The organism is Streptomyces sp. NPDC012794 (assembly GCF_042901085.1).
Classification (GTDB): domain Bacteria; phylum Actinomycetota; class Actinomycetes; order Streptomycetales; family Streptomycetaceae; genus Streptomyces.
Genome location: NZ_JBIBCI010000013.1, coordinates 57,672 through 113,117, shown reverse-complemented (window position 1 = coordinate 113,117; position 55,446 = coordinate 57,672). Strand labels below are relative to the sequence as shown.

At 72.3% G+C, this 55,446-nt stretch carries 52 protein-coding genes and 1 tRNA gene (2 of these 53 running past the window's edge); 16 read left to right on the top strand and 37 right to left on the bottom strand.

The annotated features are described in order from the left end of the window. A protein-coding gene (locus tag ACFY7H_RS23505) for a PTS transporter subunit EIIC (RefSeq protein WP_388940986.1) crosses the window boundary here: on the top strand, nt 1–1,134 show its 3' portion. Its footprint begins 123 nt before the window's first position; the window shows 1,134 of its 1,257 coding nt (coding positions 124–1,257); the start codon falls outside the window, past its left edge; it ends in the stop codon at nt 1,132–1,134. 97 nt (nt 1,135–1,231) lie between these two features. On the opposite strand, the gene ACFY7H_RS23500 is transcribed toward ACFY7H_RS23505, so the two are convergent. Continuing rightward, complete coding sequence (locus tag ACFY7H_RS23500; RefSeq protein ID WP_388940984.1) at nt 1,232–1,984, bottom strand: MBL fold metallo-hydrolase; 753 nt, start codon at nt 1,982–1,984, stop codon at nt 1,232–1,234. 214 nt (nt 1,985–2,198) lie between these two features. On the opposite strand from ACFY7H_RS23500, the gene ACFY7H_RS23495 reads away from it, so the two are divergent. Continuing rightward, the gene (locus tag ACFY7H_RS23495) at nt 2,199–2,609 is read left to right on the top strand and encodes a hypothetical protein (RefSeq protein WP_388940981.1); all 411 of its coding nucleotides are present in this window, start codon (nt 2,199–2,201) and stop codon (nt 2,607–2,609) included. Then, nucleotides 2,606–2,788, top strand: coding sequence for a hypothetical protein (locus ACFY7H_RS23490; protein WP_388940979.1), 183 nt, complete (start codon nt 2,606–2,608; stop codon nt 2,786–2,788). The genes ACFY7H_RS23495 and ACFY7H_RS23490 overlap by 4 nt, the downstream gene beginning before the upstream one ends. 83 nt (nt 2,789–2,871) lie before the next feature. On the opposite strand, the gene ACFY7H_RS23485 is transcribed toward ACFY7H_RS23490, so the two are convergent. The 8 genes from ACFY7H_RS23485 to clpS all read right to left on the bottom strand — a co-directional run bounded on the left by ACFY7H_RS23485 (nt 2,872) and on the right by clpS (nt 8,339). After that, nucleotides 2,872–3,321, bottom strand: coding sequence for a hypothetical protein (locus ACFY7H_RS23485; protein WP_388940976.1), 450 nt, complete (start codon nt 3,319–3,321; stop codon nt 2,872–2,874). Between the two features lie 234 nt (nt 3,322–3,555). Continuing rightward, nucleotides 3,556–4,506 (bottom strand): PLP-dependent cysteine synthase family protein, encoded by a 951-nt coding sequence (locus tag ACFY7H_RS23480; protein ID WP_388940973.1) that lies wholly within the window; start codon nt 4,504–4,506, stop codon nt 3,556–3,558. After that, nucleotides 4,506–4,793, bottom strand: a complete 288-nt coding sequence (locus tag ACFY7H_RS23475; RefSeq protein WP_388940971.1) for a MoaD/ThiS family protein — start codon at nt 4,791–4,793, stop codon at nt 4,506–4,508. The genes ACFY7H_RS23480 and ACFY7H_RS23475 overlap by 1 nt, the downstream gene beginning before the upstream one ends. 81 nt (nt 4,794–4,874) lie before the next feature. Continuing rightward, nucleotides 4,875–4,982: a putative leader peptide gene (locus ACFY7H_RS23470; protein ID WP_311736929.1), complete on the bottom strand. Its 108-nt coding sequence runs from the start codon at nt 4,980–4,982 to the stop codon at nt 4,875–4,877. Between the two features lie 77 nt (nt 4,983–5,059). Next, nucleotides 5,060–5,482, bottom strand: coding sequence for a Mov34/MPN/PAD-1 family protein (locus ACFY7H_RS23465; protein WP_388940968.1), 423 nt, complete (start codon nt 5,480–5,482; stop codon nt 5,060–5,062). A 142-nt stretch (nt 5,483–5,624) separates the two neighbouring features. Beyond that, nucleotides 5,625–7,070 (bottom strand): amino acid permease, encoded by a 1,446-nt coding sequence (locus tag ACFY7H_RS23460; protein WP_388940965.1) that lies wholly within the window; start codon nt 7,068–7,070, stop codon nt 5,625–5,627. Between the two features lie 352 nt (nt 7,071–7,422). Then, complete coding sequence (locus ACFY7H_RS23455) at nt 7,423–8,025, bottom strand: DUF2017 domain-containing protein (RefSeq protein ID WP_388940963.1); 603 nt, start codon at nt 8,023–8,025, stop codon at nt 7,423–7,425. Continuing rightward, nucleotides 8,025–8,339, bottom strand: coding sequence for an ATP-dependent Clp protease adapter ClpS (clpS, locus tag ACFY7H_RS23450; protein WP_388940960.1), 315 nt, complete (start codon nt 8,337–8,339; stop codon nt 8,025–8,027). The genes ACFY7H_RS23455 and clpS overlap by 1 nt, the downstream gene beginning before the upstream one ends. Nucleotides 8,340–8,419: 80 nt before the next feature. Here clpS and ACFY7H_RS23445 point away from each other — a divergent pair, with 80 nt between their 5' ends. After that, nucleotides 8,420–9,751: a nicotinate phosphoribosyltransferase gene (locus tag ACFY7H_RS23445; RefSeq protein WP_388940957.1), complete on the top strand. Its 1,332-nt coding sequence runs from the start codon at nt 8,420–8,422 to the stop codon at nt 9,749–9,751. Between the two features lie 183 nt (nt 9,752–9,934). Then, a complete protein-coding gene (locus ACFY7H_RS23440; RefSeq protein ID WP_388940954.1) occupies nt 9,935–10,534 on the top strand; it encodes a nicotinamidase in 600 nt (199 codons plus the stop codon). Nucleotides 10,535–10,609: 75 nt separating this feature from the next. Here the strand turns inward: ACFY7H_RS23440 and ACFY7H_RS23435 are convergent, their stop codons facing one another. Both ACFY7H_RS23435 and ACFY7H_RS23430 read right to left on the bottom strand, forming a co-directional pair. Further along, a complete protein-coding gene (locus ACFY7H_RS23435; RefSeq protein ID WP_388940952.1) occupies nt 10,610–10,924 on the bottom strand; it encodes a hypothetical protein in 315 nt (104 codons plus the stop codon). 111 nt (nt 10,925–11,035) lie between these two features. Next, nucleotides 11,036–13,390, bottom strand: a complete 2,355-nt coding sequence (locus ACFY7H_RS23430; protein ID WP_388941245.1) for an immune inhibitor A domain-containing protein — start codon at nt 13,388–13,390, stop codon at nt 11,036–11,038. Nucleotides 13,391–13,855: 465 nt separating this feature from the next. Between ACFY7H_RS23430 and ACFY7H_RS23425 the strand changes: the two genes are divergently transcribed. Then, the gene (locus ACFY7H_RS23425; RefSeq protein WP_388940949.1) at nt 13,856–14,182 is read left to right on the top strand and encodes a hypothetical protein; all 327 of its coding nucleotides are present in this window, start codon (nt 13,856–13,858) and stop codon (nt 14,180–14,182) included. 69 nt (nt 14,183–14,251) lie between these two features. Here ACFY7H_RS23425 and ACFY7H_RS23420 read toward each other — a convergent pair whose 3' ends face one another. Next, a complete protein-coding gene (locus tag ACFY7H_RS23420; protein ID WP_388940947.1) occupies nt 14,252–14,980 on the bottom strand; it encodes an RDD family protein in 729 nt (242 codons plus the stop codon). Between the two features lie 85 nt (nt 14,981–15,065). Continuing rightward, nucleotides 15,066–16,529 (bottom strand): RDD family protein, encoded by a 1,464-nt coding sequence (locus ACFY7H_RS23415; RefSeq protein ID WP_388940944.1) that lies wholly within the window; start codon nt 16,527–16,529, stop codon nt 15,066–15,068. 288 nt (nt 16,530–16,817) lie between these two features. Between ACFY7H_RS23415 and ACFY7H_RS23410 the strand changes: the two genes are divergently transcribed. Next, complete coding sequence (locus ACFY7H_RS23410; RefSeq protein WP_388940941.1) at nt 16,818–17,300, top strand: SsgA family sporulation/cell division regulator; 483 nt, start codon at nt 16,818–16,820, stop codon at nt 17,298–17,300. Between the two features lie 32 nt (nt 17,301–17,332). Here ACFY7H_RS23410 and ACFY7H_RS23405 read toward each other — a convergent pair whose 3' ends face one another. Then, nucleotides 17,333–18,703 (bottom strand): FAD-binding oxidoreductase, encoded by a 1,371-nt coding sequence (locus ACFY7H_RS23405; protein WP_388940938.1) that lies wholly within the window; start codon nt 18,701–18,703, stop codon nt 17,333–17,335. Nucleotides 18,704–18,799: 96 nt separating this feature from the next. Here ACFY7H_RS23405 and ACFY7H_RS23400 point away from each other — a divergent pair, with 96 nt between their 5' ends. Next, the gene (locus ACFY7H_RS23400; RefSeq protein WP_388940936.1) at nt 18,800–20,302 is read left to right on the top strand and encodes a tetratricopeptide repeat protein; all 1,503 of its coding nucleotides are present in this window, start codon (nt 18,800–18,802) and stop codon (nt 20,300–20,302) included. Between the two features lie 255 nt (nt 20,303–20,557). On the opposite strand, the gene hppD is transcribed toward ACFY7H_RS23400, so the two are convergent. Beyond that, entirely contained in the window at nt 20,558–21,703 is a 1,146-nt protein-coding gene (hppD, locus tag ACFY7H_RS23395) for a 4-hydroxyphenylpyruvate dioxygenase (RefSeq protein ID WP_388940933.1), read from the bottom strand. Between the two features lie 129 nt (nt 21,704–21,832). On the opposite strand from hppD, the gene ACFY7H_RS23390 reads away from it, so the two are divergent. The 4 genes from ACFY7H_RS23390 to ACFY7H_RS23375 all read left to right on the top strand — a co-directional run bounded on the left by ACFY7H_RS23390 (nt 21,833) and on the right by ACFY7H_RS23375 (nt 24,627). Beyond that, entirely contained in the window at nt 21,833–22,303 is a 471-nt protein-coding gene (locus ACFY7H_RS23390) for an Lrp/AsnC family transcriptional regulator (RefSeq protein ID WP_125816769.1), read from the top strand. 77 nt (nt 22,304–22,380) lie between these two features. Continuing rightward, nucleotides 22,381–23,058 carry a helix-turn-helix domain-containing protein gene (locus tag ACFY7H_RS23385; RefSeq protein ID WP_388940928.1) on the top strand — a complete coding sequence of 226 codons (678 nt, stop codon included), beginning with the start codon at nt 22,381–22,383 and terminating at the stop codon, nt 23,056–23,058. A 61-nt stretch (nt 23,059–23,119) separates the two neighbouring features. Next, complete coding sequence (locus ACFY7H_RS23380) at nt 23,120–23,335, top strand: hypothetical protein (protein ID WP_388940925.1); 216 nt, start codon at nt 23,120–23,122, stop codon at nt 23,333–23,335. After that, nucleotides 23,332–24,627 (top strand): MFS transporter, encoded by a 1,296-nt coding sequence (locus tag ACFY7H_RS23375; protein WP_388940922.1) that lies wholly within the window; start codon nt 23,332–23,334, stop codon nt 24,625–24,627. The genes ACFY7H_RS23380 and ACFY7H_RS23375 overlap by 4 nt, the downstream gene beginning before the upstream one ends. Here the strand turns inward: ACFY7H_RS23375 and ACFY7H_RS23370 are convergent. Further along, on the bottom strand, nt 24,557–25,354 hold the full coding sequence (locus ACFY7H_RS23370) for a S16 family serine protease (protein WP_388940919.1): 798 nt from the start codon (nt 25,352–25,354) through the stop codon (nt 24,557–24,559). The genes ACFY7H_RS23375 and ACFY7H_RS23370 overlap by 71 nt on opposite strands. A 55-nt stretch (nt 25,355–25,409) precedes the next feature. Next, nucleotides 25,410–26,051: an IclR family transcriptional regulator gene (locus tag ACFY7H_RS23365; protein ID WP_007264382.1), complete on the bottom strand. Its 642-nt coding sequence runs from the start codon at nt 26,049–26,051 to the stop codon at nt 25,410–25,412. Between the two features lie 369 nt (nt 26,052–26,420). Here ACFY7H_RS23365 and ACFY7H_RS23360 point away from each other — a divergent pair, with 369 nt between their 5' ends. Next, nucleotides 26,421–27,440 carry a hypothetical protein gene (locus ACFY7H_RS23360; protein ID WP_388940915.1) on the top strand — a complete coding sequence of 340 codons (1,020 nt, stop codon included), beginning with the start codon at nt 26,421–26,423 and terminating at the stop codon, nt 27,438–27,440. Between the two features lie 70 nt (nt 27,441–27,510). Here ACFY7H_RS23360 and ACFY7H_RS23355 read toward each other — a convergent pair whose 3' ends face one another. The 4 genes from ACFY7H_RS23355 to ACFY7H_RS23340 form a co-directional block, all read right to left on the bottom strand. Next, complete coding sequence (locus tag ACFY7H_RS23355) at nt 27,511–29,298, bottom strand: DEAD/DEAH box helicase (RefSeq protein WP_388940913.1); 1,788 nt, start codon at nt 29,296–29,298, stop codon at nt 27,511–27,513. A gap of 157 nt (nt 29,299–29,455) precedes the next feature. Further along, nucleotides 29,456–29,860 (bottom strand): type II toxin-antitoxin system death-on-curing family toxin, encoded by a 405-nt coding sequence (locus ACFY7H_RS23350; protein ID WP_388940910.1) that lies wholly within the window; start codon nt 29,858–29,860, stop codon nt 29,456–29,458. Beyond that, nucleotides 29,857–30,057 carry a hypothetical protein gene (locus ACFY7H_RS23345; RefSeq protein ID WP_388940907.1) on the bottom strand — a complete coding sequence of 67 codons (201 nt, stop codon included), beginning with the start codon at nt 30,055–30,057 and terminating at the stop codon, nt 29,857–29,859. Before ACFY7H_RS23345 ends, ACFY7H_RS23350 begins: the two co-directional genes overlap by 4 nt. A gap of 37 nt (nt 30,058–30,094) precedes the next feature. Then, on the bottom strand, nt 30,095–31,618 hold the full coding sequence (locus ACFY7H_RS23340; RefSeq protein WP_388940905.1) for an MFS transporter: 1,524 nt from the start codon (nt 31,616–31,618) through the stop codon (nt 30,095–30,097). Between the two features lie 213 nt (nt 31,619–31,831). On the opposite strand from ACFY7H_RS23340, the gene ACFY7H_RS23335 reads away from it, so the two are divergent. Next, nucleotides 31,832–31,903 (top strand) — tRNA-Cys (locus ACFY7H_RS23335). A gap of 70 nt (nt 31,904–31,973) precedes the next feature. Here ACFY7H_RS23335 and ACFY7H_RS23330 read toward each other — a convergent pair. The 12 genes from ACFY7H_RS23330 to ACFY7H_RS23275 all read right to left on the bottom strand — a co-directional run bounded on the left by ACFY7H_RS23330 (nt 31,974) and on the right by ACFY7H_RS23275 (nt 47,086). Further along, a complete protein-coding gene (locus ACFY7H_RS23330) occupies nt 31,974–32,672 on the bottom strand; it encodes a hypothetical protein (protein ID WP_388940902.1) in 699 nt (232 codons plus the stop codon). Then, entirely contained in the window at nt 32,669–35,002 is a 2,334-nt protein-coding gene (locus tag ACFY7H_RS23325; RefSeq protein ID WP_388940900.1) for a hypothetical protein, read from the bottom strand. The genes ACFY7H_RS23330 and ACFY7H_RS23325 overlap by 4 nt, the downstream gene beginning before the upstream one ends. 6 nt (nt 35,003–35,008) lie before the next feature. Continuing rightward, nucleotides 35,009–35,431: a hypothetical protein gene (locus ACFY7H_RS23320; protein ID WP_388940897.1), complete on the bottom strand. Its 423-nt coding sequence runs from the start codon at nt 35,429–35,431 to the stop codon at nt 35,009–35,011. A gap of 40 nt (nt 35,432–35,471) precedes the next feature. Beyond that, nucleotides 35,472–36,647: a S8 family serine peptidase gene (locus tag ACFY7H_RS23315; protein ID WP_388940894.1), complete on the bottom strand. Its 1,176-nt coding sequence runs from the start codon at nt 36,645–36,647 to the stop codon at nt 35,472–35,474. Between the two features lie 27 nt (nt 36,648–36,674). Then, on the bottom strand, nt 36,675–38,090 hold the full coding sequence (locus ACFY7H_RS23310) for a WXG100 family type VII secretion target (protein WP_388940891.1): 1,416 nt from the start codon (nt 38,088–38,090) through the stop codon (nt 36,675–36,677). Beyond that, nucleotides 38,090–38,575, bottom strand: coding sequence for a DUF2563 family protein (locus ACFY7H_RS23305; RefSeq protein ID WP_388940889.1), 486 nt, complete (start codon nt 38,573–38,575; stop codon nt 38,090–38,092). Before ACFY7H_RS23305 ends, ACFY7H_RS23310 begins: the two co-directional genes overlap by 1 nt. A gap of 84 nt (nt 38,576–38,659) precedes the next feature. Further along, nucleotides 38,660–40,984, bottom strand: a complete 2,325-nt coding sequence (locus tag ACFY7H_RS23300; RefSeq protein ID WP_388941242.1) for a xanthine dehydrogenase family protein molybdopterin-binding subunit — start codon at nt 40,982–40,984, stop codon at nt 38,660–38,662. A gap of 50 nt (nt 40,985–41,034) precedes the next feature. Then, nucleotides 41,035–43,098 carry a (2Fe-2S)-binding protein gene (locus tag ACFY7H_RS23295; protein WP_388940886.1) on the bottom strand — a complete coding sequence of 688 codons (2,064 nt, stop codon included), beginning with the start codon at nt 43,096–43,098 and terminating at the stop codon, nt 41,035–41,037. Further along, nucleotides 43,095–43,955 (bottom strand): FAD binding domain-containing protein, encoded by an 861-nt coding sequence (locus ACFY7H_RS23290; protein ID WP_388940883.1) that lies wholly within the window; start codon nt 43,953–43,955, stop codon nt 43,095–43,097. Before ACFY7H_RS23290 ends, ACFY7H_RS23295 begins: the two co-directional genes overlap by 4 nt. A 423-nt stretch (nt 43,956–44,378) precedes the next feature. Continuing rightward, nucleotides 44,379–46,019, bottom strand: coding sequence for a beta-N-acetylhexosaminidase (locus tag ACFY7H_RS23285; protein ID WP_388940880.1), 1,641 nt, complete (start codon nt 46,017–46,019; stop codon nt 44,379–44,381). Between the two features lie 193 nt (nt 46,020–46,212). Then, on the bottom strand, nt 46,213–46,497 hold the full coding sequence (locus ACFY7H_RS23280) for a DUF3039 domain-containing protein (RefSeq protein ID WP_007264396.1): 285 nt from the start codon (nt 46,495–46,497) through the stop codon (nt 46,213–46,215). A gap of 28 nt (nt 46,498–46,525) precedes the next feature. Next, the gene (locus ACFY7H_RS23275) at nt 46,526–47,086 is read right to left on the bottom strand and encodes a YqgE/AlgH family protein (protein WP_388940877.1); all 561 of its coding nucleotides are present in this window, start codon (nt 47,084–47,086) and stop codon (nt 46,526–46,528) included. A gap of 261 nt (nt 47,087–47,347) precedes the next feature. Between ACFY7H_RS23275 and murA the strand changes: the two genes are divergently transcribed. Further along, nucleotides 47,348–48,685: a UDP-N-acetylglucosamine 1-carboxyvinyltransferase gene (murA, locus tag ACFY7H_RS23270; RefSeq protein ID WP_388940874.1), complete on the top strand. Its 1,338-nt coding sequence runs from the start codon at nt 47,348–47,350 to the stop codon at nt 48,683–48,685. A 150-nt stretch (nt 48,686–48,835) separates the two neighbouring features. Here murA and ACFY7H_RS23265 read toward each other — a convergent pair whose 3' ends face one another. From ACFY7H_RS23265 to ACFY7H_RS23250, 4 genes are all read right to left on the bottom strand, one after another. Beyond that, nucleotides 48,836–49,117, bottom strand: a complete 282-nt coding sequence (locus ACFY7H_RS23265; protein ID WP_007264399.1) for an HU family DNA-binding protein — start codon at nt 49,115–49,117, stop codon at nt 48,836–48,838. Nucleotides 49,118–49,424: 307 nt separating this feature from the next. After that, a complete protein-coding gene (locus tag ACFY7H_RS23260) occupies nt 49,425–50,849 on the bottom strand; it encodes an NAD-dependent malic enzyme (protein WP_388940871.1) in 1,425 nt (474 codons plus the stop codon). A 506-nt stretch (nt 50,850–51,355) separates the two neighbouring features. Next, nucleotides 51,356–53,662 (bottom strand): HelD family protein, encoded by a 2,307-nt coding sequence (locus ACFY7H_RS23255; RefSeq protein WP_388940868.1) that lies wholly within the window; start codon nt 53,660–53,662, stop codon nt 51,356–51,358. A 528-nt stretch (nt 53,663–54,190) separates the two neighbouring features. Further along, nucleotides 54,191–54,718 carry a GNAT family N-acetyltransferase gene (locus ACFY7H_RS23250; RefSeq protein WP_388940865.1) on the bottom strand — a complete coding sequence of 176 codons (528 nt, stop codon included), beginning with the start codon at nt 54,716–54,718 and terminating at the stop codon, nt 54,191–54,193. Between the two features lie 58 nt (nt 54,719–54,776). Between ACFY7H_RS23250 and ACFY7H_RS23245 the strand changes: the two genes are divergently transcribed. After that, a protein-coding gene (locus ACFY7H_RS23245; RefSeq protein WP_388940863.1) for a TIGR04222 domain-containing membrane protein crosses the window boundary here: on the top strand, nt 54,777–55,446 show its 5' portion. The gene runs 74 nt beyond the window's last position; the window shows 670 of its 744 coding nt (coding positions 1–670); the start codon lies at nt 54,777–54,779; its stop codon lies beyond the right edge, outside the window.

Below are 55,446 nucleotides of genomic sequence, written 5' to 3'. Positions count from 1 at the left end.
CTCGGCCAGGACGACATGCTCGGCAAGGCGTCGCTGCCGGACTTCATCAACAGGATCGCCACGTACATGGCGGCCGGTGGTGACGCGATCATCGGCAACATGGCGCTGCTGTTCGCCGTCGGCATCGCGATCGGCTTCGCCAAGAAGTCCGACGGTTCGACGGCCCTGGCCGCCGTCACCGGTTACCTGGTCTTCCAGAAGGTGCTCGCCACCTTCACCGACTCCAGCCTGCCGAAGATCGCCAAGGTGGTCGACGGCAAGGTCGCGATGGTCGAGGCGCCCGTGGACGCCAAGGTCCTCGGCGGTGTCGTGATGGGCCTCGTCGTCGCCCTGCTCTACCAGAAGTTCTACCGGACCAAGCTGCCGGACTGGGCGGGCTTCTTCGGCGGCCGCCGTCTGGTCCCGATCCTCTCGGCCTTCGCGGGCCTGTTCATCGGCATCCTCTTCGGTCTGATCTGGCCGGTCCTCGGCAAGGGCATCCACGGCTTCGGTGAGTGGCTGGTCGGCTCCGGCGCCGTCGGCGCGGGCATCTTCGGTGTCGCCAACCGCGCGCTGATCCCGGTCGGCATGCACCACCTGCTCAACTCCTTCCCGTGGTTCCAGGCGGGCGAGTACAACGGCAAGAGCGGTGACATCGGCCGCTTCCTCGCCGGCGACCCGAGCGCCGGACAGTTCATGACCGGCTTCTTCCCGATCATGATGTTCGCCCTCCCGGCCGCCTGCCTGGCGATCGTCCACTGCGCCCGCCCCGAGCGCCGCAAGGTCGTCGGCGGCATGATGTTCTCCCTCGCGCTCACCGCGTTCGTCACCGGTGTCACCGAGCCGATCGAGTTCACCTTCATGTTCATCGCCCCGGTGCTGTACGCGGTCCACGCGGTCCTGACCGGCGTGTCCATGGCCCTGACCTGGGCGCTCGGCATGAAGGACGGCTTCGGCTTCTCCGCCGGCGCGATCGACTTCTTCCTGAACCTGGGCATCGCCACCAAGCCGTGGATGCTCGTCCTGGTGGGTCTGTGCTTCGCGGCCCTCTACTACGCGATCTTCCGCTTCGCGATCACCAAGTGGAACCTGCCCACCCCGGGCCGCGAGTCGGACGAGGAGCTCGCCGAGCTGGCGAAGGCCGAGGCCAAGTAGGACGCCCCGGGGCCCCCGCGGCCCGTAGGCGGCCCCGCGCGACGCGGCCCCCGCTCTCCCGGAAGGGGAGGCGGGGGCCGCGTCGTGCTCCCGTGCGTCAGACCTCGTACTCGGCGCCCGCGTACGCGAGGTCGACCGGGCCGCCGTAGACCGCCCGGGCGTCCGCCAGGTTCTGCGCGGCGTCCGTCCACGGCGGGATGTGCGTCAGCACGAGCCGGCCGACCCGCCCGTCGCGCGCGTACTCGCCCGCCTCGCGGCCGTTGAGGTGGAGGTCCGGGATGTCCTCCTTGCCGTGCGTGAAGGACGCCTCGCACAGGAACAGGTCGGCGCCCTCCGCCAGCATGCCCAGCTCCGGGCAGACCCCGGTGTCGCCCGAGTACGCCAGTACGCGCCCGCCGTGCTCGACGCGGATGCCGTACGACTCGACCGGGTGGCAGACCTTCTCCGTGCGGACCGTGAACGGGCCGATCTCGAAGACGGCGGACTTCAGCGTGCGGAAGTCGAAGACCTCGCTCATCGAACGCTCGTCGGGGACGTCCTCGTACGCCGTGGTCAGGCGCCGCTCGGTGCCCTCGGGGCCGTAGACGGGGATGGTTCCGCAGCGGCCGCCCTCGTGCCGGTAGTAGCGGGCGACGAAGTACGCGCACATGTCGATGCAGTGGTCGGCGTGCAGATGGCTCAGGAAGATCGCGTCGAGGTCGTAGAGACCGCAGTGGCGCTGGAGCGCTCCGAGGGAACCGTTGCCCATGTCGAGGAGCAGCCGGAAGCCGTCGGCCTCGACGAGATAGCTCGAACATGCCGAATCCGCGGCCGGGAAGGACCCCGAACAGCCGACGACGGTGAGCTTCATGGAGCGTGAACCTCCGTGGACGGTCCGTGGACGGAATGCGGGCCGTGCGTGGGTCGAGCGTAAGGCGCGAAACCTCCGGTCGCTCCTCCGCGGCGGGCCGTTGTGGGGGGAATCACCTGCCGTGTCACCCAGGGGAGCGACGCGGGGTACGGGTGTTGCCGTTCCGCCGTGCCGTTGCCGCGCCGGGCGCCTCCCGCACGGCTACGGTCGGAACATGGACACGTCGTGGTGGCCCGCTGTGCTCGCGGCGGTCGCCGTGGCGGTGGTGGTGCTGCTCCCCCGGCGGCGCACGGCGGTGACGGTGGCGCCCCCGCCCCGCGGAACGGCGCCGCCGCCGCGGGTGCGGCCGGGCGAGCTGTGGCGCCTGGCGGACGGCCGGACCTGCCTGGTGCTGGCGGTACGGGCGCACCGGGCGCGGGTGGCCTGGATCGTCGGGAAGTACGACGACCGGCGGGCCGGGGTGATCCCGCTGCCGCCGGGGACGGCCGGCGCGCACGGCAGGGGCGGGTTCCTGGAGGCGGACCGGCCCGAGGAGGTGTCGCTGTGGGAGTTCCGCAGCCCCCTGGGGACACTGGACCCGGTGCTGTGGGACGAGGCCAAGGGGCTGGGAGGCGGCGCGGGGTGATCCGGCTGCGGCGCGTCTACGATCCTCCCGAGCCGGGGGCGGACGGCGTGCGGGTCCTCGTGGACCGGCTGCGGGAGGTGGCGGCGGGCCCGCTGCCCCTGCTGACGGCGGTGAAGGACCCCGCCGCCGGTCACGCGGCGGTGCCGGCCGAGCCGCTGGGCGACGCCGACGGGGCGTGACGGCGCGCCGCACCCGCCGCGGGAACGCGGGGATGCGGCGCGGAGCCGGGGCCGGGGCCGGGGGGCGGCGGCCGGACGCCGCGTCAGAGGCGGGCGCCGGGCCTGTCCGTGCACAGCGCCCAGATGACGAACACCCCGACGGCGATCGCGATGAGCGCCCACAGGGGCTGGTAGGGCAGCCACAGGAAGTGGAACAGCACCGAGAGCGCGGCCACGACGACACCGGCGGTCCGGCCCCACGGGGCGCCCTTGAGGATGCCGACGCCGACGACGAGGACGACGGCGCCGAGGACCAGGTGGATCCAGCCCCACGCGGTGAGGTCGAACCGGAAGGTGTAGTCGCCGACCGGCAGGTACACCTCGTCCCGGGCGAGGGCGGCGATGCCCTCCAGGACGCTGAACAAGCCGCTGACGGCCATCAGGACACCGGCGAAGGCGGCCCCGCCGCCGGCCCACGCGGCGGCGGGGCCCGGTCCTGGGCCGGCGGCGCCGGCCGGGGCCGAGGGGGAGTTACTGCCCGGGGTGGTGGTCATGTCGCCACCTTCCTGCTGGGGGAACCGGTCGTACCGAGCGTGCGCGCGGGGGACCGGCCGGGCGACCCGGCGGGGCCGGCCGGGTGAACCGCCGTTCCGTCGCCGCCGGACCCCGGGGCCGGGGCCGGGGCCGCGGCGGGCCGGACGCGGGACGCCGCCGGGTCCGCGTACCGCGGTCCCGGCGGCGTCATCGGGCCGTGCCATTGCGTGCCGTGCGTGCCGTGCGTACGGACCTCAGGCCCAGAGCTGGCCTTGGAGGACCTCGATGGCCTCTTCCGTGGTCGCCGCCGTGTAGACGCCGGTCGACAGGTACTTCCAGCCGCCGTCGGCCACGACGAAGACGATGTCGGCGGACTCCCCCGCGGCGACCGCCTTGCGGCCCACGCCGATCGCCGCGTGCAGCGCGGCTCCGGTGGAGACGCCCGCGAAGATGCCCTCCTGCTGGAGGAGTTCGCGGGTGCGGGTCACCGCGTCGGCGGAGCCGACCGAGTAGCGGGTGGTGAGCACCGAGGCGTCGTACAGCTCGGGGACGAAGCCCTCGTCGAGGTTGCGCAGGCCGTAGACGAGGTCGTCGTAGCGCGGCTCGGCGGCGACGATCCGCACTCCGGGGACGTTCTCGCGGAGGTAGCGGCCCACGCCCATGAGGGTGCCCGTCGTGCCCAGGCCCGCCACGAAGTGGGTGATCGACGGGAGGTCGGCGAGGATCTCCGGGCCGGTCGTGGCGTAGTGGGCGCCCGCGTTGTCCGGGTTCCCGTACTGGTAGAGCATCACCCAGGAGGGGTTCTGCTCCGCCAGCTCCTTCGCCACCCGTACGGCGGTGTTCGAACCGCCCGCGGCCGGCGACGAGATGATCTCGGCTCCCCACATCGCGAGAAGGTCGCGGCGCTCCTGCGAGGTGTTCTCCGGCATCACGCACACGATCCGGTAGCCCTTGAGCTTCGCGGCCATCGCGAGCGAGATGCCCGTGTTGCCGGAGGTGGGTTCCAGGATGGTGCAGCCGGGGGACAGCCGGCCGTCCTTCTCCGCCTGTTCGACCATGTGGAGCGCGGGGCGGTCCTTGATCGAGCCGGTCGGGTTGCGGTCCTCCAGCTTGGCCCAGATGCGGACGTCGGCCGAGGGGGACAGTCGCGGCAGGCGCACCAGCGGGGTGTTGCCGACCGCCGCGAGGGGGGAGTCGTACCGCATTACTTCGAGCCGCCGGCCACGGCCGGGAGGATGGTGACGCTGTCGCCGTCCTTGAGGGCGGTGGAGATGCCGTCGATGAAGCGGACGTCCTCGTCGTTGAGGTAGACGTTCACGAAGCGGCGCAGCTGGCCGCCGGCGTCCTGGTCGACGAGTCGCTCTCGGATGCCCTTGTGACGGGTCTCCAGGTCGGCGAACAGCTCGGAGAGGGTGGCGCCCTCGCCGTTGACGGCCTTCTCGCCGTCGGTGTAGGTGCGGAGGATGGTGGGGATGCGGACCTCGATGGCCATGGCAGGCTCCAGTGTCGTGAAAGGGGCGAAGGAGTGTGCGGGCGCGCGTTCGTGCTGCCCCGCGCGGAGGGGGCCGGGTGCTCAGGCGGCAGGACAGATGGCGCTGGCGAGGCGGCACAGGTCGACGTGCAGCCGCGCCACGAGCAGCAGCCTGCCGGGCGTCTCGATGCTCACGTCGTGGGAAACCATGCGGTCATGTTAACGATTCCCGGTCCCCCGTTTGGAGTGTGATCCCGCATCGTGGACGCCATCGGCTCACATGGTGGTCAGTAGGCGGCTACGACCTGCACTTCTTCCTCCGTGATCACGCCGTCGACGATCCGGTAGGAGCGGAACTGGAACTCGCCGAGGCCGTCCTGGTCGGCCGTGGAGACCAGGACGTAGTGCGCGCCGGGCTCGTTCGCGTACGTGACGTCCGTGCGCGAGGGGTAGGCCTCGGTGGCGGTGTGCGAGTGGTAGACGATCACGGGGTCCTCGTCCCGGTCGTCCAGTTCGCGGTAGAGCTTGAGCAGATCCTTCGAGTCGAACTCGTAGAACGTGGGCGAGCGGGCCGCGTTGAGCATCGGGATGAACCGCTCGGGGCGGCCGGTGCCCGCCGGGCCGGCCACCACGCCGCACGCCTCGTCCGGGTGGTCCTTGCGGGCGTGCTCGACGATCTGGTCGTACAGGGCCTGGGTGAGGGTCAGCATGGGCCACAGGATAAGCAGACGGGCCCTCTCGTACCGAGGAGTGGTACGGGAGGGCCCGAATGGTGGACACGACGCCCCGGGCGCGGGGCCCGGGGCGTGTTTCCCGGCCGTGACGGCGGCCGGGGGGCTCGGGTTCCGCGGGTCAGCGGGTGACCTTGTTGAAGGCGGCTCCGCGCGGGTTGCGGGCCTTGAGGACCAGGTAGGAGACCCCCAGGACCAGGCCCCACAGCGGGGCGCAGTAGAGCGAGACGCGGGAGTCCTTGTCGACGCCCATCATCACGATGACCATGCCGATGAACAGCAGGGCGAACCAGCTGGTCCAGGGGGCGCCGGGGGCGCGGAAGGAGGACTGGGGCAGCTCGCCGCGGTCGGCCTTGGCGCGGTAGCGGATCTGGCAGACCAGGATCATGACCCAGGCCCACATGCCGGAGATGGTGGCGAAGGAGACGACGTAGTCGAAGGCCTTGCCCGGGGCGACGTAGTTGATCCAGACGCCGACCAGCATCAGGGCGGCGGAGAAGGTGGTGCCGACCAGCGGGGTGCCGTTCTTCGTGAGCTTGGTGAAGAACTTCGGGCCCTGGCCGTTGAGCGCGAGGTCGCGCAGCATGCGGCCGGTGGAGTACATGCCCGAGTTGCAGGAGGACAGGGCGGCGGTCAGCACGACGAAGTTGACGATCGCGGCGCCGACGCCGAGGCCCATCTTCTCGAAGGCGAGGACGAAGGGGCTCTCGCCGGCCTTGAAGTTGGACCACGGGATGACCGACATGATCATGATGAGCGCGCCGACGTAGAAGACGGCGATGCGCCACGGCACGGTGTTGATGGCCTTGGGCAGGGTCTTCGCGGGGTCCTTGGACTCGCCGGCGGTGACGCCGACCAGTTCGACCGCGAGGAAGGCGAACATCACGATCTGCAGGGTCATCAGCGTCTCGCCGATGCCGTGGGGGAAGAAGCCGCGGTCGTTCCACAGGTTGGAGACGGAGGCGGTGGCGGCCGCGTCGGAGAAGCCGATGGTGAGGATGCCGGCGCAGATCAGGATCATGCCGACGATGGCGGTGACCTTGACCATGGAGAACCAGAACTCCAGCTCGCCGAAGAGCTTCACGGAGATCAGGTTGGCGGCGTAGAGGATCACGGTGAAGATCAGGGCGTACGCCCACTGCGGGAAGCTGTCGTCCGTCCAGTACGCCATGTACTTCGCGGCGGCGGTGACCTCGGTGATGCCGGTGACCACCCAGAACAGCCAGTACGTCCAGCCGGTCGCGTACCCCCAGAACGGGCCCAGGAACTCGCGGGCGTAGTCCGAGAAGGAGCCGGAGACGGGGCGGTACATGAGCAGTTCGCCCAGGGCCCGCATGATGAAGAAGATGACCAGTCCGGCGATGGCGTAGGCCAGGATCAGGCTCGGTCCGGCCTTGGAGATCGCCTTGCCCGCTCCGAGGAACAGGCCGGTGCCGATGGCTCCGCCGATCGCGATCATCTGGATCTGGCGGGCTCCGAGCGCCCGGTGGTAACCCTCCCCGTCGCCCTCGCCCCGACCGCCCTCGCCGGGCGTCCTGTCGTGCTGCTCGACCTGCACAGAGGTCATGTTTTGGTGCGCCTTTCTCCACGCCGACCCGCGCCTGGAACGGCTGCGGATCGGGTCCTCGATCCCCCCGGATACGGATGGAGTTGCACGCCGGCGGTCAGCCGGTTCAAGCGGGCCGGGGGACATGGGTGGCGTCCCGTCGGCGATCGTGAAGATTTATCACGGGCTTACGGGTGGGAAAAGGGCGCAGAAGCGGCCTTCGGCATGGTCATACCTGGACATGGGGGCAGAAATGGATCAGATCACCGCATGGCGGTGATCTGATCGTTATCCGGATTTGAGCGTCCGCTGAGCGAACGCGAAGGTGCATTTGACGTTCGTCGGCCGTCGGCCCCCGGCCGCCCGCGTGCGGTCAGAGGGTCTCGATGAGCGTCTCCTGGAGCCCGCCCAGCCAGAGGTAGGCCATCACCATCGGCTTGCGCGGGTCGTCGTCCGGGAGCCGGAACAGCATCGCGCTCTCGTCGTCCTCGGAGATGTCGAGCCGGGCCGCGAGGGTCAGCCGCAGGTCGTTGAGCGCGCCGAGCCAGCGCAGCGGCAGCTCGCCGGTCAGCTCCAGCACCGCCGCCCCGTCGCCGGCCGGGGTGAGGGAGTCGAGGCTGCGCACGACGGCCAGCGCGTCCTCCCGCTTGCGGGTGCGCAGGTCGTTCTCGGTGAAGCGGCGGAACTCCGCCGAGCGGGCCCGCAGCTCCTCGGCGTCCTGCCCCGGGCGCGGGCCGTCGGGGCCCCCGTAGGCGTCGGGGAAGAGCCGGGCCAGCGCCGGGTCGGACGGGGGCTCGGTGGGGCCGTCGGAGGAGAACAGCGCCGCCAGGGGGTCGGCGTCCTCGGCGGGTTCCGGCCCGCCCGGGCCGATCAGCTCCAGCAGCTGCACGGCCAGCGAGCGCAGGATGGAGATCTCGATCTCGTCCAGGGCCACGGCGGCCCCGCCGCCCTTCAGGGGCTCGAACACGCCGCCCATCAGCCGCGGTCCTGCGAGAGGGTCGCCCAGAGCCCGTATCCGTGCATGGCCTGCACGTCCCGCTCCATCTCCTCGCGGGTGCCGCTGGAGACGACCGCCCTGCCCTTGTTGTGGACGTCGAGCATCAGCCTGGTCGCCTTGTCCTTGGGGTATCCGAAGTACGCCTGGAACACGTACGTCACGTAGCTCATGAGGTTGACCGGGTCGTTGTGCACCAGGGTCACCCACGGGACGTCCGGTTCGGGGACCGCGAAGGTCTCCTCGGCGGATTCGGTGCGTTCGATCTCAATAGGAGCAACACTCACTCGTCCCATGCTGCCACTGTGGCGGGCCGGTCGCACAAACGGACCCCACATCTCGTCAGTTTGACGAGATGTGCGCTAGCATCCGTGTCATGAACCCTGCGGACCTGGGCCTGCCGGTGGACGTGCCGTCGACAGCGCTCTTCACGGATCACTACGAGCTGACGATGCTCCAGGCAGCCCTGGCGAACGGCACCGCCGACCGCCGCTCGGTCTTCGAGGTCTTCACCCGGCGGCTGCCCGAGGGGCGCCGCTACGGGGTGGTGGCGGGCACCGGGCGCGTCCTGGACGCCGTCGAGAACTTCCGGTTCGACAGCGCGGTACTGGAGTTCCTGCGGGACCGGGCCGTGGTGGACATGCGGACGCTGGACTGGCTCGCCTCGTACCGCTTCTCGGGTGACATCTGGGGCTACCCCGAGGGGGAGGTCTACTTCCCCGGATCGCCGGTCCTGCGGGTCGAGGGCAGCTTCGCCGAGTGCGTACTGCTGGAGACCGTGATCCTCTCGATCCTCAACCACGACTCCGCCATCGCGGCGGCCGCCTCCCGGATGGCCTCGGCCGCCGGTGACCGGCCGCTGATCGAGATGGGGGCGCGCCGGACGCACGAGCTCGCGGCGGTCGCGGCCTCGCGGGCCGCGTACGTGGGCGGCTTCAGCTCCACCTCGGACCTGGCGGCCGGCTTCCGGTACGGGATCCCGACGGTCGGCACCAGCGCGCACGCCTTCACCCTCGTGCACGACAGCGAGCGGGACGCCTTCACCGCGCAGGTCACCTCGCTGGGCAGCGGGACCACCCTGCTGGTGGACACGTACGACGTCGCGGAGGCGGTCCGCACGGCGGTGGACGTCGCCGGGACCGGCCTGGGCGCGGTGCGCATCGACTCCGGCGACCTGCTGCTGGTGGCGCACCGGGTGCGCCAGCAGCTGGACGAGCTGGGCGCCACGGGCACCCGGATCGTGGTCACCTCCGACCTGGACGAGTACGCCATCGCCTCGCTGGCGGCCGCGCCCGTGGACGCGTACGGGGTGGGCACCCAGCTGGTGACCGGCAGCGGGCACCCGACGTGCTCGATGGTCTACAAGCTGGTCGCGCGGGCGGCGTCGGCCGACCCGAAGGCGCCGCTGGTGCCGGTGGCGAAGAAGTCCTCGGGCGGCAAGACCTCCGTCGGCGGGCGCAAGTGGGCGGCGCGCCGGCTGGACTCCGACGGGGTCGCGGAGGCGGAGGTCGTCGGCACCGGACCGGTCCCGGCCGCGCTGGCCGACGCGCAGCTGCTGGTCCAGCTGGTGAAGGGGGGCGAGGTGGTGGCCCGCGAGCCGCTGGAGGCCGCCCGCGACCGCCACCGCACGGCCCGCGCCGGGCTGCCCCTCTCGGCGACCCAGCTCTCCCGCGGCGAGGCCGTGCTCCCGACGGAGACCCTTTACTGAGGCCCCCCTCGCGCGGCCGCGCCCCGGCGGGGCCCGCCGCGCGGAGCCGGGCGCCCGCCGGGCCCCGCGGCGTTCCCCCGGGGGTCGGTCCCGCAGTTTCGGGAAGGGGCGGGGTGGGGCAAGAGCCCCCGCGGGGCCCGCCGCACCGCACGACCACACACACCGACCCGAAGGACACGCGACATGCACCGCGCACTGATCGTCGTCGACGTACAGAACGACTTCTGCGAGGGCGGCAGCCTCGCGGTCACCGGCGGGGCCGACGTCGCCGCCGCGATCACCGAGCTGATCGGGCAGACCACCCCCGGCTACCGGCACGTCGTCGCGACGCGGGACCACCACATCGACCCCGGCTCGCACTTCGCCCGGCCCCCGGCCGAACCGGACTACGAGACTTCCTGGCCGGTGCACTGCGTCGCCGGGACCGAGGGCGTCGGCTTCCACCCGAACTTCGCCCCCGCCGTCGCCTCCGGGGCGGTCGCCGCGGTCTTCGACAAGGGCGCCTACGAGGCCGCGTACAGCGGTTTCGAGGGCACCGACGAGAACGGCCGGGGCCTCAGCGAATGGCTGCGGGAGCGGCACGTGAGCGAGGTCGACGTGGTCGGCATCGCCACCGACCACTGCGTGAAGGCCACCGCCCTCGACGCCGCCCGCGCCGGCTTCACCACCCGCGTCCTGCTGGACCTGACGGCCGCCGTGGCCCCGCACACCACCGAGAAGGCGCTGGAGGAGCTCCGGGCGGCCGGCGTGACCCTGGTCGGCGGCGGCCACCGGAGCCGCTGAGGCGGCCGGCGAGGCGGCGGCGGCCGGCGAGGCGGCGGGGGCCGGCGCGGTCGCCCAGAGCGGCCCGCGCCCGGCTCAGCCGCCCAGGAGGGCGCGGATCGGGTGCCAGAGCTCCTGCTCGCGGTCCGGGGCCCCGCGCCACAGCAGGCCGTCGGGGTGGTGGAGGACGGCGGTGACCTCGTCCGGGGTGGGGGGCTGCGCGTTGCCCCGCAGGTACACGGCCCGCATGCCGAGGTTCCGCAGCCTGGTCAGGGCGCGTGCCCGGTTCGCGGCGTGTACCAGTACGCGTACGTTTCCGTCCGTGCCGCCCGCCGCGGACGGCGGCCTCGGCAGCGTGAGCGCGACCACCACGCTGCCGCCTGGCAATCTGACGAAACCTCCACCGGGCATGATCTTCAGCTCCCCCGTCAACAAGAACAGTCGCCCACGCATCTAAACGCGATCGGCCGCCGCCCGCTAGGGGGCGACGGCCGATCATGCTTTGACCTGCGGCTTTACGAATTACTTGACGGCCGGGCCGACCTCGATCGTCATCTGGAGCCCGTCGTAGGTCTCCTTCGCGATCTTGATCTTGGTGTTGGTGTCAGTGACCTTCACCGAGCCGGTCGGGTTCTCCTCGTAGTAGTACTTGCCCTTGTGGTCGTCGAAGACCATGTTCGCGGGCTTCGGCTTGACGAAGAGCGACTCGCCGTTCTTGTGCAGGGTGAACGCGTCCGTGGAGTACGCGCTGAAGGTGGCGTCGTACGGCTGGATCTTGTTCCGCAGCAGGGTGCCGTCCGACCACTTCATCGGCTTGGCGTTGGCGTCCACCGGCAGGATCAGGCCCTGGCCCGGGTGCTGGCTGGTGTTGTTGTCCTTCTGGGACTTGTCCCACAGCCAGATCAGCAGACCGTCCTGGTAGGGGTAGTGCTCGACCCAGCCCGGCTTGGTGTTGGCCCAGCCGAAGTTGTACGGGCCCACCTTGAGGGTGGAGTCGTACGAGACGTAGCGGCGGTTCTCCACGATGTAGTACTGCGGGTACTCCTTGGTGAAGCCCGCGCCGATCCGCTCGAAGCCCTTGCCGGTCCAGCCGTTGTCGCCGTTCTCGGCGCCGTCGGTGAACAGCGCGGCGCCGTCCGCGGTCAGGGTGACGGCGTCGGCCGTGAAGCCCTTGCCGCCCGCGCCGCCGTCCGTCTGGTAGCGGAAGCGGAGGTCGACCTTCTTGCCCGCGTAGGCGTCCAGCGGGAAGTTCAGCGCCTTCCAGGCGCCGGAGGTGCCGGTCAGCGACGGGCTGCCGGAGGCGTCGGCCGGGATGGCCGCACCGTCGGCGGTGCCGGCCAGGGCGGTCCAGGTGGCGCCGCCGTCCGTGGACACCTCGGTGTAGAGGAAGTCGTAGTCGGCCTCGATGTCCCACCAGCCCTTGAGGGAGAGGGCGGCGGACTTCTTGCCGGTCAGGTCGACCGAGCGGGTCAGGGTGTTCTTGAGGTCGTCACCCATCTGGCTCCACCACTGCGAGGAACCCTCGGCGGGGGCGACGATGTCGGTCTTGACCTGCTTCTTGGGCAGCTCGACGACCAGCGCCTGCTTGTCCTTGGTGTTGTACTCGGCCACGCCCAGCTTGTGGGTGGACTTCGTCGCGGCCTTGGCCGTGTCGTAGTTCAGCCAGCCCAGCTGGAGCTTGTCCCAGGCGGTCATGTCGCCCGGGAGGTCGCCTATGGAGTCCTTGCCCTGGCCGAGCCAGGAGCCCGCGGACATCAGGGACCAGAAGCCGACCGAGTTCTCGCCGCCACCGGAGGTGTCGTAGAGGTCCGGCAGGCCGAGGTCGTGGGCGTACTCGTGCGCGAAGACGCCCAGGCCGCCGTTCTCCGGCTGCACCGTGTAGTCGCCGACCCAGATGCCGGTGTCGCCGATCTGGGTACCGCCGGCCTTGTTGTTCGCCGGGCCGGTCTTGCCGACGTCCGTGCCGTACGCGTACCAGCGGTGCGCCCACAGCGCGGTCTTGCCCTGCGCGCCGCCGCCGGCCGACTCGTCCTCGCCCGCGTGGACGATCTGGAAGTGGTCGATGTAGCCGTCGGGCTCGTTGAAGTTGCCGTCGCCGTCGAAGTCGTTGCGGTCCCACTGGTCGTACTGCGCCAGATGGGCCTTGATCTCGGCGTCGGTCTTGCCGGCCTTCTTCTGGGCCTCCGTCCACGCGGTGACGCCGTCGCGGACGGTGTCCCAGACGTTGGAGCAGTTGGACTGGCCGCAGAAGTTCGAGCCGTAACGGGCCTCGTTGTACGGGACCTTGACCCAGTCGGAGACCTCGCCCTCGACCGAGTAGCGGCCCGAGGAGGTCTTCTCGTAGTAGGTCTTCAGCGACTCCTTGCCCTGGCCCGTACCGAAGTACAGGTCCTGGAAGTACTCGCGGCTGAAGTCCTTGCGCCAGGCCGTGCTGTTGTTGGTCGCGCGGTCGGGCTGCGCGATCGTGTTGTGCAGCGGGCCGGGGGTGCCCCCGTACTTCGGCTCGGCCGGCTTCGGGCCCTCGGGGCCGTCGGGGTCGTGCATGGTCGTGTTGTCGACCTGGTCGCCGAACTCCACGAGGATCGTGAAGATCTTGTCGGTCTTCTCGCGGCCCAGCTCGACGTACTTCTTGTCGTCGAGCTTGACGACCTTCGAGGCACCGCGCTGCTCGACGTTCTTCTTGCCCGACAGCACCTGGTCGAGGGCTGCCTCGCGCGCCTGCGCGTTCTGCTTGCTGAACGGGGTTTCGAGGTTGTGCTGGACCTGCTCCTTCGCGGGGGAGCTCGGGTCCTGCTTGTCGACAGCCGGAGCGTTGCCCCAAGCGGTGGTGGCCTGGGCCGTGGTGAAGAAGGCGCCCGAGGCCGCGGTGGCGGCCATGGTCACGCCGACGGCGGCGGCGCGCAGCGCGCGACGCCTGGTGGAGTTTCCGGTCACTTGATGTCGTTCCCCTCCCGCGGCCGCAACGTGGGTCGGAACGTCTCCATAGGAGCGGGGGGTTCCGCGCGGCGCGCGTCTCAAGTGACGACATTTGACCGGAGAGTCTAAAGAAAAGACAGACCTTGACTTCTTCCTTACAACTGCACTATGCGGTCAGCGAGTTCCGCTATTCGGACGTTCCGTCGCCATACCGCCCCATCCGGGGCGAAGACCTCCCGCCGGCTCGGGCATTCCGGGTATTGCGACCAGGCGTGCGACGCCGTGCGCCCCCTCCGTGCCCCGGCACCGTGGGTAAGTTCACGCTTACCTGTCACTCCGTCCGGGCAAGCCCTGGGGGAGTCACTTGACGCGTGCGCGACCTGTTGAGGCGACTCCCCCCTCCATGCCTCGAGGACGGAAGAAGCCATGCCGCGTCCGACTGCCGCACAGCTCGTCTACGGCTCCGCCACCGTCGTCGTGTCGACGATCGCCCTGCTGCTGCTCTCGCGGACGAGCACCGGGATCGGAGTCGCGGTCATCTCCGCCGCCGCGCTCGCCCTGGGACTGCTGGTCGCGCTCACGGTCGCGGTCCCCCGGGGCCGCGGCCGGCACGCGGCGCGGCGGGCCGGCGGGCAGGGCGCAGGGGCGTCCGCCTGGCGGGGGGCCGCGCCCTCCGGGCCGGCCGCGGGGGCGGAGGCCTCCCGGGTGCCCGGGCCCCGCACGGCCTCCTCGGACCACCGCGTCCACCACTGACCGGACACCGGCGCGGGCGGCCGCCCCCACCGGGGTCGGCCGCCCGCGCGTGTCCTCGTACCACTCGGCTCAAGAAGAACTGACCACCACCGTCTTGGCGACCTTGTCGTGGAGCCCCTGCCGGTACGGCTTGTCGACGAGCATCGACACGATCAGCGCGAGCGGCCACAGGCAGAAGCAGCACACCAGGGTCGGCAGCCAGAGCACCACCGCTCGGCCGAGCGCCGGACCGGAAGGGGGCACGCTGCCGTCGTTGAGCATCGCGACACGCAGACCCAGGACCCTCTTGCCCAGGGTCCGGCCGTTCTTCCGCGTGAACCACCAGTCGTAGCCGATGTACGCGACGATCGCGATCAGCGTCCACACCAGACCCGTGCCGCCGTACGACTTCGAGATGACGGCGGTGACGTCCTCGCCCTCCTCGGTGTCCACGACGTAGCGCCTGTTGCCGAAGGGCAGTTGGATGAGGAACAGCGGCACCGCGATGATCAGCGCGTCGAGCACGCGTGCGACGAGCCGCTTCCCGAAGTCGGCGAGCGGGGGCATCCCGGCGAGCGGGTCGGGCATGCCGTAGCCGCCTCCTCCGCCGCCGCCGTACGGGTCTCCGGGTCCGCCACCGCCGTACGGGGGCGGCGGCGGGGGGTAACCGCCGGGGGGCGGGGGCGGGGGGTAGCCGCCGCCACCGGGGGGCGGCGAGCCGTACGGCGAACCGCCCGACGGAGGTGTCGGTTCCTGGGGCTTCTTGAGGAACGGGTCGTCCTCGGGCGGCTGGCCCGGCGGCGGCTGATCGGTGCTCATGGCCCGAGTCGAACCCGGCTCCGCCCGCCCCGCAACGCGGCCGCGTCCGTCCGGGGCACGGCCCCGGCACGCCCTCCCGGACCGCTCAGCGGGTCACGTACGTCCCGGCCGCCCGGTCGTGCCAGGCCCGCCGGCGCGGCCGGTCCACCAGGCACCACAGGCTGCCCGGCAGCCCCAGGAACGCGAACACGAGCCAGCGGCGCAGGGCCGCGCCGAAGGTGGGCGGGCGCAGGGTGGCGGCGGCCAGCACGCGCACGCCGAACAGCTTCTTGCCCGGGGTGCGGCCCCAGCGGGCGGTGGGCAGGGCCTCGTAGAGGACGCCGAAGAGCAGGACCGCACCGAGCACGAGGCCCAGGTGCCCGGCGGTGGTGGCGTCGAGCAGGTACACGGTGGTGGTGCGCCCGCTCGCCCGGGCCGCGTCCACCTTCGCCTCCAGATGGGCCGTCACCCGGGGTACGAGGGGCAGCGCCACGGCCGCGGCGACCCCGGCGTGCACGAGGGCGTCCACCAGCCGGGCCGCCCCCCGCCGCCCCAGCCCGGCGGGCCGCGCGGCCCGCTCCGCCATCCGCTCGAAGACGGCCCGGGTGTCCTCCCGGACGGGGGCGGGCGCGGCGGCGGGCGGCTGCGGGGCGGGCGGCTCCGGGGCAGGGGGCTGCGGGGCGGGGGCGGCCGTGGGGCGGGGCCGGGCGGTGGGCTCCGGGGCGGGGGCGGGCGCGGCGGCCGTGGGGCGGGGCCGGGCGGGGGCCGGGGCCTCGCGCGTCGCCGGGATCCTGCGTTCCGGCGCCGGCGCCGGCGTCGGCTCCGGTTCCGGTTCCGGCTCCGGTTCGGGTTCCGGTTCCGGCCGCCGGGGCGGGGCGTCCGGTACCGCCTCCGGCCAGCTGGAGGTGAGGCCCGAGGTACCGGCGCCCGGGGCGTCGGGCCAGGCCGGCGGGCGGGCCGAGAGGATGCCCACGCTCTCGGCTGCGGCCTGCGCCGGGAGCCTCTGCGCGCCGGCCGCCGCCGCTGCGGGCCGGGCCAGGGAGATCCTGGCGGCGGGCCGGACGGGCTCCGACTCCGCCGGCTCCCCCCACGAGACCCGCGCGTCGCGGGGGCCGCCGAAGCCGGCCTGGTGGACGGGGTCGACCTGCCACCCCGCCTGCCCCCGTCCCGCAGCGGGACCGGCCCCGGCCTCGGGTTCCGGCGCGGGCCAACCGGCCCCGGCCGGACGGCCCGCGCCGCCCGGGGCCGCGCTCCGGGCCCGGTCCGCTTCGGCGGCCCGTACCGCGCCCGCGTAGCCCCCGTCGGGCCCGGGGGCGGGCGCCCGGCCGGACGGGGGCGGCGGCTGCCGGTTCGCCGGGGGGCGCGGGTCCCGCAGGGCCGCCGTCATCGAGGTCTCGTCCAGGAACACCGGCCCCGTCTCCTCCACGCGAGCGGCGGCGGGAACGGCAGGACGGCTCGTACCCGGAACCCAGGACGTTCCGTTCCAGTACCGGACGTACCCGGGGATGGACGGGTCGGGGTAGTAGCCCTCGCGGGCCGCGTGCTCTCCGTCACCAGGGGAGGCCGTCAATGTCCCCAACTCCGATCGTGGCTCGAGGCTTGTGCAGGGGAGGACCAAGGGGAGGACCATAGCCAAGAACCCCCTGCCGGCAGGTCCGGTAACGGGAGATTCCAAGCCTTCGGGCGAACCTCACCCCGCCACCGCCCTCGACGACGGGTTTCGGTCAGCCGACAGATTCCGGCCAACCTGACATTCGTCGCGGAAACCCGCGTCATACCCGGGCACGAGGGTGCTCTCTCCTCGTGCGGGGCGACGACCGCCCCGCGTCCGCCTGCGAACGCCCGAAGTGAGGCCGCCATGCACCACCACCCCGTCGTCGAGCGCGAACTGGAACTCAAGCTGGTCCTGTCACCCGAGCGCAGCATCCCCGTCCCCGCGAAGCTGCTGTACCTCACCGACGACCCCTACGCCGTGCACGTCACCTTCCACTCCGGCTCCAGCATGCCGGTCAACTGGACGTTCGCCCGCGAGCTGCTCGTCGAGGGGGTGTTCCGCCCGTGCGGCCAGGGAGACGTCCGGATCTGGCCCACGAAGATCGGCGGCGAGTCCGTCCTGTGCATGGCGCTGAGCTCTCCGGACGGCGACGCCCTCCTGGAGGCCCCGGCGGGTGCGGTGTCGGCCTGGCTGGAGCGCACCCTGCACATGGTCCCCCCGGGGACGGAGGCGGAGCGGCTCGGCCTGGACGACGCCCTGGCCGCGCTGCTCACCCCCACCCCCGCCGACGAGCTGTGGCTGCGCGACCCGTGGCCCTCCGACGAGCCCGCGGACGGGGACCTGTGACCCGCCGCGTCCCGCCGCGCACGGGCCGGCCGTCAGAAGAGCTTGCCGGGGTTCAGCAGTCCGAGCGGGTCGAAGGCCCGTTTGACGGCGCGCTGCATCTCCAGGCCGACCGGCCCCAGTTCCCGTGCCAGCCACTCCTTCTTCAGCACCCCGACGCCGTGCTCCCCGGTGATAGTCCCGCCCAGGGACAGCCCCAGGGCCATGATCGCGTCGAAGGACTCCCGGGCGCGCCGCGTCTCGTCCTCGTCGGCGGGGTCGAAGCAGACCACCGGGTGGGTGTTGCCGTCGCCGGCGTGCGCGCAGACGCCGATGAGCAGGTCGTGTTCCGCGGCGATGGCGGCCGTCCCGTCCAGCATCTCGGCGAGCCGCGACCGCGGGACGCATACGTCGTCGATCATCGTCGCGGGCCGCAGCGCCTCCAGGGCGGTGAGGGACATCCGGCGGGCCCGGAGCAGCAGTTCCGTCTCCGCCTCGTCCTCGGCGGGTACGACGGCGCTCGCCCCGGCGGCGGCGCAGAGCCCGCCGACGGCCGCCAGGCCGGCGGGCGCGTCCGGGGTGTCGAAGGCGGCGAGCAGCAGCGCCTCCGTGCTCTCGGGCAGGCCGATCTTCCCCAGGGCGTTGACGGCGCGGACGGTCGTACGGTCCATCAGCTCCAGCAGCGAGGGCGTCAGGCCGGCCTCCATGACGGCGCAGACGGCCTCGCAGGCGGCCGCCACCGAAGGGAACTCGGCGGCGAGCGCCAGCTGCCGGGGCGGCGCCGGCCGCAGCGCGAGGACGGCTCCGACCACCACGCCGAGGGTGCCCTCGGAGCCGACGAACAGCCGCGTCAGGTCGTACCCGGCGACGCCCTTGGCGGTACGCCGTCCCGTGCGCAGCAGCCGCCCGTCGGCCAGCACCACGTCGAGGCCAAGCACGTACTCGGCGGTGACCCCGTACTTCACGCAGCACAGCCCGCCGGACGCGGTGCCGATGTTGCCGCCGATGGTGCACTGCTCCCGGCTGGAGGGGTCGGGCGGGTAGTACAGGCCCTGTTCGGCGACGGCCCGGGAGAGGACCGCGTTGACCACGCCCGGCTCGACGACGGCGATCCGGTCGACGGCGGACACCTCCAGGATCCGGTCCATCTTCACCAGGGACAGCACGATGCAGCCGTCGGAGGCGTTGGCACCCCCGGACAGGCCCGTGCGGGCGCCCTGCGGGACCACGGGGACCCGTAGGGCGGTGGCGGTGCGCATGACGTGCCGGACCTGCTCCACGGTCCGGGGAAGGACGACGGCGGCCGGGGTGCCGGCGGCGCAGAAGCCGGCCGTGTCGTGGGCGTAGGAGGCGGTCACCTGAGGGTCGGTCAGCAGCGCCTCGGGCGGGAGTCCTTCACCGAGCCGGGCCATGAGATCGTCATCCATGGGGCCACAGTGGCAGCCGGGGCCATCGGTGTGAACACGGCCGCGACCGGCTTCGGACACCTCGGCGCGCTCTTCATATTGACGCACAGTGAGCGCATGCACGGTTTCGACGAGCAATCCCAGCAGCCCGCGCCACCCGTGAACTTCACCGGCCGCAAGACGGTCGTGGCGGCCGCGGTAGCGGTGGTCCTCATCGCCGGGGCCCTGCTGATCCGCCCGGCCCGCACCGGTGACGACGCACGCCCTCCGGGGCCGAGCGAACGGGCCGCGTCGGCGGTGGGCATGGGCGCGCCGGCGGCGGCGGTGGACCTGACGGCGCTGGTCGCGGACCGGGAGAAATGGGTCGCCGCGCACCCGCGGGACGACGCTTCGTGGGCGGTGCTCGGCTCGGCGTACCTGGAACAGGCCCGGCGGACGGCCGATTCCGGGTGGTACCCGAAGGCGGAGAAGGCGCTCAAGCGGTCGCTGGAGGCCCGCCCCGCCGAGAAGGGCAACCTCGACGCGATGACGGGCATGGGCGCGCTGGCCGGCGCCCGGCGGGACTTCGGGACGGCGAGGAAGTGGGGCGAGCTGGTACGGGCGCAGGCGCCGCGGCGCTGGACGGCGTACCCGGTCCTCGTGGACGCGTACACGGGCCTCGGCGACTACAAGGCCGCGCAGCGGGCGATGGACCGGCTGATGGAGCTACGGCCGGGGCTGGCCGCGCACCTGAGGGCCGCTCAGGTGTACCGCGACCGGGGCTGGCGCGAGGACGCGGTGGTGGCGCTGGAGGCGGCGGGCGGGGAGGCGGAGTCCCCGGCGGAGAAGGCGTACGTGCTGTTCCGGCTCGGGGAGCTGGCATGGGAGCGGGGCGACCCGGGCGAGGCACTGCGCCAGTACGAGGGCGCGCTGCGCACCGATCCGGCGCAGGGAGAGGCGCTCGGCGGCCGGGCCAGGGCGCTGGCCGCGCTGGGGCGGGGCGGGGAGGCCGTACGCGACTACCGGCTGGCGCTGGGACGCACCCCGGTGCCGCGGCTGGCGCTGGAGCTGGGGGAGCTGCTGGAGTCGCTGGAGCGGCCGGAGGAGGCGCGGGCGCAGTACCGGTCCCTGGCGGCGCTGGCGGCGGCGGGCGAGGCGAACGGGGTCAACGAGGAGGTGGTCCTCGGCCTGTACGAGGCGGACCACGGCGATCCGGCCCGGGCGGTACGCCGCCTGTCGGCGGAATGGGCCCGGCACAAGAGCGTGCAGGTGGCCGACGCCCTGGGGTGGGCGCTGCACCGGAACGGCGAGGACGAGCAGGCCCTGGAGTACGCGAAGAAGGCGACCGACCTCGGGCTGCGGAGCGCGGAGTTCTCCTACCACCGGGCGGTGATCGAACGCGGCCTGGGCGACGAGGCGGCGGCCCGCCGGAGCCTGCAGACGGCGCTGCGCACGAACCCGGTCTTCTCCCCGCTGCGGGCCCCGCTGGCGAAGGAGGCCCTGTCGGCCATCGGCCAGCCCCCGGCGGGCGGCCCGGAGAACATGCGGCCCCGCACCCCGTGGGTGGCCCCGGACCTCCCGGAACCGAATCCGCCGAAGCCGAAGCCCGCGACGGCCAAACCGAAGCCCGCCACCACCTGACCCGCCCGGCCGGCGCCTGAGCCGCAGCCCGAGCCCCGCAAGCCCCCTCCAGCCCCGCCGGCGCTTGTGGCGCGGGAGTCTGGGGGCGGAGCCCCCGGGAACGGGGGTCCGGGGTACAGCCCCGGGGAACGGGCGAAGGGCGGGGGCGGGGAGCAGCCCGCGCGGCGGCGCCCACCGCCCCCGCCCCGGGCCGTACAGGCCAACGGCCCCGCCGGAGACAACCGGCGGGGCCGCATCACCCCCGGGCCGGGCGACCTAGAGGTTGCCCCGCTTCTCCTGCTCCCGCTCGATCGCCTCGAACAGCGCCTTGAAGTTGCCCTTGCCGAAGCCCATGGACCCGTGCCGCTCGATGATCTCGAAGAACACCGTCGGACGGTCCTGCACCGGCTTGGTGAAGATCTGCAGCAGGTAGCCGTCCTCGTCACGGTCGGCGAGGATCTTCAGCTCGCGCAGTTCGTCGATCGGCACGCGCGTGTCGCCGACCCACTCGCCCAGCGTGTCGTAGTAGGTGTCCGGCACGGACAGGAACTGGACGCCCGCGGCCCGCATGCTCCGCACCGTCGCGACGATGTCGTTCGAGGCGAGCGCGATGTGCTGGACGCCCGGCCCGTTGTAGAACTCCAGGTACTCGTCGATCTGCGACTTCTTCTTCGCGATCGCCGGCTCGTTGATGGGGAACTTCACCTTCTTGGTGCCGTCCGCGACCACCTTCGACATCAGCGCCGAGTACTCGGTCGCGATGTCGTCGCCCACGAACTCCTTCATGTTCGTGAAGCCCATGACCTTGTTGTAGAACGAGACCCACTCGTTCATGCGGCCCAGCTCGACGTTGCCGACGCAGTGGTCGATCGCCTGGAAGGTCCGCTTGGCGGGCGGGGCCACCATCGGCTCCACGGCCACGTAGCCCGGCAGGTAGGGGCCGGTGTAGTCGACGCGCTCGACGAGGGTGTGGCGGGTCTGGCCGTACGTGGCGATCGAGGCGAGCACGACGGTGCCGTTCTCGTCCTTGACCTCGTACGGCTCGTCCAGGCCGCGCGCACCCTGCTCGACGGCGTACGCGTAGGCCGCGCGGGCGTCGGGGACCTCGATGGCGAGGTCGATGACGCCGTCGCCGTGCTCGGCGACGTGCTCGGCGATGAAGCGGCCGTGGTCGGTGGTCGCCTTGATGACCGAGGTCAGGACGAACCGCGCGGAGCCGTTGGTCAGGACGTAGCTGGCGGTCTCACGGCTTCCGTTCTCCGGTCCGGAGTAGGCCACGAGCTTCATGCCGAAGGCGGTCGAGTAGTAGTGCGCGGCCTGCTTGGCGTTGCCGACGGCGAAGACGACCGCGTCCATGCCCTTCACCGGGAAGGGGTCTGCCTCACGCGCGGTCTGCGGGGTGGTGTCCAGGGTCTCAGTCATAAGCGCAGATTCCCGCCCTTCCACAAGCTGCGCAATAGTTTCCTTTTCCGCTGTACAGATTGCCCAGCGCGGCCCCAGCATGACTGAAGGATCTGTGCAGTATGCGCAGCCGATCAAGGAAGGGTTCCCATGGGTATCGACGAGCTCGACGGCCGTCTCATCGTCCTGCTGGCGCGCGAGCCCAGGATCGGGGTCCTGGAGGCGTCGCGCCGGCTCGGCGTGGCGCGCGGCACGGTGCAGGCGCGCCTGGACCGGCTCCAGTCCAACGGGGTCATCCGCGGTTTCGGGCCGCAGGTGGACCCGACCGCGCTGGGGTATCCGGTGACCGCCTTCGCCACGCTGGAGATCAAGCAGGGCCAGGGGGCGGACGTACGGGCCCACCTGTCGGGCGTCCCCGAGGTGCTGGAGCTGCACACGACGACGGGGCACGGGGACATGCTGTGCCGGCTCGTGGCCCGGTCCAACGCCGACCTCCAGCGGGTGATCGACCGGGTGGTGGGCTTCGAGGGGATCGTCCGCGCCTCCACGGCGATCGTCATGGAGAACCCGGTCCCCCTGCGGATCATCCCGCTGGTGGAACAGGCGGCGGCGGACGGCTGATCCCCGCGGCAGAGTTCCAAAGAAGTGGTTGCAAAGAAATGCTTGCACAGAAGCCTTTGCAACCCTACGCTTGAGGCATGCCCGGAAAGAACGCCACTCCCGAACCCAGCCCCGAACCCCACCCCGCCCCCGGACCCCCTCCCGAAAGCGGCCCCGCGGCCGCGACACCCCCACCACCCCCGGAGCCCAAGGTCCGGACGCTGGACTCCCGCTCCCTGCGGGGCCTCGCCCACCCCCTGCGCATGCGGCTGCTCCGCGCCCTGCGCATGAGCGGCCCGGCCACCGCTTCACAGCTGGCGGAGCGGCTCGGAGAATCCAGTGGGGCCACCAGCTACCACCTGCGCCAGCTCGCCGCCCACGGGTTCATCGAGGATGCGCCCGAGCGGGGCAAGGGCCGTGAGCGCTGGTGGAAGGCCGCGCACGACGGCACGCGCCTCGACGACTCGCTCGTCCTCGACGACAACCCCGAGACGCGAGGGGCGGCCGAGGTCTTCCTGGCCGAGATCATGAAGATCCACACGCAGGAGCTGACCTCCTGGCTCGGCGAATCGGTCGACTGGTCGCCGGCCTGGCGCGGTTCCAGCGACCTCAGCGACTTCACCCTCCGTCTGACCGCCGGGCAGACCCATGAACTGGTCCACAAGCTCCACGAGCTGATCAACAGCTACCGGGACCTGCCGCCCGCCGGGAACGCGGAGGAGGTGGAAACGGTCCGCATCCACACCCACGCCTTCCCGCGCCGCACCACCGAATAGCCCCCTCCCCTCTCCCCCTTCGCTCCGCCGCATCCGCCGCATCCGCAGAAGGAGTCCTGCCATGCACGCCTTCACGCACGCCCAGATCCACGCCGCCCGCACCGCCGCCCTCGCCGCCGAGGCCGCCGTCTGGCACCTCGCCCGGGAGGCCGCCCCCAGCCCCTCCCCGGCCCTGCCGGCCCTGCGCAACCGTCTCGGCGAGGCCCTGGTCGCCGCCGGCATACGCCTGATGCAGCCGGCCCACGTCCACCATCGCATCCGGCAGAACGCCGCATGAGCCGGCGGCCCTTCGCGGCGGTCCTGGCGGCCAACACGATCTCCATAGCGGGGAGTTCCCTGACCCTGATCGGCGTCCCGTGGTTCGTGCTCCAGACCACTGGCAGCGCCGGACGGGCCGGCGTCGTCGCCTTCTGCGCCACCCTGCCGGTGGTGATCGCAGCACTCGTCGGCGGCCCGGTCATCGACCGGATCGGCCGCCGCAGGGTCTCCGTCGCCTCGGACGTGATCTGTGCCCTGTCGGTCGGCGCGATCCCCCTCCTCCACTCTGCGGACCTGCTCGAATTCTGGATGCTGTGCGCGCTGATGGCCGTCGGCGGTCTCGTGCACACCCCCGGCCTGACCGCCCGCTACGTCCTGCTGCCCAGCCTCGCCGAGCACGCGGACACCACCATCGCCCGGGCGGCGAGCCTCTACGACGCCGTCTCGCGCGGGGCCCGGATGGTCGGCGCCGCGGTGGCGGGCGTACTGATCTCGGTGTTCGGAGCCGAGACCGTCCTCCTCCTGGACGCGGCCACCTTCGCCGCGTCCGCACTCCTCGTCTCCGCCTTCCTGCGTGGCGTCCCGGCCGCGGAACCCCAGCGCACCCGGGAGAGACCCTCCTTCGCCGCCTACCGCGCCGAGCTCGCCGAGGGCTGGCGGTTCCTGATCCACTCACGGCTCCTGATGGGCATCACCCTCATGGTGATGACGACCAACGGGCTGGACCAGGGCTGGTCCTCCGTCCTCCTGCCGGTCCACGGCCGCGAGGACCTCGGCGGCGCCACCACCCTCGGCCTGATGGTCTCCCTCTTCGACGGCTTCGCCCTGCTGGGCGCCCTCCTCTACGGCGCCTGGGGCGAACGCTTCCCCCGCAGAGCCGTCTTCGCGGGAGCCTTCCTCGTCTCCGGGGCCACCCGCTACGTGGTCGCCGCCGTCACCGACACCCCGCTGCCCCTCGCGGTCACCATGGCCCTGGCCGGCCTGGGCGCGGGCGTACTCAACCCGATCCTGACCACCGTCGTGGCCGAGCTCGTACCGGAGGACCTGCGCAGCCGTGTCTCCAGCGTGAGCATGGCGGGCGGCGAGCTGGCCATGCCGATGGGCGGCCTCGCGGCGGGCCTGCTGGTCGACGGCTTCGGGGTGACCACGGCCCTGCTCCTGTTCGCCGCCGTCTACCTCCTGGCGACCAGCGCCCCGCTGCTCTTCCCCGCCTGGCGCGGTCTGAACGCGAAGCCGTCCGTCAGCAGGACGGCACGTTCTCACTCCGGTTCAGCGCCCGAAGCGAGTTCACCGCGTCCGTCAGCGAAGTGACGGGGATCAGCTGAAGCCCCTCGGGGAGTTCGGACTTCGCGTCCGAACACTCCGCCTTCGGCACGAGGAACACGGTCGCCCCGTCGCGCCGCGCGGCCTGCGTCTTCAGGCCCACTCCGCCGACCGCGCCGACCGTGCCGTCGGCGCTGATGGTTCCCGTGCCGGCGATGCTGCGGCCTCCGGTGAGGTCGCCGCCGCTGCCGTCGCCGACGAGCTTGTCGACGATGCCGAGGGTGAAGAGGAGCCCGGCGCTCGGGCCGCCGACGTCGGCGAGGTCGAGCCGGACCTTGATGTCCTTGGGGTCCTTGCGGAGGTAGCCGAGGGCGGCGGTCACGGCGGCCGACTGCGACTGGGCCATTTCCTCCAGGTTGTGCTCCTCGATCTGCCGGTCGCTCCCGCCCGAGGGATAGACGGACTCCCTGGGCATGACCGCCTCGTCGCCCTTGAACCAGTGGTCGATCAGCTCGTGCAGCGTCATCGTCGAGGAGGGGCCGGTCGCCCGGATGGTGGTCATCCGGAGCTGGCCCTTGGTGTCCCGGACCGGGGCGCCGGTGACGGTGATCACCGGCTTGCCCTGGTCGGTGCCCAGCACGTCGGCCGTGGGGCCGGGCACGGCCACCACGAAGGGCAGCGGCGCGAGGGCCGCGACGGCGAACAGTCCGAGGACGGGCGCGGCGCAGACGGCCAGGGCGGCGGGACGCGGCAGACGTGTGAGGCGTGAGAGCACCCGGTCAATCTACCGACCCGGACCGCCCGGCCCGCGCCGCCCGTGTCCGCGCCCCTCAGCGCAGGGCGTCGGCGACCTCGCGGGCCGCGTCGACCACGCGGGGCCCGACCCGCTCCGGCACGGCGTCGGCCAGCATCACGACGCCGACGCTGCCCTCCAGTCCGGTGATGCCGACGAGCGGAGCGGCGGCACCGCTGGCGCCCGCCTCCAGCTCCCCGTGGGTCAGGGTGTAGCCGGGCTCGATCAGCGAGCCCTGGCGGGCGGCCAGGATGGCCCGGCCGGCCGCGCCGCGGTCCAGCGGGTGGCGGAAGCCGGCCCGGTAGGCCACGTGGTAGTCGGTCCAGGTGGGCTCGACGACGGCCACGGCGAGCGCCTCGGTGCCGTCGACGAGGGTCAGGTGCGCGGTGGCCCCTATGTCCTCGGCGAGCGAGCGCAGCGCGGGCAGGGCCGCCTCGCGCACGAGCGGGTGGACCTGCCGGCCCAGGCGCAGCACGCCGAGCCCGACGCGGGCCCGGCCGCCGAGGTCGCGGCGGACCAGGGCGTGCTGCTCGAGCGTGGCGAGCAGACGGTAGACCACCGTGCGGTTGACACCGAGGCGGTTGGAGAGCTCGGTGACGGTCAGACCGTGGTCGGTGTCGGCGAGCAGCTTGAGGACCCTGAGCCCTCGGTCGAGAGTCTGGGAGGTTTCCGCGGTCACGACGCCTCTCCCTCTGTTTTAGGTGGGCGGCGGTGACTCTCATGCGGTGCGGTGCTGCCGGTCCCACGGCGACGCATGGAGAGGCCGCCGGTAGCGGCCATGGCACCGGCTGCGCTCCCGCGGCGGCGCTGCCACGGGGCGTTCGATGCGGGGACAGTAGCGAGCGAGTCCGCTGAGCGAAAGGCCTCGTCCAGAATCCGGTCGCCTACTGCCGGTTTAAGCCGTTTTCTTCGCGCAGCTGTATCGATTCGTAATGTCCATTGACCGAAAACCGGTTTACACGGGCCTTACTCTGATCGTGTTCAAAAATGATGTTGGGGGGAGCGGGCAACGCAAGCCTCGAACGCTTATCAGGGGAGAGAAGCAACAGTGAAGCTGAAGCGCATGGCCGTCGTGGCCGCTGCCGCCGTGGTGGGCCCGACGGTCCTGATGGCCACGCCCGCGATGGCGGACGAGGCCCAGAACCCGGCCGTCACCACGCCGGACGCGGCTCCGAAGGACGACGCGGCGCCCGCCGCCGAAACCCCGGCCAAGGAGGCGGCGCCGGCCGTCGACACCCCTGCCAAGCCCGCCGCCGAGAAGCCGGCGCCCGCCCCCGCCCCGGCCAAGCCCGCCGCCGAGAAGCCGGCCCCCGCGCCGGCCCCGGCCCCGGCCGCGCAGGACGAGGAAGAGGAAGACCTGGTCGCCACCGGCCCGGTCCTCGGCGTCAACGGTGTCCCGAGCGCCTTCAAGGCGGGCGGCGACTGGACCAACCTGACGTACACCGTCGACAACTCGAAGGGGAAGGCGCAGGAGAGCTACGTGCTCGTCCTGGCCGTCGCCGACCAGGCCGCCGAGCTGGAGGCCTCGGACGTCAAGATCCAGATCTTCCACCAGGGTGCCTGGCACGACGTGGAGATCATGGGCGAGGGCGGCTCCGTCGTCGCTCTGCTGAGCGACGACATCGACATCCCGGCCAAGAAGGTCAGCCTCCAGGTCCGCGTCAAGTTCACCACGGGCGCCCCGGCGGGCGAGATCGTCGTTATCGCCGCCGGTGGCAGCAACGTGGACGACGACGTCTTCTCCGACACGGCCGTGGTCGAGTCGAAGATCGTCAAGGGCTACACCGGCGGTGGCAACACCGGCGGCAACACCGGCCACAACAACGGTGGCAACACCGGTGGCGGCAACAGCAACACCAAGCCGAACGGCGGCAGCAGCACCACGCCGATCGTCGACAACAGCACCGGCTCCGGCAACACCGGCGGCAGCACCCACACCGGCGGCGAGCTCGCCGAGACCGGTGCCGACGCCGCCACCAGCTGGGCGCTCGGCGCCGGCGGTGTCGCGCTCGCCATGGGTGCGGCCCTGGTCGCCGGCACCGGCCGTCGTCGCCGCGTCTCCGCCTGACGCACAGCACACGGGAACGGGGTCCGCGCGCAGCAGCGCACGGACCCCGTTCCGCGTACTCAGGAGCGGCTCACCGCATCCGCGTGGCCCACTCCTGCACCTTCTTGATCCGCTCCTTCAGCTGCCCCGCCGTCGCCTCCGCGCTCGGCGGCCCGCCGCACACCCGGCGCAGCTCGGTGTGGATCACCCCGTGCGGCTTGCCGCTCTGGTGGACGTACGCGCCCACCATCGTGTTCAGCGACTTCCGCAGCTCCAGCAGCTCCTTGTGCGAGACCACCGGCCGCCGCTCGGCCGGCAGCTCCAGCAGGTCCGCCTCCGCGTCCGGTCTGCGCCGGCTGTGCGCGATCTGCCGCGACTGCCGCTTCTGCAGCAGCAGCTGCACCTGGTCCGGCTCCAGCAGCCCCGGGATGCCGAGGTAGTCCTGCTCCTCCTCGCTGCCCGGGTGCGCCTGCATGCCGAACTCGGCGCCGTCGTACAGCACCCGGTCGAAGACGGCGTCGGACTCCAGCGCCTCGAAGGACATCTGCTCGTCCTCGCCGGTATCCTCGTCCTCCTGCCGGTTCGCCTCCTCCATCTCCTTCTCGGACTCCGCGTACGGGTCCTCGTCCTCGCCCGCCTTCTTCGGCCGGTCGAGGACGTGATCGCGCTCGACCTCCATCTCGCTCGCGAAGCCGAGGAGGTAGGGGATCGTCGGAAGGAACACGGAGGCCGTCTCGCCGCGCCTGCGCGACCGCACGAAACGGCCGACCGCCTGCGCGAAGAACAGCGGGGTCGAGATCGTCGTCGCGTACACGCCCACCGCGAGGCGCGGTACGTCGACGCCCTCGGACACCATGCGGACCGCGACCATCCAGCGGTCGTCGCTCGCGCTGAACGTGTCGATGTTCTTCGAGGCGCCGGTGTCGTCGGAGAGCACGACGGTCGGCCTGGTCCCGGTGATCTCCCGGATCAGCTTCGCGTACGCGCGCGCCGCGTCCTGATCGGCGGCGATGACGAGACCGCCCGCGTCCGGGATGCCCTTGCGGACCTCCGTCAGCCGCTGGTCGGCGGCGCGCAGCACGTTCGGCATCCAGTCGCCGCGCGGGTCCAGCGCCGTGCGCCAGGCCTGCGAGATGGCGTCCTTGGTCATCGGCTCGCCGAGACGGGCCTCGATCTCGTCGCCCGCCTTGGTGCGCCAGCGCATGTTGCCGCTGTAGGACAGGAAGATCACGGGCCGGACGACGCCGTCGCCGAGGGCGTTGCCGTAGCCGTAGGTGTAGTCGGCGGAGGACCGCCGGATCCCGTCGTTGCCCTCCTCGTACGTGACGAAGGGGATCGGGTTGGTGTCGGACCGGAAGGGCGTGCCGGTCAGCGCCAGGCGCCGGGTCGCCGGGTCGAAGGCCTCCAGGCAGGCCTCGCCCCAGGACTTCGAGTCGCCCGCGTGGTGGATCTCGTCCAGGATCACCAGGGTCTTGCGCTGCTCGCAGCGGTTGCGGTGCAGCATCGGGCGCACGCCGACGCCCGCGTAGGTGACGGCGACCCCGTGGTAGTCCTTGCTCAGCGGCCCGGCCGAGTACTCCGGGTCGAGCCGGATGCCTATCCGGGCGGCCGCTTCGGCCCACTGCTTCTTCAGGTGCTCGGTCGGCGCGACGACGGTCACCTGCTGGACCACGTGGTGGTGCAGCAGCCAGGAGGCCAGGGTGAGCGCGAAGGTCGTCTTGCCGGCGCCGGGGGTGGCGACCGCGAGGAAGTCCCGCGGCTGGGTCTGGATGTACTTGTCCAGCGCTCCCTGCTGCCAGGCTCGCAGCTTGCTGGCGGTACCCCACGGGGCACGGCCGGGGAAGGCGGGTGAGAGGTGGTGGGAGGCGGTAGTAGTCACGGTCTCCGGTTCGTTGCTCTCGGCGGTCGTGGCAGTCGTGGTCGTCCTGGTCGCCCTGGTTCTCGTGGTCGGACGCAGGACAACCGGGCCACCCTACCGGTGCCGAGCCGCCCCTCGAGGAGGGACAGGCCCGTGACCTCGGCGGGTGCGGTGAGCGTCACACCGGGAGCAACTCCCGCAGCCTGGCGGCGATCACCGCCACCTCGGTCTCGGCCCCGGACGCCACCGCGACGACCAGCCGGTACGCGGCCTCCTGGTCGGCGGCCGCGGGATCGACCCCGTTCACGGCGAGGAAGGTCGCGGCGGCGAGCCAGGCGGTGCGCTTGTTCCCGTCGACGAGGGGATGGTTCACCGCGATGCCGTGCAGCAGCGCGGCGGCCTGTTCGTACGGGTCCTCGTAGGCCGGGGTGCCGTACATCCGCGCCCGCGGCCGGTGCACCGCCGACTCCAGCAGCCCGGGCGCACGCAGCTCCACGGACTGGTCCCGGGCCAGGCAGGCGTGCCGGGCGACGTCGAGGACCTCGGCGAGGGTCAGGTGCCGGACCTGGTCGGCGGCGCTCACTCCCCGAGCCGCTTCAGCAGCCCGGCGTGCCGCCGCGCCAGCCGCGCGGCCTGCGCCCCGATGCGCTCGCGCTCCCGCCGCAGGTGCTCGCGTACGGCTTCCCGCGCGAGCGCCTCGGCGGTGGAGCCGGTGGCGTCGGCGAGGTCGGCCGGCTCGGCGTGCTCGGCGGGGGACATCCGCAGGGTCAGCTCGTTCACGGTCGCCCCCGGAGCCTAGCCAGCGGTGCGGGCGGGCTCACGCCGTTTTCGGGGGCGTGCGGGGCGTGCGGGCGGCCTCGTCCTCCGCGTCCGCGTCCGCGTCCGCATCCGTCTCGGCCGACGGTGGGTCGAGGCGGGTCGCCACCCATGCCCCCACCAGCGCCACGCACGCCATCGGCAGGAACACCACCAGGAACGCCGCCGGGTGCGAGGCGGACCCGTCCGCCGAGGCGGCCACGTGCCCCGTGCCCACCGCTCCCCCGCCCAGCGCGGCGAACGCCGCACCCCCGGCCGCGAGCAGCACCACATTGGCCAGCGCGTCCGAGATCTGCAGCGCGGCCGAGTTGGCGCCCGCCTCCTCCGGCGCGGACAGCTTCAGCAGCAGCACACTGGTCGAGCCGATCACCAGGCCCATCCCGAGCGAGCCCACGGCCCAGGCGAGGGCCAGCGTCCACACCGGCACCGCCTCGATCAGCACCGCCGGGGCCGCGGCGATGGCCAGGGCCACCATCACCATCCCGGAGACCATCAGCCGCTCCCGGTAGGGCGCCGTCCGCCCCTGCGACTGCACCCAGGAACCGGCCGCCCACGTCACCCCGCCGAGCGCGAGCGAGAAGCCGGCCCAGGTCGGGCTCAGACCGCGCTGGGTGACCAGCATCAGCGGCACGAAGCTCTCGGCCCCGATGAACGCCCCCGCCGCCACCCCGCGCAGCAGCACCACCGACGGCAGCCCGCGCCGCGCCCGGTAGGTGCCGCGCGGCAGCAGCCCCAGCACCGCCGGCACCAGCAGGGCCGCACCGACGACGCCGGGCAGCAGCGACAGCCACCGCAGGTCCTGGGCGGCGTACTGGAGCAGCCCGGCGCCCATCGAGATCCCGAGGGCCAGCCGGATCCGCCGCCGGTCGAACGCGACGGGCGCCCCGGGGTCCACGGGGCCGGAGGCGGTGCGCCGGATCGCGGGCAGCGCCACCAGCAGCGGTACGACGACCAGCGCGGGGATCCCGAGGAACACCCACCGCCAGCCCAGGTGCTCGGTGACCGTCCCCGCGGCCAGCGGCCCGACGATCGACGGCACCACCCAGCTCGCGGCGAAGGCGGCCATGATGGCGGGCCGCAGCCGCTCCTCGTAGGCCCGGCTGATCACCACGTACAGGGCGACGATCACGAGCCCGCCGCCGAACCCCTGCACGGCCCGCCCCACGACGAACACGCCCATCAGCTGCGCGGTCCCGGAGCACACCAGCCCGGCGGCGAAGGCCCCGATCCCCACCGTCAGCGGCCGCAACGGGCCCTGCCGGTCGGCCCACTGGCCGGACAGGACCATGGCGAAGAGGCTGGTGGTGAAGTAGGCGGAGAACCCGAAGGCGTAGAGCCCGATCCCCTCCAGCTCCCGCGCGGCGACGGGCATGGCCGTCCCGACGGCGGTGGCCTCGAACGCGATCAGGAAGATCACGGAGATGATCCCGACGCTGAGCGTCCGGTACGCCGGCCCCAGAATGCCGCCCTGCGGCGGCGGGACGGCGTCGGCGGTCTCGGATATCCCGGGTTCAAGGGCACTCATCGCCCCAGAGTAAGGCCCACAGCCCGCCCACGCCCCTGTCATTTGGACCGATCCCACCTCAGCCGCCGGACCTAGTCCCCTCGCGCACCGCCCGCCGCCGCCACCCCGGCCCCCGCCGCCTGTGAACGCGGCATGGCAGTCACATTGCAGCCCCCACACCCCCCTTCCCGACCCCACCGACACCCCGTACGTTCGTACTCGCACCCCACACCCAGCCGTGTGCCCGAGTGGTTGAGGGACTCGCCTGCAAAGCGAGCTACGCCGGTTCGATTCCGGTCACGGCTTCCCGAAGCCGCAGGCCGTCCGAGGCAGGAGTCCCCGGACGGTCTTCGGCACGTCCGGGGCCGCCCGTCGCCTACGGGGCGTCCACGTACCGCTCGAGGTCCTTGAACTGCGCGGGCAGCCCACCGTCGTCCCGGCAGCCCAGCTCGGCGGCGACAGACCGTGCGGCGGAGTGGACAAGGGTGAGGTAGTCATCTGCTCTGCTGGGATCCTTGCGGTACTCGCCGGCCGACCTGCCGTCGAACCGGGCGGTGATCCTCACGGGAGCGTCAGCCGTGGACCCGACCCGGGAGCTGACGCAGTCGAACACGACCGAGTGGTCCGTGATCCCGCGGTCGACGCGCACGCCAGTCCCCTCCGCGCCCACCAGGTCAGCCGGTCCCGCGTGCTTGCTGCGGGCGATGAAGGTCATGCTCGCCTTCGGGATCCGCCCGCCCCTCTCCTTCTGCACTCCCCTGATCCTGCAGGTCCCATTCGGCATGTTCTCGATATCGACCCCCGCACGGTAGGCGTTCTCCACAGCCTGCGCGATGTCCGCAGCACCGCGATCGTCCTCGGGCTCGCGGATGACGAATGCCGTTCCTTCCATGACCTTTTCCAAGGCTCGGCCGGCCTCCGGAGAGAAGAGGGTCCCCCCACAGACCTGCGCGGTGGAGACCGTCCTCGGCTCCACCCCCTCCGGTTCCGGCTCGTGCTCCCTCGGCAAAGCGACACAGGCGGCCATAACGAGGCTCAGCCCCATGACTCCCACGACCGGGCGCATGAGCCTCACGGCGTCTCTTCCGTCTCTGCCTCATGTCCTTGCTGACCGGCCCGCGAATTGCCCTTCGCGTACCCGATCACCATCGCGTCGTGAAGGTTGTTGCCGAGCACGCTCGTGTCGCTGATCGCGTGCCGCGCCTGGAACTGCTTGAGCGGCGTCTCAGCGCTGCGTTCCCCAGCCTGGTACAGCGCCTTCGTAGTGGCGTGCGTGGCCTCGTCGAGTTCTCCCTTCCTCTTCTCAACTGCTTTGTCCGACCACTCGGTGATCGCGGAAGAGGCCGCCTGTTCCACCGCACCGCTACCCACGTCGATGGCGATCGGCACGGCCACCGCAGCCACTCCGGCACCGGCGACCGTCGCCGGCAGGAGCGCGACAGCGCCGCCGATGGCCGCCGAAGTACCGAATTCGATCCACGCACTGCGTTGCTCGACTGCCTTCTCGAACGCCTCGTGCTTCTTTGCCGTCTCCGCGCCGAGCTGCCCGGCGCGAGAGTCGTCGAGCATCCCCTGGACCTCTGCCGTGACCCGGATCGTGGATCGGGCGCGCCCTTCGTCGATTTGACCGTCATGGAATCCCTGCGACTCCAGGACGGTGGCACCGTAAACGCGTTCCGCGGTGGTCACGGTGGCGTACGAATCGGGGTGCTGCCCGAGAGCGCTAAGCAGGTCGCGCGCGGTCTCCCGGTCCAGCTCCGCATGTCCGTCCCGCGCGTTCTTGGGAGGGGCGAACACACCGTCCTCGTCGCCTTCGCTGAGGGCCCAGTTGACGTCGTCGATGTATCCGGCCGTCATCCGGCCCAGACTGTCCGCGAGGGCCTCGTGGTGTTTGAGCAGCCCTGCGTCACGCCCGTACTTCGCGACTACCGCCTCCATGACCTCGGCCGTACCCTCGGTCCGTTTCAGCTCCGGCGCCCTATCGTCCCAGGCATGGCCGAGGGTCGCGGCTTCCAGGGCGTGGCCGAGGGCAGCGGGCATGTACTGCTTCGCTGCGGCCACGCCCTTCGCGTTCAGGTCATTGGAGTCGGTCGGGCTCGCGTACTTCTCGTGGGCGAAGTAGTCCAGGTAGTTCGTGACGTCGTTACCGAGCTGCGGCACTCCTGCCTTGACCGTGCCGTCCTGGTTGTATGCGACCAGATCCGAACCGTCGCGCTTGAAGAACTCCGTCGCGGCCTCCGGGCTGTGCCCGAGTGCCTCCAGGAAGCTGTTCACAGGGTCGAAGCCGGCGCCGCTCCCGCCGGAGGGATTGAACTGGGTCTGTGTCCAGCCGTTGATCGGCTTGTTCTGGAAGAAGAAGTTCTTGTCCTGCTGCTGAACTTGGATGGCATGGTCCGCGATGGGCACCAGGAAGCGCGGGTCGTAGTTCCCGTAGCGCATGATGCCGCCGAGCAGTTGGTACCCGAAGGGCGGATTGCCGTCGTACTTCGAGAGCGCGATCCGCTCCGTTCCCAGGCGCCGCAGGTCCTGGGCGAACCGGTCCGGCAGGTGCTGCGGATTGTCCGGGTCGGTGGCGGTGGCGAGGTTGAGTCCCAGGTTCTTCTGAAGGTCCTGGATGTCCTTCAGACGCTGCTCGTCGAAGTCTCGGGCGCCTGTGTCGGTGGTGAGCTGCCCGAAGAACTGGAGCGCGCCCTTGGGGCCGAGGCTGCCGTAGAAGACGGTGGAGAACTCCGGCAGCTTGGCGTTGTCGGCCAGCAGTTCGTTGAGTTCCGTGAGTTCGGCGTGGGAGAGGTCCCGGCCCCTCCGCGCGAGGTCGGTCGCCCGTCCGGCCTGTTCGGCGGTGAGGCCGGCGTATTTCGGGGCGCTGAAGTTGTGGTCCTCGGCGACGTTCGCGTTCAGCAGCCGGGCCAGCGACTGGTCGACGTCGTCGCAGGCGTCGACGGCGGCGTCGATCTTGGCCTGCCACAGCGGCCGGTTGACGCGGAGGGACTCCTGGTAGTCGGGGTCGTGGCGGGCCGCGTACCGGTCCGCTTCGGTGGTCAGGGGTAACGCCTCGACCTTCCCCTTCGCGTCGACCCGGAAGCCCGCGGCCGGGGCCTCCTCCTCGGCGATCTTCCTCAGCCGGTCGCGGGAGGCCTCGAAGGTGTCGTGGGCCTGGGTGAGGGCTTGGTGGATGCCCTTGGCCGCTTTGGCGGCGTCCTCGAACTCCTTGGCCGTCTTGTCCACGAACGGCCGTGCCACCCCTGCGGTGACCCCGCTCCATTCGGCCTTGTCCGACTTGGCCTTCATGCCGTTGCGGGCGGCCTCGGCCAGTTCCTCCAGCTTGGTGACCACGGCCCGCCAGTCGCGGACGGCGGTGGAGAGCTTGTCGACGGGGGCGTTCAGCACGTTCTCGTACGTCAGCACGGGCGCCTACTTGAGGTATTCGGCGAGCTTGGAGGTCGTGAACTCGGCGTACAGCTGCTGCTCTTCCCTGGCGTGCGAGGTGAGCGAGTAGTTCAGCCCGTTGGAGATCTGCGCGCAGGCGGCGACCAGCGTCTTGACCTGGCTCTCCCAGTGGGAGTTCGCCTTGGCGAGCGCGGCGCCGCTGGCGAAGCCGGCCTTCGAGAGGGCGCCGGCCGCCTCGGCGGAGGCGGTGGCGGCGTGCTTGCCGTCGGTCTGGAGGCGGGAGTGCAGCTTGTACGCCTCGCTGCCGATGGCGCCGATGTGGTCCTGGTTGAGCGCGAGGTCGGCGCCGCCGCCAGGGGCCGCCGGGGGCGGGGCCTGGTTGAGCCGCATGGAGGCGTTGGCGGCGGCCGTGGCGCGTGCGGCGGACCATTCCTCTTCGAAGGACACCCGGTGCGCTCCACTCCCGTGCGGGCCGGGTCAGGTCAGTTCAGCGCCTGGTCCGGCGTACGACGACTGCGGCGACGGCCCCGCCGATGAGGACGCAGGCCACCAGCCCGAGGGCGATCCAGGGCAGGCTGTCGCCGTCGCCCTTGTCTACCGCAGTCGCGGCCTCCGGCGCAGGGGATGGCGTGATCTTTCCCCCGGGGGAGGGAGCGTTGGCCGGTGCGGATGCCGATGCCGATGCGGCGGCGGCGAGATCGGGGAGCGGGAACACGTCCGCCGGGCCGGGGTCCCCGGGGGTGGGGAGGGCGACGCGGGGGCGGACGACGCCGTAGCCGATGTAGTCGTTGCGCTCGGCGCCGTCGACGGGCTTGCCGGCGGTGTTCAGGAGTACGCGGAGGATCTGGTTGTTGGTCCAGGTGGGGTGGGCGGACCAGAGGAGGGCGGCGGAGGCCGAGGCTAGGGCGGTGGCGTCACTGGTGCCGTGGCTGGTGCAGAGGCCTGTTTTGCTGCTGCATCCGCTGATGATGTCAACGCCGGGTGCAGAAACGTCCACGGAGGCATTGTGTGTGGATTCCTTGGTCGCGGCACCGTCAGCGTCAACCGCCCCAACACCCACTACTCCGGGAACAGCAGCCGGATAGTTCACCTGAGTGTCGCCATCGTTACCCACGGCAGCAAAAATCAGCTTGCCCTTGGCCAACGCATGTTTCACAGCGCCCCTCAGGACATCACTGTCGCTCCAACCTAATGAGACGTTAAGGATCCTAGCTTCGGAGTCCGCAGCGTAGCGGATGGCATCAGCCAGCGTGGTATTGACGGACATTCCGTTGCCATTCATATCGATGCGCAGAGGCTGGATTTTCACATCGGGGGCGAGTCCATACGCGCTCTCGGCACCACCAGGGCCCTTTCCGTTCCCTGCAATAGTCGCGGCCATGGACGTGCCGTGATTTCCATAATCGACTCGCTCGTCGCCGTAGATCGTTTCTGGCGTGAAATTCATTCCAGGAACAACTCGACCTTCGAGTTCGGGAATCCGAGCGACGCCTGTGTCAATCACCGCAACGGTGATTCCCTTACCTGTGCTGATTTTCCAAATTTCATCGGCCTTCATCGCATCGAGATGCCATTGCTTAGATCGCACTGTCTCCGCGTGGGCTGGAACCGCAGCGATTCCAGCCAGCAGCAGGCCCACCAGGGCCGCGATCACCTTCCGCATGTGCACCTCGTGCCAGGTCCGTTCAACTCAGTCGATTACCGGCGGAACAACACGACGGTTGCCTTCCCAGGTCTCTTCGTCCTCGGCCAGGAGGCGGTTGCCACCCTGGCCTCCACGCCTGTAGCTCGGAGCCTGGGAAGGGCCCCCACCAGGGCCTACCACTCCCACGCCCGACCCGCGCGCGAGGCCGGTGCCGGCCTGGGTGAACGGCTGACCGCCAGGCGCAACCTGACGTCCACCTACAACGCCACCCGGCTCTATGGCCAGTCGACGACCAGTCACCGGACCACTCGACGTGCCCTGCGGGGAGCCGAAGCCGCCACCCATCATTCCGGGCACCACTCGACCGCCCGTATGCGGACCATCCGCACCGATGACCGTGCCACGGGGAATGCCTGCACTGGGTCCGCCAATGGGAACCGGTCGGCCACCCACGACCCCCGTGTCGTGGAGTGGAGGCACCGGGATGCCACCAGCCTTGCCATTAGAGGCAGCTGGCGGCCGTGTTAGGGGCAGTGGGTCACCGCCCAACATTGGCGGCCCACTGATCGGTGGGAGTGCCAAAGACGGGAGGGCCCCGTGGGGAGGATTGACACCAGGTCCGTCCGGTCCGGGTCCGGCAGGCAGACCAGACGTTGAAGGCGGTGTCCTGTCCGGCGGCGTCGCGACATGGTCGAGATCCACGTCCACGTTCCAGTCTGGGGCGACTGAGGGCGGGCTGATGGACGATCCAGCCCCCAGGGGGATCGCACTGTCAAACGAAGGCCGACGACCCGCTAGAGGATCGGTTGCAGCCGAGGAGGCCGAGCTGCCCAGAGCTGACGACGCATAAGCAGAGCCACCTGTGCCAGAACTTCCAGAGGTATCACTGGCACGCCCGAAGTCACTGGTCTCGTGGAACGATTCGTTGGGTGCAAACACCCCCGGCGGTGGCGGAAACGTAGGGGGTTCCGCCTTGTTCATCTGGGTCGTCGACGCCTCGTACGACTGCGCCAGCTTCGTCAGCTGCTGTACCGCCTGCGCGTGGTCCGTGGTCAGCTTCGTGTGGGCCGTGCGGGCCAGCTGCTGGGCGTCCGGGTCGTGGTGGTGCTTGCGCGCCGCCTCCAGGTTCTCCGCCGCCGACGCGTCGTACTTCGGGGTGTTGGCCTTGACCTCCACCATCGTCTGGGCGGCCTCGGTCATCCACTTGCCGCCCGCCTCGCTGTACGCGCCCAGCTTCAGCGTCGCGCTGCCCGCTCGGCTCACCCAGTCCTGGAAGGCGTGCGCGGCCTCGCCCTCCCAGCCCGTGACCCGGTGCCGTTTGAGGCTTTCGCCGATCTCCTTGATGGCGGCGGCCGCCTCCGTCAGCTGCGTGGCGCGCGTCTTGACCGTCTCCGGGTCGAGGGAGGCGATCATCCCGAGCAGCTGTTCGTGCGTGTAGCCCTCGAAGTCCGTCGTCGCCATCAGATCGTGCCCTTGCTCGGAACCCGGGTGGCCTCGTTCTCCTGCCGCGCCAGCGGGTCGCGGTCCCGGACGTAGGCTTCCTTCGAACTCTTGATGAGGGCCCGCATGCGGGCCTGCGTCTCCTCGTCCACGCCGCCGTAGCCCTTGCCCGCCGTCAGGACGGCGATGCCCAGTGCCTCGATCTGGCCCGCGAGGCCCTGGGACAGCTTCTGCAGTTCGGCGTGGACCGTCGTGTACGCCTTGAACAGCGCGTCCGCCTCCGCGAAGCCCTTGCCCAGGGTGCCCGCCGGGAGGGTGCCGTGGGCGAGTCTGCCGGCGTCGGCCTCGGAGCCGTCGAGGGTCTTCAGCAGCGCGTCCACGCGGTTCTTGTACGCGGTCATCGACTCGTACTCGACCTCGAGCGCCTTCGCCTGGGCCCTCACCGCGTCCGCCACGCTCCCGGCGACGTTCACCCCCAGCGGACCCGGACCGTTGTCCACCGCCACGATGCCCTCCCCCGTCCCCGTCCCCGTCCCCGTCCGCACCCGCTCGTGTCACTCCAACGACCGGCGCCGACAGGGCCCAAACCGTCAGGAGTTGGGCACACCCGGCACCCCGGGCATTCCCGCCACCACGGCCGCGGACGGCCGGATCGGGATCCTGTTCACGGGACGGCCCGTCGCCGCGCGGACCGCGGAGGCCACCGCCGCCGGGGTGGTCACCACCGGGACGGCGCTCGCCGCCTTCGCGCCGAACGGGGCCACCACGTCCCGCTCCTCGACCAGCCGGACGATGCGGACCGCCGGGGCGTCCAGGGACGTCGGCAGGGCGTAGCCGGTCAGGTCGGGGTGGCGTACCAGGCCCGCCACCGAGCGGAGGTTCTCGGTCAGGGCCGCGCCGACGCCCTGGGTGACGCCCGCTTCGATACGGGCCTCCAGCTGGCGGGGGTTGAGGACGCGGCCGACGTCCTGGGCCACGGCCAGTTCCACGACCCGCACCGAGCCGAGCTCGATGTCCACGTCGACCACCGCGCGGATGGCGCAGAAGGCGAGGCCGACGAAGGCGTCGCCCTGCCCGTCCGCGTCCAGCGGTTCGGTCGGGTGCGGGCGGCACTGGGCCGTCGCCCAGAGCTCCTTGCCCTGTATGGCCTCCGCGACCGTCATGGAGAAGGCACCGTCGTACGACGTGATCCGGCCGTCCGCGATCTGCAGCAGCTCGATGGACATGCCGAGCTTGTGGGCCATGGGCTGGAGGAGCTGCGTGCGGACCATCTTGGCGGCCCGCTCGACGGCTCCGCCCGAGACCCAGGTGTGGCGGCCGTGGGCGGAGGGGCCGGCCGGCGGCTGGTCGGTGTCGACGGGGGCCGTCGACACCTCGTCGATGCCCAGGACTTCCTGGACGATCTGGCGGGCGAGGGTGGCGAAGCCCTGGCCGGTGTCGACGGCCGCGCAGATGACCGTGGCCGTGCCGTTCACGACCTTCACTGTCGCGGTGGAGACCTCGTCCGCGCCCTCGGCGCCGAGCATGTGGACCATGCCCACGCCGTAGCCGACGCCGCGCCGCACCGCGCCCGGTTCGCCCGCGCCCTCGGGGCCGCCGGGCAGCAGCCACTCCTCATCCGGGGTGTCCTTGGGGAGGGCGGGCAGCGGGTAGTCGCGGACCGCGCGCAGCAGTTCGGCCACGGGGGCCGGGCAGGTGACGGTCTGGCCGGTGGGGAGCAGGTCGCCGGTGGCCAGGACGTTGCGCATGCGCAGTTCCGCGCCGTCGATGCCGAGGGCGGCGGCGAGTTTGTCCATCTGGCCCTCGTAGGCGGCGCAGACCTGCATGGCGCCCTCGCCCCGGACGTGGCCGGAGGGCGGGTTGTTCGTACGGACGGCCCAGCCCTCGACGAAGGCGTGCGGGACGACGTACGGGCCGCACGCGAAGGCCACGGCCGCCGCGAGGGACTCGGCGGAGGCGTCGGCGTAGGCGCCGGCGTCCATCAGGATCTGGGCCTCGACCTTGACCAGCCGGCCTTCGGCGTCGGCGTGGTGGCGGTAGCGCAGCAGGGTCGGGTGGCGGTGGGCGTGGCCGAGGAAGGACTCCTCGCGGGTGGCGGCCAGCTTCACGGGGCAGCCCGTGCGCAGGGCCAGCAGGCCGAGCGGGAGCTGGAAGGCGGCGTCCTCGCGGTCGGCGGTGGCGCCGGGGACGCCGGTGACGACGACCCGTACGCGGTCCGGTTCCAGGCCGAAGCAGGCGGCGGCGAGGTCGCGGTCGGTGTGCGGGTCGGTGGAGGCGGTGTAGAGCTCCACGCCGCCGTCGGGCCGGGGCACGGCGAGGCCGGCCTCGGCGCCGATGGGCGCGGGGTCCTGGCGGCCGATCCGGTAGAGGCCCTCGACGACCACCTCGCCCGTCGCCTCCGGGTCGCCGTAGCGGAGCGGGATGTGCCGGATCAGGTTGCCGTCGGGGTGCAGCGGGGGCGCGCCGAAGGACTGCTCGGGGTCGGTGACGGCGTCCAGGAGCTCGTACTCGACCGTGATGGCGGCGGCGGCGAGGCGTGCCGTGTCGGGGTGGTCGGCGGCCACGGCGGCGATGGCCTCGCCGTGGTGGCGTACGACGTCGTGGGCGAAGACCGGCCGGTCGGCGATGCGCCGGCCGTGGGTGGTCGCGCCGGGGACGTCGGCGTGGGTGATGACGGCGCGCACGCCGGGCATTTCGGCGGCGGCCGAGGTGTCGATGGAGCGGATGCGGGCGTGGGCGTGCGGGGAACGCAGTACGGCGGCCCACAGCAGGCCTTCGGCCCACAGGTCGGCGGCGTAGGGGAAGGTGCCCTCGGCCTTGGCGCGGGTGTCGGCGGGGGGGACGGAGACGCCGATTCCGCGTAGGGGGCGCGGCTGTTCGGTGTCGCCGTCGGTGCCGAGGCTCACCGTCGCCATGGTGGTGGTCGTGGTGGTGCCGGCCGTCGCCGTGGCCGCGTCCTGGCCGCTCACGCCATGCCTCCGTTGTGCTGGTCCCCGCCGAGTCCGGTCGGGCCGTTGGGTCCGGTCGGGCCGGTCGTCTGGCCGTCGAAGCCGGGCTGGCCGTCGAAGCCGCCCTGGCCGTCGTAGCCGCCCTGGCCGCCCTGGCCGCCCTGGCCGTCGAAACCGCCCTGGCCGTCGTAGCCGCCGGTCGCGTCGTAGCCGTCCTGGCTGTCGAACACGCCGGAGCCCGGGTTCGCGCCGAAGGGGTCGAAGCCGTCCGTGGTGTGCGCCGCCGGGTGGATCCCGCCCTCGCCGGGCTGGGCCTGGTGCGGGATGAGCGCGTCGGACTGCGCCGCGTTGGCCTCGCGCTCGGCGACGACCTCGCGGACTGCCTCGATGACGCCCTTGTAGCCCGAGCAGCGGCAGAGGTTGCCGCACAGCGCCTGGCGGGTCTCCAGGTCGCTGGGGGCGTGGTTGCCCTCCAGCAGGTCATGGATGGTCATGGCCATGCCGGGCACGCAGAACCCGCACTGCACCCCGCCCGACCTGCACAACGCCTGCTGCACGTCGGAGAGTTCCCCGCCGCTCGCGAGGCCCTCGACGGTCCGCACCTCGCTGCCGGCCGCCGTCGCCGCCGGGACCAGGCAGGAGGCGACGAGCCGCCCGTCGACCTGGACCGCGCAGGCCCCGCACTCGCCCTGCGAGCAGCCGTCCTTGGCGCCGGCCAGGCCGAGGCGCTCGCGCAGCACGTACAGCAGGGACTCGCCGATCCACGCCCCGGTGACGGGCCGGTCGGCGCCGTTGACGCGCAGGACGTAGGAAGCCGCCGGATGCTCGTGATGGGCGACGGCGGGGGCGCCCTCTTGTTCGTACGCGTTCTCCCGCACCGGGAAGCTCCCGGTGTCGCCCTCGCCCGGAGGTGTCACACCGCTGTCGGCACCGCCGTCATCCGGCACGGGCGCGGCCTCCGCTGCGGCCGGAGCCTGCGCCGGGGCCTGCGCGAAGCCGTGTCCGGTGCCCTCGGCGCCCTCGGCGCCGCCGTCCCCGGCCGGACGCGGCCGCTCGCCCTCGACCGGCATCTCCGCCGGGCCGTGGGAGGCCTCGATGTCCGGGGCGGCGGGCACGGCCTCGGGCTCCGGCCCGGCCGCCTGGAGGTAGCCGTCGGGCAGCGGGGTGCCCACACCGGGGCCGCCCAGCACCCTCGGACCGCGCCCGGGGGAGCCGGGCCCCGCGGGCGCACCCGCGGCCCCGCCCGGGAGCACACCGGAGCTCAGCAGCACGCCGGAGCCCGCCTCGGCCGCCTCGGGCGGGGCCCAGGGGGCGGAGGCGCCGCCGGGCAGCGTCGCGGGCGCGGCCGGGGTCCAGCCGCCGTCCAGGGCGGGGTCGCCCGCATCGCCGGGCAGCGTCCACTGCCCGGTGGCCACCGGGTCCTCGGAGCGGTGTACCGCCTCGGGGAAGTGCCACTCGGCGGTCGAGCCGGAATCCTGGTCGGCGTGCGGCTCGGCGTACGGGTCCGCGTACGGGTCGGCATGCGCAGCCCCGCCCGGCGACTCCACGCGCAGCCCCCCGCCGAGCGTGCCGTGCGGCCCGCCCTGCTGGTCGGCATGAGCGGCCCCGCCCGGCGCCCCGCCCGGTGACTCCGCGTACGGGGCACCGCCCTGCGGTTCCGCCTCGGGCTCCCCCGCCGGCCCGGCCGCCGCGAAGGCGGCGGCCACCGATGCCGGGAGCGGGATCGACGCCGGGATCGGCGCCCGGGCGGGCGCCTGCGGGCCGGGGCCGGCGCCCGCGCCGGGGCCCGTCCCCGAGCCCGCGTCCGGCCACTGCACCGGCATCGTCCAGGTTCCGGTGGCGGAGGGGTCCGCACTGCCCGACCCGAGCGGCAGGATCATCGGCGGCGGCACGAAGCCGTGCCCGGGCGCCGCCAGCGGTTCCCCGCTGTCGAGCGCGTCCAGCATTTCCTGCGGCAGCTGCACGAAGGCCGTGGCCTCGTTGTCGTACTCGCCGCCCTGTGGCACCGGCTCCCAGCCCCAGCCGTTCCCGGCCCCGGCAGCGTTCCCCGTCGTTCCGCTCACGTTCTCGTTCTCGCTCATGAGGTCAGCGCCCTCCCCAGGGCCCTGCGCGCCAGCACGGCCACCGTCCGCCGCAGATGGAGTACTCCGGAGGACGTCTGTTCCCCCTGGTCGGGCACACATGCGGCCGCGACGTACTCGCCGAAGGCCTCCAGCGCCTCGGGGGCCAGGCCGCGGTCCCCGTCCCAGTCGATCAGCGAGGCCACCCACTGCTCGGCCTCCAGCGGCCGCAGCGGCATCGGGGCCACCGCGCCGATCGCGCACCGCACGCCCCGGCGCGCGGGGTCCAGGACGAGCCCCACGGACGCCAGCGCGCGCCCCGGTCCCGTGCGGCCCGTGGCCTTCAGGAACACCTGCGGGGCGTGCAGCAGCGGCACGCGCACGAAGCCGATCAGCTCGCCCGGCCGCAGCATGTCGCGCCCGGCCAGCAGGTGGGAGACGGGGATCTCGCGCTGCGAGCAGCCGGAGTCACCGAGGCTGCCGGGTCCGACGATCACCAGCTCCGCCTCCAGCGCGGCCAGCACCGGCAGGGCGTCACCGGTCGGCGCGGCCGAGGCGATGTTGCCGCCGAGGGTGCCGGCGTTGCGGATCTGCGGGGGGCCCGCGGCGCGGGCGGCGGCGGCCAGCGCCGGGATGAGGGCGGCGAAATCCGGCCGTCCCATCCGGGCGTGGGTGAGCCCGGCGCCGAGGAGCGCGTGCCCGTCCTGGTACTGCCAGCCGCGGATCTCGTTGATCCGGCCGAGGCCGACCAGGGCGGCGGGGCGCAGCAGCCCGGCGTTGACGGCGGCCATGAGGTCGGTGCCGCCCGCCACGGGCACGGCCGCGGGCATGGCGGCGAGTGCCGCGACGGCCTCGTCGAGCGAGGCCGGCAGCGTCACGGACTGCGCCCGCTGCGCCTGCGGCTCCTGAGCCGGATGCGGTGCGTGCGGCCCCTGAGCCGAATGCGGTGTGTGCGGTGCGTGCGTGGTCAACCCGGCTGCCCCTTCCCGATGTCCCGGTCCCGGCGCTCACGCCTGTCCGCCGTACGGTACGTGCTCACCGCCGGGACGTGGCAACTCTGGCACATCTTCGGGGCCGCCCGGCGCGAGGGTCGCCCGTGTACCGGGCGCCGGCCCGCGCCTTGCCGCCGCCCCTACGCAGCCGGGGCGCGGCGTGCGGGCGGGGCCGGGCACCACCCGCACACGATCCGCCCTGACGTCCGTTTTCCGCCGTATACGGCTTCTTTGAGGCAGAGTTCCCGCGGTTCCCGAAGAGTTCCGCTTCCGAATGGCCGGCAGGGGAGCGCCCCCCGTGCCCCCGGGTCACACGATCGGGGGCGCGCCTTCGATCGGGCGTCCGGACACTCCGGGCCGCCGCTGCCAGGGCAGCGGTCCGGCCGGTGGCCGGTAGTCGACCCCGAGGGCGTCCAGGCGGGCCAGGTGGGCGGTCGCGCGCGCCTCGAAGCCGGCCCAGTCACGGGATTCCGGTTCCGGCAGTCGCGACCACACCGTCTCGGCGAAGGCGGCCAGCCGGGGGAACACCTGGTAGTCGACGCGGGCCTGGTTCTCCATCACCTCGGTCCACACGTTGGCCTGGGCGCCCAGCACGTGTGCGGCGGCATCCGGCGACAGTTCCGGCGGCACGGGCTCGAAGCGGTAGACGTCCTCCAGCGTGCGCACGTACCCGATGGGCACCGGCTCGTCGGGGCCGTGCGCCTGACGGTGGTCCAGGTACACCTGCTGCTCGGGACACATCACCACGTCGTGCCCGGCCTCGGCGGCGGCGATGCCGCCCGCGTAGCCGCGCCAGGAGGACACGGCCGCGCCGTCGGCGAGGCCGCCCTCCAGGATCTCGTCCCAGCCGATGAGGCGGCGGCCGCGGGCCGCGAGCCAGCCGTCGAAGTGCCGGACGAACCAGGCCTGGAGGCCGTCCTCCCCGTCCACGCCCAGCTCGCGGATGCGTGCCTGCGCGGCCGGCGAGGCCCGCCACTGCGCCTTGGGGCACTCGTCGCCGCCGATGTGCACGAAGGGCGAGACCTCGGCCGGGAAGAGGTCCAGCAGTTCCTCGAAGACCCCTTCGTAGAAGCGCAGTACGTCCTCGGTCGGAGCGAGGACGTTCTCGCTGATGCCCCAGTCCTCCCACACGCCGAGCGTCCGGGTGTCCACGACATCGGTGTTGCCGAGCCAGGGGTAGGCGGCGATCGCGGCCTGGGAGTGCCCGGGGACGTCGATCTCGGGGACGATCCGTACGTGCCGCTCCGCCGCGTACGCGACGATCTCGCGGATGTCGTCCCGGGTGTAGAAGCCGCCGTGCGGGGTCTCGTTCCACAGCGGGGAGGCTCGGTGGCCCCACCGGCTGCGGGCCCGCCAGGAGCCGGTCTCCGTGAGCCGGGGGTGGCGCTCGATCTCGACCCGCCAGCCCTGGTCGTCCGTCAGGTGCAGGTGCAGGACGTTCAGCTTGTGGGCGGTGAGCAGGTCGATGTGGCGCAACACCCCGTCCTTGGGCGTGAAGTGCCGGGCGACGTCGAGCATCATGCCGCGCCATCCGAAGCGGGGGGCGTCGGTGACCGCCGCGTACGGCAGGCTCCATGCGCGTCCGGGGCGCAGCGGCGCCCGGCGGTACGCGTCGGGCCCGAGGAGCTGACGCAGCGTCTGGGCGCCCCAGAACAGTCCGGCGGCGTCCCCGCCGGTCAGTTCCACTCCGTCGGCGCCGATGCCGAGCCGGTACGCCTCGGGGCCGAGCCCGTGCGCTCCCCCGGCTTCGATCCGCAGCCGTACGTCGCCCCGCGCGCCGGGGGCGGGCGGGGGGAGCGTCCATCCGGTGGCTGCGCCGACTTCCCGGCGCAGCCAGCGCGCGACGCCCTCGGTGCCGGGCCCGGCGGCGAGCACCGGCTCGGGGCCGAAGGAGTAGCGGCGCCCCTCGGGGTCGGGAACGGCGTTCGCGGGCAGCGGGATCAGGTCCATGGGTCAGCCTTCCGGGGCAGCCGGCCTGCCGCCCCCCGGGCGGCGGCAGCCGGCCCGGGCGTGCCGCGCGCGACTCCCGTTCCGCGGGGCGACGCTCGTCGCGCCGACCCTAACCCGGCCCGCGCGCACGGCGAAGGCCCCCGGGCGCTCTCGCGCGCACCGGGGGCCGTCGACGGCGGAGGTCAGGACCTTCCTACTTGTCCTTGCCGCCCTTGTCCTTGTCGCCGCCGGCGCCCATGGACTCGTAGATCTCCTTGCACATGGGGCAGACGGGGTACTTCTTCGGGTCGCGGCCCGGGACCCACACCTTGCCGCACAGCGCGACGACGGGGGTGCCGTCGAGCGCGCTCGCCATGATCTTGTCCTTCTGGACGTAGTGGGCGAAGCGCTCGTGGTCGCCGTCGCCGTGGGACACCTGCGGCGTCGGTTCTACGAGGGTCCCCGTACCAGTCCCGCGCTCGGGCTCAAGAGTGCTCATAAATCCAGGGTACTGAACGCCGCCGGGGTCAGTTCAGCGACGGGTCGTCCAGATAGGTGGCGACCATGGCGAGCTCGCTGCGCTGGCGGCGCAGCACCGCCCGCCACAGCCGTTCGGGGTCGGGGTGGGAGACGTCGCCCGGTTCGGAGTCCACGACGTACCAGGCGCCGTGGGCCAGCTCGTCCTCCAGCTGGCCGGGGCCCCATCCGGAGTAGCCGGCGAAGATGCGCAGGGCGCCGAGGGCCGCGGCGAGCAGCTCGGGCGGGGTCTCCAGGTCGACGAGGCCGATCGCCCCGTGCACCCGGCGCCAGCCGAGCGGGCCCTCGTCGCCGGGGATGACCGCGACCCCGAGGGCGGAGTCGAGCGCGACGGGCCCGCCCTGGAACACCACTCCCGGGTCGCCGGCCAGCGGGGCCCAGGGGAGCAGGATGTCGCGGACGTCCACGGGGGTGGGCCGGTTGAGGACCACGCCGAGGGAGCCCTGCTCGTCGTGGTCGAGCAGCAGTACCACCGCGCGGTCGAAATTCGGGTCCGCGAGGGCGGGGGTGGCCACGAGCAGCCGCCCTGTGAGGGAGGACACCTCGGTCATGCGCACATGATCTCGCACAATCGCCCCTCGGGGGAGCGGGCGGCGGTACCGGATCAAGCGCAGCTCAGGGCGCACGGCGGCAGAGAGGAGCGCGTGGCGCCCCGCACGCCGGAACACGACGCTCCGCTACATGGCGGACACCCAGGGTGCTGTGCCGTATTCATGACAGTCCTACGGCCCCGTCACCCATACAAACATGGGGGTGGTGGCCCTTACCCTTACGTCTGGTCCCCTGCCCATCCACTCCGGAACGCGAGATCCATGACCGGCAACGATGTCCTGCTTGTCCACGGCGGAACCCCGCTCGAGGGCGAGATCCGTGTCCGCGGTGCGAAGAACCTCGTGCCGAAGGCCATGGTGGCCGCCCTGCTCGGCAGCGAGCCGAGCCGGCTGCGCAATGTTCCCGACATCCGTGACGTGCGGGTCGTGCGCGGTCTGCTCCAGCTGCACGGTGTGACCGTGCGCCCCGGCGAGGAGCCGGGCGAGCTGATCCTCGACCCGACCTACGTCGAGAGCGCGAACGTCGCCGACATCGACGCGCACGCGGGCTCCTCCCGCATCCCGATCCTCTTCTGCGGCCCCCTGCTGCACCGCCTCGGCCACGCCTTCATCCCGGGCCTGGGCGGCTGCGACATCGGCGGCCGGCCGATCGACTTCCACTTCGACGTGCTCCGCCAGTTCGGCGCGACCATCGAGAAGCGCGAAGGCGGCCAGTACCTGGAGGCGCCGCAGCGCCTGCGCGGATGCAAGATCCGCCTGCCCTACCCCTCGGTCGGCTCGACCGAGCAGGTCCTGCTGACGGCCGTCCTGGCCGAGGGCGTGACCGAGCTCAGCAACGCCGCCGTCGAACCGGAGATCGAGGACCTCATCTGCGTACTGCAGAAGATGGGCGCGATCATCTCCATGGACACCGACCGGACCATCCGGATCACCGGTGTCGACCGCCTCAGCGGTTACAACCACCAGGCGCTCCCGGACCGCCTGGAGGCCGCCTCCTGGGCTTCCGCGGCCCTGGCGACCGGCGGCAACATCTACGTCCGCGGGGCGCAGCAGCGCTCGATGATGACCTTCCTGAACACGTACCGGAAGGTCGGCGGCGCCTTCGAGATCGACGACGAGGGCATCCGCTTCTGGCACCCGGGCGGCCCGCTGAAGGCGATCGCGCTGGAGACGGACGTGCACCCCGGTTTCCAGACCGACTGGCAGCAGCCGCTGGTCGTCGCCCTGACGCAGGCCACGGGCCTGTCGATCGTGCACGAGACGGTGTACGAATCGCGGCTGGGCTTCACCTCCGCGCTCAACCAGATGGGTGCTCACATCCAGCTGTACCGCGAGTGCCTGGGCGGCAGCGCCTGCCGCTTCGGCCAGCGCAACTTCCTGCACTCGGCGGTCGTTTCCGGCCCGACGAAGCTGCAGGGCGCCGACCTGGTCATCCCCGACCTGCGCGGCGGGTTCTCGTACCTGATCGCGGCGCTGGCGGCCGAGGGCACCTCGCGCGTCCACGGCATCGACCTGATCAACCGCGGCTACGAGAACTTCATGGAGAAGCTCGTGGAGCTCGGCGCCAAGGTGGAGCTGCCGAACGGCGACCTGGTCTGACGGACCGGCCCGGACTTCCCCTTCCGGGGCCCCTGCGGGGGCCCTGGAAAGGCCTGAGGGCGGCCACCCCGTACGGGGTGGCCGCCCTCGGCCGTTCTACGTACCACTGCCGTCCCGAGGGCCTGTGCGGCCCTCGGCACAAGGGCGGTACTACTTGCCCTTGGCGGCTTCCTTGAGCTTGGAGCCCGCGGAGACCTTCACGCTGTAGCCGGCCGGGATCTGGATGGGGTCGCCGGTCTGCGGGTTGCGCGCGGTGCGAGCGGCACGGTGGGTGCGCTCGAAGGTCAGGAAGCCGGGGATGGTGACCTTCTCGTCGCCCTTGGCGACGATCTCGCCGACGGTCTCGGCGAGCGCGGCCAGAACGGCGTCGGCGTCCTTGCGGGTCACCTCGGCGCGCTCGGACAGAGCGGCCACCAGCTCACTGCGGTTCATGTTGTACTCCCGTGTTCAACTTGCCTTAGAGGCGTGAGATCGAAGCCGATGCTGCCAGGGCCCTAGGACAGTCCCCGGACCCGGGTCTGAACGTCAGACCCTCTCGCCCGGATACGCATCCTGCCCCCACCAGCGGCGGGAAAGCCAATCCGGCACCCGCCAGGGTCACACGAAAAGCGCCACAGTCACGCCGCGGTGACGCTCCGTCCGCACCAGGGGTTCCGGTGGATGCGGACCGCGGGCCACGCGGGCATCGCCGCAACCCTATGGGCGCCCCGCCGGGCCCGCATCCCGCGACGCGCCGGGATCAGACCGTGTGCCCCGTCACAGCGGGGGCCTGGGCGGCCTTGCGGACGGCGCCCGCGACGGCTCCAGCGACCTTGTCGTTGAAGACGGACGGGATGATGTAGTTCGCGTTCAGCTCGTCCTGGCCGACGACGTCGGCGAGGGCGGTCGCGGCGGCCAGCATCATGTCGGTGTTCACGGTGCGCGACTGGGCGTCGAGCAGACCGCGGAAGACGCCCGGGAAGACCAGCACGTTGTTGATCTGGTTCGGGAAGTCCGAGCGGCCGGTGGCCACGACGGCGGCGGTCTGGCGCGCGATGGCCGGGTCCACCTCCGGATCCGGGTTCGCGAGAGCGAACACGATGGCGCCCTCCGCCATGGTGGCGACGTCCTCGCCGGAGAGCACGTTCGGGGCGGAGACGCCGATGAAGACGTCGGCTCCGACCACGGCCTCCTTGAGGGTGCCGGTGTAGCCCTCGGGGTTGGTGTTGTCGGCGATCCAGCGCAGCGGGGAGTCGGCGTCCGCGTCGACGAGGTCGGGGCGGCCGGCGTGCACGACGCCGTGGATGTCGGCGCTGACGGCGTTCTTGACGCCCGCCGCGAGGAGCAGCTTGAGGATGGCCGTACCGGCCGCGCCGGCGCCCGACATGACGACCTTCACATCGCCAACTGCCTTGCCCACGACGCGAAGTGCGTTGGTCAGGGCGGCGAGGACGACGATGGCGGTGCCGTGCTGGTCGTCGTGGAAGACGGGGATGTCGAGGGCCTCGCGCAGGCGGGCCTCGATCTCGAAGCAGCGCGGCGCGGAGATGTCCTCCAGGTTGATGCCGGCGAAGCCCGGGGCCATCGCCTTGACGATGGCGACGATCTCGTCGGCGTCCTGGGTGTCGAGGCAGATCGGCCAGGCGTCGATCCCGGCGAAGCGCTTGAAGAGGGCCGCCTTGCCCTCCATGACGGGCAGCGCGGCCATCGGGCCGATGTTGCCCAGGCCCAGGACGGCGGAGCCGTCGGTCACGACTGCGACGGAGTTGCGCTTGATGGTGAGGCGGCGCGCGTCCTCGGGGTTCTCGGCGATGGCCATGCACACGCGGGCCACGCCCGGGGTGTAGATCATCGAGAGGTCGTCACGGTTGCGGATGGGGTGCTTGGACGACATCTCGATCTTGCCGCCGAGGTGCATCAGGAAGGTCCGGTCGGAGACCTTGCCGAGGCTGACGCCCTCGATGCCGCGGAGCTTCTCGACGATCTCGTCGGCGTGCGCGGTGGAGGTGGCGGCGATGGTGACGTCGATACGGAGCTTCTCGTGCCCCGAGGCGGTGACGTCGAGGCCGGTGACCGACCCTCCGGAAGACTCCACGGCGGTGGTGAGCTGGGAGACCGCGGTTCCGCTCGCGGGCACTTCCAGGCGGACCGTCATCGAATACGAGACGCTGGGCGCCGTTGCCATGGCCGTGTTTCCTCTTCTGTCCCTGGTTTCGCTGTACCTACAGGGCCCGCGCGTCCCGCCCGGTGGGGGCGGGTGCGGCAGGCCTGTTGTCCGATCGTCCCACCTACCAGCCGGTACAAGGTAACCAGCTACAAATTTCGGAAAGACTCTTCCACCATACGAGAGATTCTCGGCGCTCGGAATGGTGGGTCGGCACAAAACAGGTCCGCGCCCCCCACTGGGTGGAGGGCGCGGACCTGAACTGGACTGAGACACCGACCCGCCATGCTCGCCTCGCGGCAAGTGGTCGCTCTAAGCGACGAAGGTTGGGCCCGGGGGCTTGGATCGAGCCGGTGTCCTCACCAGGCTAACAAAGGATCGCCGGAAGCGGTCCCCCTCCCGCGACTTGGACACCCCGGATCACGCGCCTGGCCGCGGGCCGTCCGGGGAGGGTCGGAATCCGGTCACGCGGCGGTCAGGCGGCGGTCAGGCCCGGACGGGGCACGGGCGCCCCGTCCGCGCCGCCGTCACGGACGCAGGAGCTCCGGGACGCCGTCCGCGCCCGGCTTGTCGCCCGCCGCCGACACCACCGTCAGCTGCTGCGTCGCGCGGGTCAGCGCCACGTACAGCACCCGCAGGCCCGCCGGGGACTCCTCCGCGATCTCCGCCGGGGAGACGACCACGGTGGCGTCGTACTCCAGCCCCTTGGCCTCCAGGCTGCCCAGCGCCACCGCCCGCTCGCCCAGGTCCGCCAGCCAGCCCGCCGCCTCCGCGCGCCGGTCCATGGCCACGACCACACCGACGGTCCCGTCCACCTGCGCCAGCAGCCGGCGGGTCTCCTCCAGCACCGTGGCACCCAGGTCCTCGCCGGCCGCCGTGAAGCGGGGCTCCAGGCCCGTGGAGCGCACCGCCGTCGGCGGCTCCATGCCCGGCATCGCCCGCTCCAGCACCCGGGCGGCCACCTCGGCGACCTCGGCCGGGTTGCGGTAGTTCACCGTCAGCGTGAACCGCCTGCGCGGCCGGCTCCCCAGGGCCTCGTCGCGGGCGGCGGCCGCCTCGTCGGGGTCCGTCCAGGAGGACTGCGCCGGGTCGCCGACCACCGTCCAGGTGCCCGTACGGCCCCGCCGGCCGACCATCCGCCACTGCATCGGCGTCAGGTCCTGGGCCTCGTCCACGATCACGTGCGCGTACTCGGTCCGCTCGGCCGCGATCCGCTCGGCCCGCTCCCACTGGGTCTCCTCGCGGGTCGGCATCAGCTCCTCCAGCCCGCTGAGCTGGTCCAGCGGGTCCATCTCCCGCTTCCGCTTCGGCCGCGCGGGCGCCCCCAGGAGCTGCTGGAGCTCGTCCAGCAGCGCCACGTCGTGCACCGAGAGGGGGCCGGAGCCGTCCGGGCCGACCCGGCGCAGCGAACGCGCCAGCTGGCGGGTCTCGCGCGGGTTCAGGTCCCGGCGCGACCAGCGGCCCAGCCGCCGCTCGTCCGCCATGGCGGCCAGCACCCGGCGCGGGGTCAGCTCCGGCCACCAGGCGTTCAGGAAGCCGAGGAAGTCGTCCTCGGTGGAGACGTCCTCGTCGAACGCGCTGCGCAGCTCGGCCGCCAGCTCCGGGTCGCTGTGCCGGCCGGACGCGCCGGTCTTCGCGTACAGGGCGTCGAGCAGCAGCTTGCGGGCGCGCGGGCGCAGCAGGTTCACCGGGGCGGTCCCGCCGAGCACGTTCTGCCGGATCCGGTTCAGCTCCGGGGCCTCCAGCTCGACGCGCCGGCCGAAGGCCACCACGCGCAGCCGCTCGGGCGCGTCGCCGAGCTCCAGGGCGCCCCGTACGGCCTTCCGGAGCACCTTGAGCATCCGGGAGGAGCCCTTGATCCGGGCCACGGGCGGCTCGTCGTACGTGCTCGCCTCGGCCCCGTCGACGAGGGAACCGAGCGCCCGGATCGCGACCTGGCCCTCCTCGCCGAGCGAGGGCAGCACGCCCTCGGTGTAGGCGACGAGGAGCGGCGTCGGGGAGACGATCAGGATGCCGCCGGAGTAGCGGCGCCGGTCGTGGTAGAGGAGGTACGCGGCCCGGTGCAGGGCGACGGCGGTCTTCCCGGTGCCCGGCCCGCCGGCCACCTCGGCGACGGAGGCGGCGGGAGCCCGGATGACCAGGTCCTGCTCGGCCTGGATGGAGGAGACGATGTCCCGCATGGTGTGCGTACGGGCCCGCCCGAGGGCGGCCATCAGCGCGCCGTCGCCGATGGCGGGCAGCTCCCGGCCGTCGAGGGAGGCGGTGACCTCCGGACGCATGAGGTCGTCCTCGACGCCGAGCACCTTGCGGCCCTTGGAGCGGATCACGCGGCGGCGGATGACGCGGCCGGGGTCCTTGGGCGTGGACCGGTAGAACGGCGCGGCGGCCGGGGCGCGCCAGTCGATCACGAGCGGCGAGTAGTCGGAGTCGAGCACGCCGATGCGCCCGATGTGCAGGGTCTCGGCGATGTCGGCGGTGAGGTCGTCGCGGATCGCGTCGTCGGCGGGCTCGACGGAGGTGTACGCCCCGTCCGGGCCGCGCTCCCCGTCCTTGCCGAGGACGAGGTCGATACGGCCGAAGAGGAAGTCCTCGAACTCGTTGTTCAGCCTGTTGAGGTGGATCCCGGCGCGGAAGACCTGCGCGTCCCGCTCGGCGAGCGCGCCGGGCGTGCCGACCTGTCCGCGCTGGGCGGCGTCGTTCATGAGGAACTCGGCCTCGTGGATCTTCTCCTCAAGGCGTCGGTACACCTGATCGAGATGCGTCTGCTCGACCGCGATCTCCCGATCGCGGACGGAATCCGCCGTGCTGTCGACAGCGGCATTCTGCGCGGCCACCAAGGCCCCCTTCTGACGTGCATGGGCGACCGTCAACCGTACGCGAATCCGCCCCCTCTCCGCACGCCGGTCCCGGGACCCGGGCGGAGCGGGGGCGGAAGGGCCGTGTCCCCGGCCGGGGGAGGGGAGGGTCCGGGGGTTTCCCGTCAGTCCCATCGTCCTTCCGGTTCGTGCCGGCCTGTCAAGGGCGCTCCTTCGTCGCGTCGCTTCGCGATGGCCTTCGGCCACCCTTGACAGGCCGTCCCGCCCCGGAAAGACAAGGACTGCCGGGAACCCCCCGAAAGAACGGCACGGTCCATGGGGAAGGGACGGGCGTCTCAGCGATCAGACGGGCGGCCGGGCGTCGGTCCGCCGGGCATCCGGGCCCCCCAAGACCCCCGGCGGTCCACCCCCGCGCGTCAGATCGCTACGCCCTCCTCCCGGCTGGGCGTCCGGCGACCGTCCGTGGCTGACACCCGCACGAAATGACGATCAGGGCCCCTTTCGGGACCGGTGGGCGCGTCAGATCGCATGGTGACGGGGCGGGGATCAGAGCCGGCGGGCGAGGACCTGGCCCGGCCAGGTGTCGGACAGGAAGGCGTCGGTGCGGGTGAAACCGTTGCGCTCGTAGAAGGCGACCAGTTCACCCCCGCCGCCCGCCCAGCAGTCGACGCGGAGGAGGTCCAGGCCGGCGCGGCGGGTCTCGTCGGCGGCGTGCGCCAGCAGGGCCGCCCCCACACCCAGACCCGCGTGGCGGCGGTCGGAGACGAGCAGACGGACGTACCGCTCGGGTTCCCCGGCCGGAGCGATCGGCATCTGGGGGCTGGGGCCGGAGTCGAGGACCATGGCTCCGACGGGGATCCCGTCCAGCTCCGCGACGTACGGGCTGTTTTCGGTCAGGTACCGGTCGACCCGCTCCACCCCGCCGGGCTTCTGCGAGTACGGGGTGGTTCCCCACTGCTCGGTGTTGCCCCGGGCGTTCATCCAGGCCACAGCGCCGTCGAGCATGCCGAGGACGGCGGGCGCGTCGGCCGGGCCGCCCGGTCGGATCCGTATGCCGTGTGTGGTGTCGTTCACGGCTGAAGCCTAGGGTCTGGCAGCAGCCGGCGAAGCGGCGCGGGAGGAGATGGTCCGGATGCTCGTGATCACGACGGGAGCGGCGTGGTTCCTCCTGCTGACCGGTGCCGCTCTGCGCCTTCGCCCCGGCCCCGACCGCCTCGGCCGTCCGCTCTCCCCCGCCGAGGCGGCCCTGCTGCGCGGGGGCGGGCGGGCCGCGGCACAGACGGGGATGGTCGAGCTGTATCTGGCCGGTTCGGTCGAGGCCGGATGGCAGCAGACCGTCCGGCCCGCCAAGGCCCTTCTGCCCAGGCCCTGTTCGGAGGTGGCCCGCGCCCAGTACCACGCGCTGTACGGGGCACGGCACCCGCGCGGCCTGCTGCGCGACAGCGAGCGGGTGCAGGAGGCCGTCCACGCCATGTCGGCGGAACTGGAGCGGGCGCGGCTGATGGTGTCCCGCAGACGGGTGTGGTGCGTACGCGTCCTGCTGCTCCCGGTCTGCGCCGCTCCGCTCGGCTCGCCGCGGTGGCTCGGCCTCCTCGCCGCCCTCGGCGCGGCGGCGTTGTGGATATGGCCCCGGCGCACCCTGCGCGGTTCGGCGCTGCTCGCCAAGATGCGCCTCGACCACGCGGGCGCGCGCGAAGCAACGGTGCAGCAGCCGGACCAACTGCTGCTGAGCGTCGCCCTGTTCGGCACGGCGGCACTCCGCGCCCAGCTCCCCAGGTTCGCCGAGGAGAGCGGCCTGCTGA

Excerpts from the sequence above, each read along its gene's own strand:
- murA (WP_388940874.1), top strand. The coding sequence starts at position 47,348 with ATGACCGGCAACGATGTCCTGCTTGTCCACGGCGGAACCCCGCTCGAG.
- ACFY7H_RS23455 (WP_388940963.1), bottom strand. The coding sequence starts at position 8,025 with ATGGGCGGCGTGTTCGAGCCCCTGAAGGGCGGCGGGGCCGCCGTGGCC.
- ACFY7H_RS23295 (WP_388940886.1), bottom strand. The coding sequence starts at position 43,098 with ATGAGCGAGAACGAGAACGTGAGCGGAACGACGGGGAACGCTGCCGGG.
- ACFY7H_RS23470 (WP_311736929.1), bottom strand. The coding sequence starts at position 4,982 with ATGGTTTCCCACGACGTGAGCATCGAGACGCCCGGCAGGCTGCTGCTC.
- ACFY7H_RS23425 (WP_388940949.1), top strand. The coding sequence starts at position 13,856 with ATGCCGCGTCCGACTGCCGCACAGCTCGTCTACGGCTCCGCCACCGTC.
- ACFY7H_RS23385 (WP_388940928.1), top strand. The coding sequence starts at position 22,381 with ATGCCCGGAAAGAACGCCACTCCCGAACCCAGCCCCGAACCCCACCCC.
- ACFY7H_RS23310 (WP_388940891.1), bottom strand. The coding sequence starts at position 38,090 with ATGGCGACGACGGACTTCGAGGGCTACACGCACGAACAGCTGCTCGGG.
- ACFY7H_RS23380 (WP_388940925.1), top strand. The coding sequence starts at position 23,120 with ATGCACGCCTTCACGCACGCCCAGATCCACGCCGCCCGCACCGCCGCC.
- ACFY7H_RS23285 (WP_388940880.1), bottom strand. The coding sequence starts at position 46,019 with ATGGACCTGATCCCGCTGCCCGCGAACGCCGTTCCCGACCCCGAGGGG.
- ACFY7H_RS23390 (WP_125816769.1), top strand. The coding sequence starts at position 21,833 with ATGGGTATCGACGAGCTCGACGGCCGTCTCATCGTCCTGCTGGCGCGC.
- ACFY7H_RS23410 (WP_388940941.1), top strand. The coding sequence starts at position 16,818 with ATGCACCACCACCCCGTCGTCGAGCGCGAACTGGAACTCAAGCTGGTC.
- ACFY7H_RS23300 (WP_388941242.1), bottom strand. The coding sequence starts at position 40,984 with ATGGCGACGGTGAGCCTCGGCACCGACGGCGACACCGAACAGCCGCGC.
- ACFY7H_RS23260 (WP_388940871.1), bottom strand. The coding sequence starts at position 50,849 with ATGGCAACGGCGCCCAGCGTCTCGTATTCGATGACGGTCCGCCTGGAA.
- ACFY7H_RS23480 (WP_388940973.1), bottom strand. The coding sequence starts at position 4,506 with ATGCGGTACGACTCCCCCCTCGCGGCGGTCGGCAACACCCCGCTGGTG.
- ACFY7H_RS23340 (WP_388940905.1), bottom strand. The coding sequence starts at position 31,618 with ATGAGTGCCCTTGAACCCGGGATATCCGAGACCGCCGACGCCGTCCCG.
- ACFY7H_RS23460 (WP_388940965.1), bottom strand. The coding sequence starts at position 7,070 with ATGACCTCTGTGCAGGTCGAGCAGCACGACAGGACGCCCGGCGAGGGC.
- ACFY7H_RS23430 (WP_388941245.1), bottom strand. The coding sequence starts at position 13,390 with ATGGCCGCCACCGCGGCCTCGGGCGCCTTCTTCACCACGGCCCAGGCC.
- ACFY7H_RS23315 (WP_388940894.1), bottom strand. The coding sequence starts at position 36,647 with ATGCGGAAGGTGATCGCGGCCCTGGTGGGCCTGCTGCTGGCTGGAATC.
- ACFY7H_RS23400 (WP_388940936.1), top strand. The coding sequence starts at position 18,800 with ATGCACGGTTTCGACGAGCAATCCCAGCAGCCCGCGCCACCCGTGAAC.
- clpS (WP_388940960.1), bottom strand. The coding sequence starts at position 8,339 with ATGGGACGAGTGAGTGTTGCTCCTATTGAGATCGAACGCACCGAATCC.
- ACFY7H_RS23420 (WP_388940947.1), bottom strand. The coding sequence starts at position 14,980 with ATGAGCACCGATCAGCCGCCGCCGGGCCAGCCGCCCGAGGACGACCCG.
- ACFY7H_RS23445 (WP_388940957.1), top strand. The coding sequence starts at position 8,420 with ATGAACCCTGCGGACCTGGGCCTGCCGGTGGACGTGCCGTCGACAGCG.
- ACFY7H_RS23275 (WP_388940877.1), bottom strand. The coding sequence starts at position 47,086 with ATGACCGAGGTGTCCTCCCTCACAGGGCGGCTGCTCGTGGCCACCCCC.
- ACFY7H_RS23265 (WP_007264399.1), bottom strand. The coding sequence starts at position 49,117 with ATGAACCGCAGTGAGCTGGTGGCCGCTCTGTCCGAGCGCGCCGAGGTG.
- ACFY7H_RS23500 (WP_388940984.1), bottom strand. The coding sequence starts at position 1,984 with ATGAAGCTCACCGTCGTCGGCTGTTCGGGGTCCTTCCCGGCCGCGGAT.
- ACFY7H_RS23465 (WP_388940968.1), bottom strand. The coding sequence starts at position 5,482 with ATGCTGACCCTCACCCAGGCCCTGTACGACCAGATCGTCGAGCACGCC.
- ACFY7H_RS23375 (WP_388940922.1), top strand. The coding sequence starts at position 23,332 with ATGAGCCGGCGGCCCTTCGCGGCGGTCCTGGCGGCCAACACGATCTCC.
- hppD (WP_388940933.1), bottom strand. The coding sequence starts at position 21,703 with ATGACTGAGACCCTGGACACCACCCCGCAGACCGCGCGTGAGGCAGAC.
- ACFY7H_RS23475 (WP_388940971.1), bottom strand. The coding sequence starts at position 4,793 with ATGGCCATCGAGGTCCGCATCCCCACCATCCTCCGCACCTACACCGAC.
- ACFY7H_RS23440 (WP_388940954.1), top strand. The coding sequence starts at position 9,935 with ATGCACCGCGCACTGATCGTCGTCGACGTACAGAACGACTTCTGCGAG.
- ACFY7H_RS23435 (WP_388940952.1), bottom strand. The coding sequence starts at position 10,924 with ATGCCCGGTGGAGGTTTCGTCAGATTGCCAGGCGGCAGCGTGGTGGTC.
- ACFY7H_RS23485 (WP_388940976.1), bottom strand. The coding sequence starts at position 3,321 with ATGACCACCACCCCGGGCAGTAACTCCCCCTCGGCCCCGGCCGGCGCC.
- ACFY7H_RS23495 (WP_388940981.1), top strand. The coding sequence starts at position 2,199 with ATGGACACGTCGTGGTGGCCCGCTGTGCTCGCGGCGGTCGCCGTGGCG.
- ACFY7H_RS23405 (WP_388940938.1), bottom strand. The coding sequence starts at position 18,703 with ATGGATGACGATCTCATGGCCCGGCTCGGTGAAGGACTCCCGCCCGAG.
- ACFY7H_RS23280 (WP_007264396.1), bottom strand. The coding sequence starts at position 46,497 with ATGAGCACTCTTGAGCCCGAGCGCGGGACTGGTACGGGGACCCTCGTA.